Source organism: Pontibacter qinzhouensis, assembly GCF_008017455.1.
Lineage (GTDB): Bacteria > Bacteroidota > Bacteroidia > Cytophagales > Hymenobacteraceae > Pontibacter > Pontibacter qinzhouensis.
Genome location: NZ_VRTY01000036.1, coordinates 1 through 54466 on the forward strand (window position 1 = coordinate 1; position 54466 = coordinate 54466).

Consider the following 54466-nt stretch of genomic DNA (forward strand, 5'->3'; position numbering starts at 1 on the left):
CATCCAAAAGCGATAAGTTGTACTGTTCGCCAGCCTTTCGGAGACGCTTTTTTCAGGTAGTCATGCAGCAAGGCAGCACCTATGGGCACGATCACGATCTTGATGATCTCCATCATCATGTTAATGAACTTTATCTCGATCATGGTGCCGGCAAAGAGCTTTGTCATGAAAGGTGTCATAAAGGGGGCAATGAGCGTGGCGATGGCGGTAACCGTTACAGACAAGACCAGGTTGGCGCGCGCTATGTATACCATCACGTTAGAGGCTAAACCACTGGAGCAGGCCCCCAGCAGAATAATGCCCGCAGCAATCTCTGGATCAAAGTGGAATATTTTGGTTAACAGAAAACCAATTAAGGGCATGATGGTAAACTGGGACACCAACCCGATAAGCACCCCACGACCTGATGTAGCCAGACCTGAGAAATCGCGCAGGCTCATCTGGATGCCCATTCCAAACATAACCAGCTGCACCACAATCAGGATCAACCACTTATTACGCAAATCGAAATCGCCCCAGCTCAGGAAAGCGGCCGGGTAGATCATGCCAGCCACAACGGCGGTCAGAATCCAGGCGGTATACTGATATCCTTTTAAGGCAGGAATAGCCCCAATACCGATAGCGATAGCAACTGCAGCGCTCACCGCGGCTGGTTGCCAGATAGCCAAATCTCCCAGCAGCAGGCCCACCAGCAACAGAAGGAGCGAAAGCCCGGCAATGCCCAGGCAGATTTTGCGCAAAGTGATCATAGGCTGCTTCATTTATAGCACGGTGGCCAGATGTTTGATTGCCTGTGGCGGACTGGCAATAATCGGCACACGTTTCGTTTCTTCGTCCAGACCATTTACCACACGGGCCATAGATGCCTGGGCCAGTAAAATAACGTCTACCTGGCCTGACAGATCCTTTAATGCCGCCGCCACCATGGCATCGTGTTTGTCAGCATCGCCACTCATAAGCGCCTCAAAAGCACCTTCACAGAGTTTAGAGGTTAGTTCTATCTCTTTGCCTGCCGCTGCTGCCCTGCGTTTTACCAGGTCGCTGGTGGGGCCAAGGGTTGTTGGCAATGTAGCTATAACGCCAATGCGGCTTCCGGTTTGCACGGCAAGGTCTGCCATAGGCTGATCTACGCGCAATACTGGCACGCTTGTGAGTGCTGCTGCAGCTTCTACGGCAGCTCCTATCGAGGAACAAGTTACCATAATGTAGTCGGCACCGGCCGCCTCTGCAGAGCCAACATAATCTACCACTCTTCGCGATGTAGCCGCTGTTAATTCGCCTTTTGCAATTACATCTTTTATAAGGCTGTCATCCACGATGTTAAACACATTTACATCGGGCAACGATTCTTGGCAGAGTTGCTGAAATACAGGTACTAAAGTGGCTGATGTATGAATCAGGCCTAATGTTTTCTTTTTCATCTGGTTTAGGTATTTAGAATGTTAAGGGTAGATTTGCCTTGGAGCTTCACCAAAATAAAAATTCAAAATTCAAAATTAGAAATAGTGGAAAAGGTGCTGCAGTGGCCCATCTAGAAGCATTTTCCATCTGTTTAATAATTTGTGAGTTGCTGATTTGTTCTGAGAGCTTTACCTTGTGAGGCTAAGCCAAAATAATCAGGGGAGCCAACTTGTCCACCTTTAAAGTTAACTTCGAGGCCATCAATCGGTGAGCCTGGTGCAAAAGCCTTGCAGATGGGCGCACCAGGCGAGAGCGGTGCCACCATTTCTACAGATTCTATGCCCATGGCTCTGGCCGCGAAACTCGAAGTGTCGCCACCGGCTATCACCACGCGCCTTACGACTGTGTGAGCAGCCACTTCCCGGGCTATCTGTCCAAGAGCAGTGCCATACAGCTGAGCCGTCTGCGATTTGTCACCAGTTTTAGCCAGTATTTGCTTAGTTTCTTTTAGCCGAGTATCATTTCCGCCACAATTGGTGTGCACAATTACACTCCGGCCTTTGTTTATGGTAGCAATGGCCTCGGCAGCACAAGCCGCAATAACGTGGGCAGCTTCAGTTTGTCGGGCAATGGCAGCGGTGTCGAGCGCTATTTGAGTAAAGCCTCCCTCCGATACAGCCCATTCAATCTGGCCCGAGGTTACCGGAGAACAACTTCCCGATACAACCAGTAACGGCTCCGCCACCCCCAGATCGGGCCAGTACTGCGGTGCCTGCAACCGCCCCGCCTCCTGCCAGTAGTTACCCAATGCCATTTCGATGCCGGATGAACCCACCGAAAAAAGCGGTTTCTCAGGTGTGGCGAAAGCATCTATTAATTTCCCGATACCGGCCATCTGGTTTTCATAAATAGCATCAAACAAAACAACTTCGGCACCTTCGGCTAACGTATTCTCTAAGGCTTTTCTCGCTTCGGCTTCTGGCAACACCACCTGCAAAATATCCAGCAGGCCGATCTTTTTGCTTGTTTGCCGAGAGAGGTGCAGGCGCAGGTCGCTCTCATCGGCAGGTGTGGTGGGGTGTTTGCTCATGGAGGGGTGCCGGTCGAGGCGGTGAATCGTGCCCTTGCTCCCGATGCCCATGCGCGCAAATAGGTTTCCGAAAGCGCAGTACCTACCCAGTGCAGGTGCTGCTACTAAAAGTGGCACAAAGCGGGCCTGAAATATCTCGGTGGCAACCTCTATGGCTTTACCGATGCTGCCAATAGCAGGAGAAGAATCGAAGGTGGAGCAGACTTTGTAGTGCACATGGGCAGCACCTAAGGTACGCAAAGCTGCAAAGGCCGGCTTCAGTTCCTGTTCCATTTCGGCAGGCGCCATGGCACGGGTCATGCCTGCAACACCAATTGCCTGCAAACCTTCGTAGCGCGCGAGTTGTTCCGGCGTAGGCGGCTGAATGAACAGCGCCGTTTTTACGCCTGCCCTGCTCAGAAACTCCAACGCATCGGTAGAGCCGGTAAAGTCGTCGCCGTAGTAGGCCAGCAAAAGTTTAGCGGGTTTTGCCATTATTTCTTTGAGCCAAATTTTTCAACCGATTTAGAAAACTCAGGGTATTGCGCAGCCGCTTCTTCTACAGAAAGGCCATTAACTGCTGCCTCCCAAGCCTGGTTTAGTGCTACCACACCGCCTGTAGGGCCATCGGGATGCGCCATAATGCCGCCACCCGCCATGTAAAGCAGATCGGTGGTTTGGGTGCGGCGGTAAGTCTCAGGTGCCTGACCTCCCCACTGCCCCGATGACACCACTGGTAGTACGGAGTAGCCACCCAGCATCGGTTTCAGGCATGCATCAATCGACTTCACCACCGAATCGTCAGACTCCCAGAATTTGTTCTCGATGCCGTTAACATGGATCTGGTCTACGCCTGCCAGCCTCCATAGCTTCTGGTAAGCCGGGAACTCGATACCGAGCAGAGGGTGCCGGTTCAGCATGCCCCACCCGTTCCGGTGACCGTGGATGGCAAGCTGGCCCTGGTCACATATTTTTTTTGCACCGGCCAGCCCCACACTGTTCAGGCTCACCATAGCGCAGGTGCCTCCTGCTGCCACTATTTTATCATAACGCGCTAACATAGAATCGATTTCATCGCTAATATTAAAGGCATACATCACTTTTTTCCCTGTTTTATCAGCGTGGTCGTTTATGACACGCATCACGGCATCTACCCTGTTTTCGAAAGAGGAATTAGCGGAAGCAGAAAGCAACTCATCATCTTTAATAAAATCGATGCCAGCCTCTGCCAGTGTCTTAACCAAGGCTGCGGTTTGCTCGGGTGTCATGCCAATACTTGGTTTAATAATGGTGCCGATAAGCGGACGACCTTCTACACCCGTTAACTTGCGGCAGCCATCTATGCCGAACCTGGGGCCTTTGTAGTGGGCAGCAAACGAGGCAGGCACTTCCAGGTCCATCAGTTTCAGGCCCGTGAACTGGGTTATCTCATATAAATTGCCTTGTAGCGTCGAGACCATGGTTGGCAGGTTATAGCCAAAGTTCTCGATAGACCAGGAGACATTTATCATAGCCCGGTGGTATTGCCCTTTTGCAGACACGGCACCAGGTATGGCCGGTTCATTTACTGTTTCGAGCGGGGTTATGGCTTCTACGCGAGCGGCAAAGCGTTGCTTTAGTTCTTCGGTTTCTCCGGGCACAGCCACAAAAGTTCCAGAAGATTGTTCACCGGCCAGCACGGCTGCCGCTTTTTCCAGTTCATAGGGCGTTTCGATAAAATAAGTGGCTGTTATTCTTTCCATAGCGTATGCTGTTGCCCCCAGGGCAGTTCGTTTAATGAGTTTTGATTTATGGTTTTGGGTTTATGTTTATTCTGTTTAGGGTGCTTCAAGTAACTATATGTAAACCACCCTTGAACTACCGTTTGTTACATGTAAGCTTAAAAAAATAGCGTAATTATTTAAATGAATTTACCCTCCCAAAGCTTTTCTGGTTAATATGCGCCAAGGGTTGCTCCTGCTGTACATCTAAGCCAGTAAACTGCTGAACTGCCTAAACCTGCTAAATTTTATGTTTGTTCACAGGAAAACACCTTTAGTAAGCTGCAGGTTTTTGCGCAAACCCAAAATTCACATGTAAAGTAATAATTTATATTTAAAGGATCGAGCTTCTTGCTGATAAATTTGCAGATTAAAGGCAGATACAGGTGAAAAACTAAAAACCGCACGTTTATTAGATTGGTTCTAGGTACTTTCTCCATTATAAGAAAGGTGCTTTAGCCTGACCAGGCTGCTATTCTTCTATTGTGTCTTGGCACGCTAAAGGTGCAGATCGAATACCTTCTGCTCTTTGGTTTCGCTGAAGCCTCTGCTATGGTAAAATCGGTGGGTTTCTTCCCGGTTCACGTTGCACCTTACTCTTAGTTTGCTGATGCCCTGTCGGCGGCTCCAGGTGCTTACCTCCTGCAGTAGTTTTGTAGCGATGCCTTGGCCTCTGGACTCCTCCTGCACCACTAATCCGCCAACTTCGACGAAGGGAGCCGATGTAACTCTAACAGAGACAAAAGCATGAAGCCAGGCAACCACTTGCCCTGGTGTGGCCGCCACCAGCACCACATCCTGCTGGCTCTGCGATAAGTTACGCAACCTTACAGCTATGTCTGCTGCAGAAGCCTGGTAGCCTAATTCCTGCGTCAAGGCAGCGATACCAGCACTATCGTTTGCCTCTGCTATTCTGATGGTGAACATGATACTTGTTTAATTTTAAGGAATACCTGAACAAAATTGTTTACTGATGTTACGCACCTGCTGGTATGTGGCACCTTAAAGTTAGTTCTAAGTACATTTGGTAACAGCTTTATCCGGTGCCCTCAATCTATTTCGTTCTATAGGAAAAGTCTTAGCGCTCGCGGCTGGGAAAGGGGCCCTATATTAGAGGGGCCCCGTTCTTGGGCATCGCGCTGCTGCATCTTTCCTGTCCGCAAGCGGGCTGCCGCGGCACCGGAACCTGCAAAGGCGCTTAACCCAAGAACTGGGATTTGCGCTACGAGCCTCAGCTACAGCGCCAGCAAATTAATTCGTTGGCTTGGGATTATAAAATTTAAGTGAATATCCTTCGTGCGTAGCCTCGGTTATTTATACAAAGTCATTTCAAAATATTTCACACCAAGCATTGATCTCAAAACAATAACTTAAAAAAGTTTAGTGTCGTGAAACTTGTGGCTTATTACATATTACACCCGTTGCTTTTATTTTAGCAAATACTGCCTGAAGCAGGGGCAGTACCTAACTCAGAACAGGGTATAGTTCGGAAATTCTTTTATTAACCTGCTCGTAGGCAGGTACAGCTATGCCTGCTTCTGCTGCTTTATGGAGCACATAATCTATCAGAAAAGCCTTTTCGTTGCGGTTGTGCTGCTCAAAATCCAGTTGCAGCGAGGTTTTAGCATCTGCCGGAAACTTCTGGAGCAACGCCTTCGCCGTTGCTATATTTTCATCAGTTAAAGTTACGCCTTTTGTTGCAGCTAATTCCTTAACTTCCAGCATCATTTGCTCCAGTTCCTCCAGTAGCTCTTCAGCTGTAGCCAGTTCTCCAAAGTTTTTCTGATAAGCTGTGGTTAGCGCAGCAACCGGCGACAAAAACAGGAATTTCTGCCAGAGCACCTGCTGTATATGCTCGCTGAAGCTAAGGTCCACGCCAGCCGCTGTTACTGCCTGCACCAGCCAGCCAGCGGCGGCAGCATCGCCTCCGATAACAATTTTACCGGGTCCGCCTCTGTGCTCCACCACGCCAGGTGCCACCTTATTAGATACCACATATATACAGCCTTCCAGCACCTTTCCTTTCGTTGGGAGCACGTTCCGGATTATCTCCTGCGCATGCACCATGTTCTGCAGAGGCACCAACAGCGTATTTTCCCCTATACAGTCGCTGTAAGTGTGCAGCACCTCGGCCAGCGCATACGATTTAGTTGTTAAAAAGAGGGCATCTAACACTCCGATGGTGGCAGGGTCATCACTTGTCAGGTCAGGTTTTACCACCCTCTCCTGTCCTTCACTTCTGAATATAAGTCCCTTTTCCTCAATAGCTTTCAGCGTTTGTCCTTTACAAATAAACACAACTTCCAGATCCGGGTTATGGGCGTAGTAAGCAGCCAGTGGAGCCCCTACAAATCCGCCAACACCACCTATACCTGCAATTCCGATTCGAGTTTTTGCCTTTGTCATAGTTTAAATTTTTTATCAGAAAACCTCACCTCCTTTAAATAACAATTAACCTGAAGCAATTCTAAATATTAGCAAGTAAGTTTTATTTAAAACACCCTATTTCTGCATTTAAAATTCTGAATTATTCGAATGAAAACAGCCTCCGAAAGACTTTCCATTAAAAACTTGCCAAGGGTCTTCTTAAATTAATTTAGTTAGTTTAGTGCTAATACGCTATAAAGCTAGCTATCCTGCTGATGAAATGGAGAACAATTTTCCTATTCCTTAATTTTTCTAAAAGCCTGCCATTACCTTGTCACAAATATAAATTATTCAAATGAAAATGGCCTTCTAAAGCTTTTTTGCTAGTTTTTAGTCAAGGTTACGAAATCTATTTACTTCCAGAATTCAAGGTTTTGAATTAAATCTGCTGCAGCCTGGCGAGGAATAATTATTCTTATATACATAATTCTTTCACTAATAAATATACAGCTTGATTACTTTGTGCCGAATGCTTACTTTTGAACGAATGAACACTTGTTCTGTACTCATGGAGGCAGTAGCAGGTGCCTTGGGCCATAATCCATTATTTTAACGACCATACACATACAGACCACATGAAGCGGATTTTACTTCTGGTGCCCCTGCTGTTCCTGCTATTCAGCTCCTGCAGGCAAAGCGACATCAACTCTTCTAAACGAGAAACAATTACCGTGGTGATACCACAGGAAGCCCCATCGCGGGTTAGTTTCGGAGCCGAAAAATTACAAAAGGCACTGGAAACTGCCGGTTACCCGGTTAAACTGGTAACACAGGACAAGCAGCCGAAAAAGGGTCGGCAAATACGGGTTAGATATACCGCTACATTCTTGCCTACTCCCGCTGCTGATGCCCCGGGCAACACAAACGCCGCTGGCAAAGAGGGCTTTACAATTGCTACCGCCGAACAGATTACCACCATTACAGGTACCGATGCCTCTGGTGCGCTGTATGGCTGCCTGGAGCTGGCCGACCAGGTAAAGAAGCAAGGAGAGCTACCAGCCAGCCTGCAACTGACAGATCAGCCGGAGATGGTGTTGCGCGGAACGGCCATCGGTGTTCAGAAACCATATTACCTGCCGGGACGCACGGTGTACGAATACCCCTACACCGAAGAGGAATTTCCGTGGCTCTACGACAAAGAGCAATGGATTCAGTACCTCGACATGATGGTAGAGAACCGCTACAACTCTCTTTACCTCTGGAACGGCCACCCCTTCGCCTCACTTGTTAAACTGCCTGACTACCCCTATGCGCTGGAGGTGGATGAGGAAACTTTCGCCAAAAATGAAGAAATGTTCCGCTTTTTAACAGAAGAGGCAGAGAAACGCGGCATTTGGGTAATACAGATGTTCTACAACATCATCGTTTCAAAGCCTTTTGCGGAAAAACACGGGATCAAAACACAGGATCGTAACCGGCCCATTACTCCGCTTTTGTCAGACTACACCCGCAAATCTATTGCGGCTTTTGTAGAGAAGTACCCGAATGTGGGCTTGCTGATAACACTCGGAGAAGCCATGGAAGGTGTTGGCCAGGATGATGTGGACTGGTTCACAAAAACAATTATACCAGGCGTGCAGGATGGCCTGAAGGCAACCGGTCAAACCGTAGAACCTCCTATTGTACTGCGTGCCCACGACACCGATGCACCCGCCGTTATGAAAGCCGCGCTGCCGATTTACAAGAACCTCTACACCATGGCTAAGTACAACGGCGAGGCCCTCACCACCTACACCCCCCGCGGGAAATGGGCAGAACTGCACCGCAGCCTGAGCCGCATCGGTACGGTGCATGTTCAAAATGTACATATTCTGGCCAACCTGGAACCATTCCGTTACAGCTCGCCCGACTTTATTCAGAAATGTGTGATTGCCATGCACGATGTATACGAATCGAATGCTCTGCACCTTTACCCGCAGGCCTCTTACTGGGACTGGCCTTACTCCGCCGATAAAACAAGTGAGCGACTGCTGCAGGTAGAACGTGACTGGATGTGGTACGAAGCCTGGGCCCGCTATGCCTGGAAAGCCAAGAGAGATCGCAACGAAGAAATAGCCTACTGGTCTGAGCGCTTAGCACAGAAATTCGGGATGCCTGCCGATAAAGCCAAAGATGTTCTGGAAGCACACGAGGAGGTTGGTGAAATATCCCCGAAAATACTGCGCCGCGTAGGCATTACAGACGGCAACCGTCAAACCATGACGCTGGGCATGCTGATGACACAGTTCATCAACCCCTTCCGCTACAGCCTCTTCACTATGCTCTATGAGTCGGAGGCACCTGAAGGAGAAATGATTATAGAGTATGGCGAGAAAGAATGGAAAAAAGAGCCGCATGTTGGTGAAACGCCTTTACAGGTGGCAAACGAAATTGTGGAGCACGGCCGCAAAGCAGTGGCAGCCATAGACAGAGTAGCAGGTGCCGCAACTGAGAACAGTGCTGAATTCAGCCGGCTAAAAAACGACATTTACTGCTACAATGCCATGGCCAACCACTACTCCGAAAAAATTAAAGCCGCTATTGCCGTAGTGCGTTACAAATACTCCGAAGATGTGGCCGACCTGGAGAAGGCGCTGCCACACCTCCAGAAGAGCGTGGAGCATTACCGGGAACTGGTAAACCTGACCAAAGACACCTATCTGTACGCCAACAGTATGCAAACCCCTCAGCGAAAAATACCGATTCGGGCTGCTGACGGAGCGTTTAAACTATGGGAAGAAGTGCTACCAGTGTATGAGGAAGAGTTGGCAACCTTTAAGCAACGTATCGATTCGCTGAAGACGAAGAGAGTTGCCACAGCTGCTAAAATTACGCCTTACAAAAACGCGCATGTCATTCTGCAATCCAGAACCGAAGGCTCCTATACCTTGGGTAAAAGCCAGAAACTCTTTGCCGACACCACGGTTCTCATAAAAGATGTTGCGCCCGAACTTCGTGGGCTGAAAGGAATGCGTTTTGCCAAAGCCAAACAGGTAGCAGAAGGAACAACCCTCCGGTTTACGGCTTCTAGACCAGTTAAATTGCTGGTAGGGTATTTTAACAAACCGGTGGCCTACGGCAGTGAGCAAAGCCCAAACTTTGCCAGATCCCCTGAACTCGAAACAGATGCCACCGCCAACGACTACGGGCAGGGAGAAATAAAGATTTCGAATGCAGTGGTAGCCGGAGACATGCCTCCTGTAAATGTGCATTCTTACTCCTTTGGTGCAGGTAACCACACGCTTCACCTGCCAAAAGGAGCCCTCCTGCTGCTAGGCTTTATAGATGGTAACCAGGAAGTAAGGATCTACGATGCTGGTTTAGCTGGAAGTACCAAAGACATAGACTGGCTGTTTGAGTAGAACAGCAGGCAGCTCTTACAAGAACTGCTTAGAACAGTGGTAACATCATAATGCCGCATAAATAAAAAAGAGAGGCCATACAGGTCTCTCTTTTTTATTTTAAGAATGAGGTGCTATACCCTTGATGGGTTAAGCACTCAAAATGCTTACGGAGGTTATTTTCATTGGAATAATTCGATGTTACGCACTACAGGGGTAAAGGGTATGTTCCTTGTAGGGCATCTGCTGGCTTCGAAGCAAGATGCTCAACCCAAGGACTGGTAATAAGTGCTAAGTGGTAAAGCTACAGCGTCTGCAAAGTTCATATTTTCGATTGCTATGCAGAAACTGATAAAGACCAGGACCAAATTAAAAATCCGATTTCATCTAATTATGAATGACTCACATTCTGGATAATCAACATAGTGACTCAGGAAAAGTCTTGTGTCATGTTACTTAAAAAGATAAAAAGACAAGGAGATGTAACTAAATAGGCTTGCAGCTTTACTACTACCTTATCTTCTTCTGACTCTTATAAAACCTTTATCGTAAACGCGTTTGTTTGTCAGCTCATCCACTTCGTACCAGATATCTATTTCAAAAGAAGGCGTAATGTAGGTGGTGGTAAACTGCTCCTGCTCATCAATGAGTTTATAATCCGTAGTCATTTCGTAGCCATCGTCCAATGCCTTGTAATAGGCTTCGTCGTCATCATCAAATTCCTCCAGGTATTGGTTGTAAACCTGGTGGTATTGGTCAGTTACCGCCTCGTATAACCGCTGAAGCTGTGGCGGATTAAAATCCATGTAACCTTCTTCGTCTTTTCTCCAGCTGCCTTCTTGTTCCATAGTATGTAGCGTAGCAGAAACAGGTGATTCGTAGTGGTTCTGTTTCATCTTTTTGGTAGCACAATTTATATGCCTAAAGCGCCGGCGTATCGCCTAAACCTAATATTTTCTTGTTTAATGTTTTATCTATTCCTGATGCGGCAAAGTCATCGAAGGCTTTTTCTGTTATCCGGATAATGTGGTCTTTTATAAAGGCTGCTCCTTCCACAGCTCCGTCTTCAGGGTGCTTCAGGGCACACTCCCACTCCATTACAGCCCAGCCATCGAAGCCATAGGCCGTTAGTTTGCTGAAAATCGATTTAAAATCTACCTGCCCATCGCCTAAGGAGCGGAAGCGGCCGGCACGGTTTACCCACCCCTGGTAACCGCCGTACACACCCTGCTTTCCGGTAGGATTAAACTCGGCATCTTTTACATGGAACATCCGGATGCGCTCGTGGTAATGGTCGATGTAAGCCAGGTAATCGAGGCATTGCAGCACGAAATGCGATGGGTCGTAAAGCAGGCAGGCACGGGCATGGTTATTTACCTTCTCCAGGAACATCTCGTAACTGATGCCATCGTGGAGGTCTTCGCCCGGATGAATTTCATAGCAAACATCCACACCAGCTTCATCGAAAGCATTCAGGATGGGCAGCCAACGGTTGGCCAGTTCCGTAAAGCCATCTTCGACCAAACCGGCGGGGCGCTGCGGCCAGGGGTAAACCGTGTGCCACAGCAGCGCACCGCTAAAGGTTGCATGCGCCGTTAACCCTAAATTTTGAGAAGCTTTGGCGGCATACTTCAGCTGCTGCACGGCCCACTCCGTTCTGGCTTTGGGGTTGTTCCTGTAATTTTCGGGAGCGAATCCGTCGAACAGCTGATCGTAGGCCGGGTTTACGGCCACCAATTGCCCCTGCAGGTGCGTAGAAAGTTCCGTAATTTGCAGGCCCTGGCTATCTACCAGCCCTTTTATATCTTCTGCATAGCCCTTGCTCTCGGCTGCTTTTTGCAGGTCGAAGTAATGGCTGTTCCAGGTAGGGAGCTGCACCCCCTCAAAACCAATGCTTTTGGCCCAGCGGCATATCGATTCTAAGTTGTTAAAGGGTGGGGTATCGCCTAAAAACTGCGCCAGAAAAATGGCAGGTCCTTTTATTTGTTTCATAGGTGCGGTTTAAATTGTGAAATCAATCCATTTCTTATCTGATTTACCGGAGGCGATTACATGCTCTATAAAAGCCATGCCACGCACGCCTTCTTTTATGCCCGGGTAATCCTGCCACTCCGGCTCCGGTGCTTCGCCTGCAAGCGTGGCGGTAACGCAGAGGGCAAAGTTGCGGTATAGGTTAGCAAAAGCCTCCAGGTAGCCTTCGGGGTGACCGGCTGGGGTACGGGTATTGTGTTGGGCAAATGAGCTGGTGTAGCCTCCGCCGGTGCGGTAAACCTCAGTTGGTTTGTCGAGCCACTTAACCTGCAAGGTGTTGGCTATTTCCTGTTGCCACTCCAGACCGCCTTTCTCGCCGTACACCCTAATTTTCACATTGTTCTCCTCTCCTGCTGCAATTTGCGTGGCCATTAGAACTCCGCTGGCACCATTGTTAAACCTCAGAAAAGCAGCTCCGTCATCGTCGAGTTTTCTGCCTTCCACCACAATGTTAATATCGGCACAGAGTTGCGTCACCTCCAGCCCCGTTACATATTCAGCCAGGTTAAAGGCGTGCGTGCCGATGTCGCCCATGCCGCCGGCTTTACCACTTTGCTCGGGGTTTGTTCTCCATGATGCCTGCTTGTTTTCGCCGCCTTCCTCAAAGGTGCTGAGCCAGCCTTGTGGGTACTCTACATATACTTTCCTGATCTTGCCCAGCTTGCCCGAAGCCACCACTTGCCTTGCTTCTTTCACCATGGGGTAGCCTGTGTAGGTGTGGGTGAGGCAGAACAGCTTGCCCGTACGGTCTGCCACCTCCTGCAGTTCCAGCGCCTCTTCCAGCGAATACGTCATTGGTTTGTCCAAGATAACATGGAAACCGCTTTCAAGGGCGAGTTTGGCCGGCTCGAAGTGCACATGGTTCGGCGTAACGATACTGATGACCTGTACCCGCTGGTCTTCCGGAAGCTGCTTTTCTTTTTCATATAGCTCCTGGTAAGTGGCATATACCCGCTCCGGCGACAGGCCCAGCATTTCGCCGCTGGCCTTCGATTTTTCGGGGTTACTGCTGAAGGCGCCGCACACCAGTTCATAAGCATTATCGAGTTGGGCAGCTATGCGGTGAACAGCGCCAATAAAAGCACCTTGTCCGCCGCCTACCATGCCGAGTCTGAGTTTTTTATGCATCTTTTACTTTAATGAAGTTTCAGAAATCAGTTTACGAATCTTAGTTAGTAAAAAATACAGAATTATCCTTCTTAAACTATCAGAAAATTGATATTAAATTATAATGAAGTGGTGCAGAAAAGGAGCTTTAAGGTTGTGAATCAACACTTTGGCATCAACTAAAATAGAAGCAACAGACTTATACCCTTGGCGTATTTTTGGCCAAAAAGCTTTGGAAGGCCATTTTGATTAGAAACATTTAAGTTGCGCGGCAATTATATATACTTCCTCTTAATTACTGGTTCCAGAGATTGTATCGCGTTGAGAAAAACGACACACAAATCACAATAAACATTTTTTTATAATTTATATAAATGGTGACACAGATTCCGGTAAGCTATGGCGCTCTATTTAAGTATGGTGATAATTGTGGCTTCGCTAGTATCTCTTCAGGAGCCTGTGGTCGAATTCAGCAACTATGGTTACAAACTTAGTTAACATAGTAAATGCACTAGCTCCTTTTATTTTATGTGCCAGTGCCATTGCTTCAGGTGGTAGTCTTGTTTAGTAGCTGGTATAAATATTTCCTGTGCAAAAAGTGGTGAAGCTCAGTAGGTATGAAAACTTATTATTGCTGCTTAATTGTCTTCCGGAGGTAAATCCTTCTTTTCGAGGCATCAGGAGGAACTCTGTTCCGGGCAGGTTGCTGCAATGGCTTCGGAGTGCCGTACAGGGTAACTGGCAGCACTGCCGCCACTCAGCAGGAAGCTGGAGAGTTTTATTGTCAATTATCTCTTTAAGTTCTCGCGGGGAAGCCTCGGAACATAAACCTCCACTTTTTGCACAAGAGAAATTATGCTAATGAAATAGGCCTTCCAAAGAGATTTTCCTCAATTTTATCCAAGGGTTCATCCTGCAATTTTAAGCCTACACCGGCTGTACTTTCAATGCCTGCCAGAGAATCTCGACGGGGTGTTGCGCCTGCCGTTTGGTGCCGTCTTTTATCTGATGGCGGCAGCTGGTGCCGGCGGCTGCAATAAGGGTGTCATGAGCCTGGGCTTCTACTGCCGGGAAAAGTACGAGGCTTCCGATTTTCATCGAAACGTCGTAATGCTCTTTCTCATACCCGAACGAACCCGCCATACCACAGCAACCCGATGGTATCTGCTCCACCACATAGTTTAGCGGCAACGACAGTATGCTGTGTGTTGGAGCCAGCGCATTAAGGGCTTTCTGGTAGCAATGGCCATGCAACTTAATGAGCTGCGGCTTATCGGTAAACTGCTCTGCACGAATATGCCCTTGCGCTACCTCCTGCACCAGAAACTCCTCCAGCAAAAAAGTATGGTTTGCCAGATGCCGGGCCTTTTGCCGTAACTCCGGCGAAACCAGATCCAGGTACTCGTCCCGGAAAGTCAGAATGGCGGAGGGTTCGATGCCGAGTAAGGGTACCTCCGGCTGCACCACCTGGGCCAGCAGCTGCACATTTTTGTTCGCTATTTCCTTTGCCTGCTTCACCAGCCCTTTCGACAGATAGGTACGGCCGCTCTCCAGGTGCTCCGGCATATGCACTTCGTAGCCCAGCGCTGTCAGCAGTTTAATAGTTGTTTTCCCTATTTCTACATCGTTATAATTAGTAAATTCATCGCAGAACAGGTTCACCTGCCGGAGCTGTGGCTGGGCTGTTCCAGCTGCTCTTCGTTTTTTGTCCCACTTTTTTTTCCAGCTGCGTAAGGTGGTAGTACCAACATTCGGTAAAGAGCGGTCGGCAGCAAAGCCTATGACCGATTTAACCAGACTGCTGGTAACACTGTTGTTGATGACATAATTGTAGAGTTGCGGAAAAAGCGAACCTAGTTGCTGCGATTTGGTGAAGTTACCCACCATCCAGGTCCGGAAGGGAACCCCGTTGGCCTCATAGTAATGCTGCAGAAATTCGGCTTTCATTTTGGCAACGTCCACACTGCTGGGGCACTCCGATTTGCAGGCTTTGCAGCTCAGGCAAAGGTCCATCACCTCTTTTATCTCCTGGTGGTCGAAGCGGTTTTCTTTGGAGGAGTTGGTCAGGAACTGGCGCAGAATGTTGGCGCGGGCGCGGGTGGTGTCTTTTTCCTGCCGGGTAGCCATGTAGCTGGGGCACATGGTGCCACCGGTAACGTGCGTTTTGCGGCAGTCGCCGGAGCCGGAGCATTTTTCAGCCAGCCTTAAAATACCTTCCTGCTCCGAAAAATCAAACAGCGTCTCCACCGGTATCACTTGCTTGTCGGGTTCGTAACGGAGCTGCTCGTTCATGGGCGGCGTGTTCACAATTTTGTTTGCGTTAAACACACTCTTCGGATCAAATGCCAGCTTTACCTGTTTCAGGAGCGCATACACTTCTTTACCTAGAACAGTTGGTATAAACTCGCCTCGTAACCGGCCATCGCCGTGTTCGCCGCTCAGCGAGCCGTTGTATTTTTTTACCAGCAGCGCCGTGTCGTGCAGCACCAACCGGAATAGCTCTTTTCCTTCTGAGGTCTTCAGGTTAATCATCGGCTCCACGTGCAGCTCTCCGGCTCCGGCGTGGGCATAATACGAGGCTTTCAGCTTGTATTTATTCAGGATTACCTGCAGGTCCTCTATGTACGCCGGCAAGTCTTCCGGCGACACGGCACAGTCTTCTATCAGGTTCACAGGCTGCGAGTCGCCGGGCAAATTCCGGATAAGGCCCAAGCCGGCTTTGCGCACATCCCAGGCCAGTTTTGTTTGTGCTCCTCTTATGAGCGGGTAAGCGTAGCCAAGGCCAGCTTCCTTCAGATCTGTTACCAAGGCATTTGCCATGGCGGTAATAGCCTCCTGGGTATCGGCCATAAACTCGATCATGAGCAACGCGGCCGGTTCGCCTTCTATAAAAAAGCGGTTGTGCTGGTACACCGGGTGCCCTTTCGTGAAACCCATAATATAATCGTCTACGAGTTCCGACGCCATGGGCTGGTGCTTCAGCGCCACCAGGTTTACCAGCAGCGCCTCCGGCAGCGAACTGCAGTGCACGCACACCAGGCCTTCCGCTTTAGGCGGTAAAGGAATCAGGTCCAGTTTGGCTTCGGTTATAAAGGCCAGTGTACCTTCGGAGCCGGCCAGCAGGTTGCAAAGGTTCAGAGCATCGGTTCCGGCTGCCACGGCATCTGCTACCAGAATATCGAGGGCGTAACCAGTGTTGCGGCGGGTTAACGTAGCTTTTGGGTAATTCTTTTCTATTACCGCCCTGTTATGGTCATTTTTAACAATGGCGCTGATTTCGCGGTAAATGTTGCCTTCCACAGTGGTTTCTCTGCACTTAGCGGCTACCTGTTCCGCCGACAGCGGTCCGAACTCAGTTTCGGTGCCATCGCTTAACAGTACTTTTGCCGTTAGCAGGTGCTCGCGCGTATCGCCCCACACAATGGAGTGAAGACCACAGGAGTTGTTCCCGATCATCCCTCCTATCATGGCACGGTTTGCTGTAGAGGTTTCCGGGCCGAACATGAGCCCGTGAGGCCGCAGAAAAGCATTCAGGTCATCGCGAATAACGCCGGGCTGCACCCGTACCCATCGCTCCTGCACATTTACCTCCAGCACCTTGTTCAGGTACTTCGAAATGTCTACCACCACGCCATTACCTACCACCTGCCCGGCCAGCGAGGTACCTGCTGCTCTCGGAATTAACGAAAGCAGGTGTTTGTCTGCCAACAGAATCAAGGCTTTCAGGTCGGCTTCGTGCTTTGGAATGGCCACTGCTATAGGTTTTTCCTGGTAAACAGAGGCATCGGTGGCATAAATTAGCTTTTGCGATTCGTGCAGCGGAGAGTTATCATAGTAAAACTCACCAGCGAATTTTGCTGCAAATTCAGCAAAGGCAGCAGCGTGTGGGGCAGCATTCATTTTTACAAGCTATAAATTCGATTCTACAAGTAAAGTAACATCAGGGGTGCAGGCAGCGGTACCAATTTCAAAATATGGACTGTTCTACCTCCGCCATCGGCACAGTAAGTTAAAGGTATCTGCTGAACTTACAGTACTTGGAGCGTTAATTTAGAAACTGATGTTACGCATCTTCAGGTATATGGCAGCTTTAAGTTGGTTCTAATACATTTGTTAACAGCTCATCCGGTGCCCTTAGCCCTGCATGTTCCATTGTTTTGCTCCGAGCATCTGCTACTCAAACGGCAGCGGTAATTAATGAGGCAGGAAATACAAGTTTTCTTCAATATATTTAGTGCGTAACATCAGTTAGAAATTTACATTAAAAAATGTTTGTTCGTAGATTCCATTACTGAAGAGGATCTGCCGGCACTACTTACTGAGGCTATATTTTACGCACAAGCAGGGCGGCGGCATTGCCTCCGAAACCGGCTGCTGTTATCAAAATTCGCTTTATATGAGAAGGAGCTTTGCCACCGCTAAACCGAGTCGGGTACGGAAACGCAGGCACTCGCTGCTCCTGTAGCACCTGCAAGGCGTAAGCCAGGCTTAGGCAGGCAGATGCACCATAAGTATGCCCCGTGAGCCATTTGGTTGAAGTAACAGCAGGCATTGTCTCTTTTCCGAACAGACTCACCAGGGCCTGCCACTCAGCAGAATCGCCGGCTACTGTGCCGGGTGCATGCATAATCACCAGATCAACGGGTTCAGTATTTCCAGATTTCTCGATTGCCTCCTGCACTGCCTGTTTAAAATTAGCACCATCCCGGGATATTCCTGTTTTGCTAGTGATGGCTTCGAACCCAAACCCCACCGATTCGAGAACTGCGGCAGGCAGGGCAGCCTGATGTACTTGGTGGTCAGCCACTTTTTCGAGGGCAAATACGGCAGCTCCTTCGCCTAATACAAAGGTGTTTTGTTTCTCGGAATTGAGCGGGCGGCATGGGTAGTGCCCGGTAGTAGTTGAGTAAATGCCGATTGCTTTCATTTGGGCTATGGTAAACGGTGTGAGCGGTGCTTCTGCTGCTCCGGCCAGGAACCTGGTTGCCATACCCGCTTTAAGCCAGGCAAACGCATTGGCAATGGCTTGTATGCCGGTGCTGCAGGTAACGGAGTGGCTGAGTGTAGCACCCGAACTACCCAGGTCCTGCGCCACCCACGACGAAATATTGCCCAGCGTCGTAACCGGAGAAGTCTGCACTGGCACCACGCCTGTCTGCTGAAACTCCTGCACATACTTTTCGAATAAGCCGGTAGCCCCCCTTGAGGAACCAATATTAACCGCGATATCTTTTTGCTGCTCCCAACCTGCCTGCTTCACAGCTTGCCGGCTTACGTACATGGCCAGTAGCACGGTCCGGTCCAACGACTGATAAGCCTTTTTTTCATGCGCCAGACGTGCCAAAAGTTCATCAGCTGCGGGTTGCAAAGCTCCTACAGCTGTTTCGGCACCGTTAAATGCACGCACCTGAAAAGCAGGTTCGGCCTTTTGGAAAGAGTCGGCAAGTGTGGTTTGGTTATGGCCTAAAGCTGAAACAGCACCATACCCACGAATCAGGATGTGTTCTTTATAAGACAAAATATACTTGCTTTATCAGTAGAAGGGTGTTCATCTGTTACTTGTCTTCCTTCTGTTTTACGATGATATTCGGTACTACTTAACTCTTTAAAAATTATTACTGCGCCAACTGCCTTCCAAATAACAACTACACTAAAACCTCTGGTCGCCTGGAGTTACTTTTGTAGTACTCCTTAAAATCCTAAATGCAGGTGCTACTCTAAACACCAGTAACAGCGCTATAAATTATGCTAATGAAAAAGGCCTTCAGAAGGAATTTTTACCTTTTTGCTCCAAGGGTAACAACCAGTACAAATCTTTTAACCGGCCTCTCTAAGCCTTTTTTTTTGCAAAGGTAGCCTAAGGACGGGAAGCTTCCTCTATCCTGCAATAAATTTTAGCCCATGGAAAATAGGATTACAAAAAAAGCTTCTGCAGGTGCCAGTAGCCAACCTGCAGAAGCTTTTGAAAGTTAATTTTCTAACCTTGTACTTTACAAATCCTTAATTTTAATGTTAAACAGCAGGGTTCCAGATAGACTTTAAACCAACTATTTTACCTGAAGAGAGCTTATAAGCTCCTTTTGCCGCTACCAGACGCACGGTAGTAAACGGTTCGTCTGGGAAGTAAATAGCGGTCATGGTTGTTTTGCCGCCATCCGCGAACAGCTCCACCGAAGCCACATCCACTACTAAGCGCAGATTAAAAGACTTATCAGTAACTATACGCGGGCCATACTGGATTCCTCCAAATTTGTCTGAAAAGCTGTGGTCTCCGGCGTTTGTTCTGTCTATATAATACTGGTTTTGAGAGGCGTTATACCCTACCAGCACTTTCTGGTTCCGGCCGTTAGACAGCTCTATAGCGAAATCTCGTCCGGCTGCTGCAGGCTCCAGCTCCAGGCTCAGATCAAATGCAGAAAACTTGTCTGACAGCACAAGGGAGTCTGAGATGGTTTGTGCATCCAGAGTATTTGTTGCAGCAACGTAAGACTCCAGTTCTTTTACAGGTTTGGATACGACACGTAAACCTGCCGGCGTATTTTCCAGTGACAGCGTGCGGGCTATGGTCATGGCGCTTCTCCATTTTTCGGAGGGTACTACATTGGCATAATCCCAGTTGCTCATCCAGCCCATAAACAGGCGGCGGCCATCCTGCTCTGGCACATTGGCCCAGGTTACGCCCGCGTAGTTGTCGCGGCCATAGTCGAGCCAGATGCCTTCGTGTCCTTTTCCTGCCTCTGCTACAGGTTTGCTTTTCAGGGTCGTTTCAAACTGCCTGTCCATCACAAACCTGCTGCCGTCAAAATCGCCTATAAAGTATTGTGTAGCCGAGCCTCCATTTGGTCCGCCGGGGTTAATGCTCACTAGCAACACCCACTTTTCCTGGTCAGAGCCTTCAACAGGAAGCTTAAACAGATCGGGGCACTCCCATACACCGCCATGTGCACCAATGCCTTTTCCAAAGTCGCTTTCTAGTTTCCAGTCCAGTAAATTTTTAGAGGAATAGAAACTGATATGATCCGCTACGGCCAGGGTCATGATCCATTTTTTGCCTGCTTCGTACCAGGCTACTTTCGGGTCTCTGAAATCGCGTATGCCTGGGTTTTTAAGGACAGGATTTGCTTGGTGCTTTTGCCAGGAACGGCCATTGTCGAGGCTGTAGGCCAAGCCCTGCGTCTGGAAATCGGTGCGGCCTGCCCTCTCCCCTTCCATGTTGTGGTAGGTATAAATAGCTACCAGGGCAGGATTGTCTTTTGTGCCCAGGCCAGAGGTATTGTTCACATCCACTACGGCACTTCCTGAGAAAATCATGCCCAGGCTATCCGGGTAAAGCGCAATAGGCAGGTGCTCCCAATGGATCATGTCTTTGCTCACAGCATGCCCCCAATGCATAGGTGCCCAAATGGTGGTATCGGGGTTGTGCTGGTAGAACAGGTGGTACTCGCCTTTGTGGTACACCATGCCGTTCGGGTCGTTCATCCAGCCGGCAGGAGGCGTAAAATGGAATTGCGACCGATGCTGTTCGTCGAATTGCTGTTTTTGTTGCGGATTTTCGGAAGCGGCAGTTTCGGTGGTGCTAGTGCCTGAGTTACAGCTAAATGCTGTAGCAGCTACCAGTACAGCAAAGCTGTTTACTACTTGTTTTATTTTCATGGTATTATTTAATTTACGTATTAAAATTTAAGTAAAAGGACACAAGACGCAGGATTTTTTTCAGATCATGATTTTCGTTGTTTTTCTGCTAAGCCCAGACATTCACTGGTCTGGAAAACGCTGTGAGGTCAATACCTACATCTCCAAACCAACCATTAAACAATTAACAATCAACAACTAACAATCAACAAATCAAATTATTCTAATGAAAACACCCTTCCAGAGGGTTTTGGTGCTTACTGCCGACAAGGTTTACTTGATTGTACTTAGTGTTCCAAAGCCTGGTAAACCAGTACCTTGAACTTATCGTGAATTTCGGAGTGACTGATGGGCCATTGTTGCAGGAAAAGCACCGAAATGAGCTGGTTTTTTGGATCAACCCAGGAGTTGGTTCCAAAGAAACCTCCCCAGGTATAAGCCCCTTCCGGTAGGCCAAAATGATGCTGTTTCCCATGTAATGTGGTGACCATAAAGCCTAATCCGAATTTATCGCCATCCAGTGCCAGATCACCGATCTGGTTCTGGGTCATCAGTTCAACACTTTTCCCTGACAGGATGCGCTTGCCATTGTAGGTGCCGCCGTTTAATAGCATCTGCAGGAATTTGGCATAATCATGAGTGGTAGTGCTTATTCCTTCTCCGCCAGCATAGAATGTTCCGCTTGCCTTCGGAAAATCTACTGCAATAAAAGAATCGTACTTCCAGTCTATGGAAAGCTGTTGGGCGTTTTCGGTTTGAATTTCCGCCAATTGTGCCTGTTTATTAACCGGCAGGTAAAAATAGGTGTCGTCCATGCCAAGCGGCTCGAAAATGTATGCAGAAAAGTACGCATCAAGTGTTTTGCCGGAAACTGCTTCTATAATACAACCCAGTATATCGGTGCTGAACCCGTACGTAAATTTTTCTCCCGGCTGATGTGCCAGAGGCAATGTGGCCAGTTTGTTGAGTATTTTACTTTTAAAAGCTGCCCGATCTGTTACCAGTTCAGAAGGAAGCCCTGCCCTGGCATACACAGCGCTTAACTTTGAGTCTCCCGGACCGGCATATTCTATGCCTGCTGTATGCGTCAGCAGGTCGCGGATTGTAATTGGGCGCTTTGCCGGTACTGTTGTGTAAGAGCTGTCTGTTGCATTAAACTGATTTAACACAACAGCATCAGCAAATTCGGGAAGGTATTTGGAGATGGGGTCATGCAAGGAGAGCTTTCCGGCTTCGACCAATTGCATGGCAGCCACACTGGTAATGGGTTTTGTCTGCGACGCGATGCGAAAGATTGTTTTAGAGCCTGCTGCTTTAGAACCACTATGAGCCTGGTTGAAGGACTTATTATAGATAATTTTCCCGTTATGCACTATCAGACCTGTTGCCTGCTTAATCCAGCCGCTGTCGATATTTGCCTGTAGAAGCTGGTCAATATGCTGTAGCCTCTCAGCAGAAATCTTAACTGAAGCAGGTGCAGCAGTTTTTTTGACCTGTGCCAGAGCTAGCTCATAAACAAATGCTGTTATGCAAAAAACAAGTACTGCCAGGTTCAATTTTTTTCTCATGGTTTCGAGTATTTTAACTTTGTTAATTTCTTTCCTTCCAACTCCGAATCTCCTTCTGCTCTTTTGCAAATAGCCGTACTACTCCGGACCAGACAAACTTAAATCGCTGAATATACTTTGCGTTCCATTGGCAAAAATTCCCCACTGCTTGCCGGGCATTCCATAAATGCGGTTACTCAGCGCTGCTTTGCCGTCTATATACACCACACAGAGGGTACCATCCATAACAACTTTAACATCATAGACCGTATTAGCCTTAAAATCAAATGGTACCCGGGTTATTTCGCGGGGATTCCCACCTGCTATATGATAGGCTGCCACCCGTGCATGCTGTGGTTCAAATACAATTTTATAGGATTGTTCAGCAGGATTATCAGCGTTAAAAATAAAGCCAGTGGTACCTGTATTATTGTCAGTTTTTAGTTTTGCCTGAATCATTCTTGAGCCATTGATTGGTCTGAACGTAGAAAGAGCTTCTGAACCACTGCCATTAAGCTGATACGAGTTTCCATTTGCCGCTACAGCACCCGCAGTATTTTGCATCTGAAGCGCTATCTCTTTTTTAAAGATACCAGTAACAGCGTCCGGAATTTTAACACCCAACGTGCCGTCTGCCGCCTGCGTAAGTTCATGAATCACCATATTGCCGGCCCATTCTTTGTTACCATTGTCGTTTTCAGGCAACCTTCTGGCTGTCCATCCGAAAGCATATCGTTTGTTACCATCGGTGGCTGTTTTTGCGGCATAGAAAAACTCCCCGTCGAGCATATCATGAGCAGGAGTTCGCCAGGGGCCTTCCGAGGAATCGGCTATGCGGTAGTGCGTTCCCTTTATCCCCCAGTTTTCGGAGAAAAACATGTACCAGTGGTTTCCCATTTTAAATATATCGGCGCACTCCATCATCAGGTAGCTTTCCTCATCAGTGGTTGTATACAGAGGGCCCTGCACCGCCCAATCGTTTAAGGCCGGATTTTTTGAGGTGAAAAGCAACACGACTGCTTTCCGGCTCTCGGTTTGTGTGCTTTGCAGCATCCAATACTCATTTTTTTCACTATTAAAGAAAACATGCGGGTCTCTGAAATCGAAGTTATAATACCCGGGAGGGGCCGTTAAGATAAAAGAGTTATTTTTGGTCCAGGTTTTCAGGTCTTTACTGGTAGCATAGAGCACGCTCTCACGCGGGTTACTTTGCAGAAAGGAGGCATTGCCGTTGTGGCCGGTATAATACATGTAGTAGGTATCGCCTACTTTTATGGTGGAGCCGGTGCCGATGGCAAAATCAGGTTGAGAAGCCGTACCAAACGGGATCATCTCCCCACCGTAGGTAAAATCTACCAGGTTGGAACTCTCAAATTTATGGATGGCATGAAAACCCTGCCCGGCAGGTTTGTTCTGAGCATCGTGCAGAAAGAAAATGTGAAATTTGCCATTATCAAAATAAGGCATGATGTCGCCTACCCAACCTGTTGTATTGTACGGGTTGGTAGTGCCCATCCAACCAGATGGCGGTGCCGGATAAATACCTATTACTTTATCATTTGTAGAATCTGGTATAGAAGGACCATTTGTTTCCGGATTTTCTTTACTGCAACTACAGGCAATTAGCCCTAAAGAAGCAGCTACTACTGCCCAACTCTTTTTCAATTTAATCATCTTTATATCTTAGTAATATGCTGATACCATGTATCCGTAATGTTTTGTATGTTAAGTACATGTCAATAAAATATATTGGGTACACCCTTGGCAACATTCTGGCAGAAATTCTTCTGAAGGGCATTTTCATTCAAATAATTGCTTTTCAACTCGATACAACTTACTGGAATGCACTTAGTGTAACAGAAAGCAGTATGTGCCGGGTCAGGAACAAATTATTCTAATGAAAAAGGCCTTCCAGAGGTATTTTCGCCTCCTAATGGCTGTTGTTCCAAACCCGGCAATATTAGCAACTACCAATTATAATCAGAGGAAATTGCTTCTATCATGAAAGCACATGTTTTAACATTTCTAATTTGGCGAAGCTCCTTATTCACCTAAATACCGAATGGCGTTTTCTGTTAATCGCTCAATATTATGCTTATAGCCATTCGACTGGCTTGGATTTCCGCTGGCATCCGGCTCATTAAACCAATCGTAAGCTCCGAAAGCTATAATAACCGCATTACCATCGGTAGAACTGCCAGGAAACTCAGCAATTCCTACACGGCCATTCAGATGGTCATCCCAGGATTCGCTTGCCAGGTTTATTCCTCCTGTTTGTTGCCTCCAGCCGGCACCGTCGCCATAGCCTCCCCATTCATTTACGAACCACCAGGCGGTATGATTTAACCTGAATGTGCCCTTCTCCAGCAAATAGGCTTTGCCGGTTTCGAAGGTTTCTAATCCCTGGAATATCGGGTGACCTTCGTTACCCCGGAAGGATATACCCCAGGAATTATCCCTCTCAACAAAGCCGTTGGGCAGAAAGTCTCCGAAAACATTGTTTGGTCCTTTGCCCTGCGGAACGATGCCAAGTGCCTCTACATAACGTGTAGCAAAGGTTGTGAGAAATAAATTCCCGCCTGCAGCACGGTATGCCTTCAATGCGTTTACAACTCGGGCATCCAGTGCCATGGCCGGAAGATCTGCTGCAGCATCATGGTGCCACCAGATAACGGCATACTCACTCAGGCTCTTGCCGCCTGCCACATCCTGAAAAGAAACGAAAGAGACATCCGAGAATTTATTGAACAACCAATCTGCCGCCTCTTTCTCATCAGCATTACTTATGGCTGCCCTGTTGGCTGCCGTACTCAGGTAAGCAATGGTAAGGCCCGCAGCTTGTTTGCTAACCGTAACGGTATAATTTGCACTCGTGCTGCCTGCACTAACGGTAAAAACAACTGGCTCCGAAAAATCTACTGTTTCTCCAGATGCCGGATTAATAGTTACGCCTGCAGATAATTCGATCTCTGGCTGTAAGGCTGTAAGATCAGCCTCAGCAGGCAGCGCCAGCGAAATCGTTCTGTTTGCGTTATCAATGGAGCCATTTACACCATCGATCGCAAACCGCAGAATCGGCTGCAACACCTGCGCCCTTACTCTGTATTTTTTGTACAGGTTCCCGTTAATAACGGTATACTCCACTACACGTCTAAAATCAGCAGTACCAACTGCCGGTGTAATACTGGCTCCTTCAGGAAGTGTTATAGCAGGTGTTACGGCCGAAATATTGCTGCCGTAAGGAAGCGTTACCTGAACCTCGCCGGTATTCTGGTTGATTACACCCTCCACCTCATGAATTTTGAATGATTCTATGCTTACCGGCACATTCACTATAAAATCCGGATTGTCGAATGCTTCCTGGCAAGAGAACATCGCCATCAGCATGGTAAGGATAAGACCGAAGCTGATCTTCCTGGCATTCACAATAAAATTACGTTGCATAATCAAGTCTCCTTTTATATTTTTTATTTTCAATAGTATAAATGCTTCATAAATGATAGATTGTCGTGTTTTAACCAAAGTCATAAAGGATCAAAATGGTATCTGAAAGGCCTTTTTCATTAGAATAATTTGGTTCAGACTCGACAAACAATGCTGACTGTTATTTAGTACAAATGCCGTGTTTCCTAATTTTCATGCTCTTTCCAAATAGATGTTAACTCCCAAGCCTTAAACTCCACTAATCTGGCATTGCCGTTTTTGGAAAACAGTTCTATGCCTGTCTGCTGTTCTCCCGGAAAGGTCAAAGCGCTCAGTACAACTTTTCCCTGGTTTGTAAAGATTTCAACAGAAGACTGGTCTACAAGAATATGCAGCCTGAGCTGGTTGTTTTCAGGTTCAACAACAGCATGCATTTTAGTGGCAAAAGCTTTATTAAAATCAGGGTTTGAAGTAAAGTATGTACACTGGGTTCTATCCACACTCAGATTTGAGGTTGTAGGATCGTAAGAAACAATCAGCTTCCTGTTATTCCCGGCCAGCAGATTAAGTCCGAATGTTGCTGATGAACGTGTATCGAAAACAACATCTAACTCATACACATTTTTAGCAGGGCTGAATGCTGACACCTTTTCTGTTCCTGTAATTGATTTGTCTGAGAACTGGTAAACTTCTTTCCGAAGTTTCTGCAATTCAGGAACAGGTTTTTGAACAATCCGGTTACCTTCCGCAAATGACTTTATGGCAATTTCCCTTGGAACTGATTCAAATCCTTTACCCCATGTGGTAGGCACATCTCTGGCATAATCCCAGTTTCCCATCCAACCGAGCATTGTTGTGCGGGCACTTACCTGATCCACATCGCGCCATGTTCTGGCTGCATAAAAATCGGGGCCGTAATCCAGCCACAAAGCATGCTCCAGCTCCTGGTTTTGAAGAACATCTGAAAACAGGAGATGATCAACAGCTATATATCCCCAATCATCTCCGTCATCATCATCTATAATCTTAATTGTCGCCTTTTTGCCTTTCAGGTCCTGCACATCCCAACCGTTCCATTTTAAAACAGCGCTATTGTCTCCGGTAGTTGTTCTAACCACCTTGCCATCAACCAGTAAGTTGATACATGTTTTGCCCGGATGATTACCACCTGCCACTAAAAAGTTAATGGCACGCTGGGTAATTTTGAACGTTGGAGAAGTAAGTGTGCCTTTAGCCTTCGTTTTCTGTAAAGAGCTGGCATACCCTCTCCTGAGATGATGACCGACAGAATCAGGCGTTGTAGGTGCATTTCCAAACGCAGTTCCGGAGCTTTTCCATTTTCCATAGCTGGTTTCATCAAAGCCGGCAAACAAATTTCCCTTTAGCCCCTTTCCGTCTACCAGGTAGGCGGCGGTTGCTTCGTCTGCCCTGAACTCTTTTCCATCAAAATCGCCTATAAAATACTGTACTCTGTTTGGCCCGCGTCCGATCAGCATGACCCACTTTTTGTTAGTAGTATCACCATCTACCGGAAGTTCAAAAAGATCCGGGCACTCCCAGAAAGAATTCTGAGCACCCAAAGAGCCAAACTCGCTCAGGTATTTCCAGTCTTTCATATTCTTCGATTCGTAGATGTGGATTTTCTGGATGTCGGGAAGAGACACAACCATGACCCACTTTTGTTCGGGCGCGTACCAAAACACCTGCGGGTCCCTGAAAAAAAATTTACCAATGTCTAAGACAGGGTTATTCTCATAATAATAGAAGTTAATGCCATCATTACTTACAGAAAGTGCCTGCGTCTCGGGCAGTGAATCTCCTCTGAAATGTTTGGTATACACAGCGATCATGCTTTTCTCACCAAACCCGGCAGTATTTTCCTTATCTACCACCACTGACCCCGAAAAATAAGAGAATGAGCCGTCGTCACCTTTCATGGGATGTGGCAATTCTTTCCAGTGGACCAAATCTTCTGAAACGGCATGCCCCCACCAGAAAAGATGGTATTTGCCGTCTGTAAAGACCAAGCCGTCGGGGTCGCCAATCCACCCTTTTTTAGGGCTGAAATGAAACTGCGGCCTGTATTTCTCATTATACTGGGCCTGCAGGCATGACGCAGGAAGCAAAAAGGCAAAAGCAAGCCATACTAGAGGAACCGATCGTTTCATGTGCCGTTTTAAATAACGTTAAACCACAATTGTGCATGGTTATAAAAGGCGAAGCTCCGCCTTTTATAACCAAAGGATATTTTAATAATTTAGATTTTGCACGTACCGCTGCTCGCTCCAGAATATCTGGTTCTGGGGAATCGGTAAGTATTCGTGTTTACCTTTTGTAAAGTGGCCGTCGCGTAGAAACTCCCGGCGGGTTTTCTCTTTGTCCAGGTAAGCATTCATTACCTGGTCGGCTATGCCCCACCGAACAAGGTCAAAAAACCGGCTACCCTCCAGGGCCATCTCAAGTCTACGCTCAAAACGCAGGGCTTTGCGTGCATTCTCCTGCGTCCAGGCAATGTTTACCCCAGGCTCATAAGGCCTTACATCGTAATTGGCCAGGAAAGCTCCTGCTTCATTCTTCAGCCTGTTGGTACTGGCTGCTGCCCGGTTACGGATCTCATTAATCAGAGGAAGTGCCTCTTCCTGGCGACCCAACTCTATCAAGGCTTCTGCCTTAAACAGCAGCACATCGGCATAACGTAGCAGAATTCTCGGTTTTGTGTTCCCGTAGAACGGATCAACATTCACAAAGCCTTCATCATCTGGCGACACATTTTCTTTTAAGGAATTATAGTAACCATAGATCTGCGGCGTACGGCTCCAACTTTCAGTAAAGATCCGGTCTGTGTCATATTTCCAGGGGTTACCCGGGCGGGCCACGGTGTGGTCTAAGCGGGGATCCAGGGTATGCTGGGCAAAATCAACGTTCGATTCGTTAAAGGTATCAAACAGGGGCACCCCCTGCGAAGTGGTCTGGTAAGCGTTCACGAGGTTTTGGGAAGGCTTCTGAAAATCGCAGCAACCCAGGCCCTGCGGCACCGTGAGCATGTCGCCATGGTTCAGGCGTCCTCTGCCCACACCATCGTTGGTGGAGAACTGCACGGCAAAGATGGACTCTACGCCATTTTCAAAAGGGCCTGGCAGAAAATTATTGGCAAAATCGGGCTGTAAATCATAATTAGAGGCAATTACTTTGTCTGCTGCTTCAATTACCTGCTGTAAGCGCTGTGTATTAATGGTAACAACCGCGTGCTGATCATTTTGTTCGTATGCCTGGTATAACCTCGTCTTGGCCAGGTAAGCATTGGCTGCTACCTGGTTGGCACGACCTACCTGCTGCTGACTTAGCGGAAGATTGGCGGCGGCAAATTCAAAATCCTGCGCTATTTTTTCCCAGAGTTCATCGCTTGTAAACTCCACGTTCGTGACAAACTTATAATCTTCTGCCAGCACATTTTCGTCCATGTAAGGGATGCGCTTAAAAAGGATCTTCAGCACAAAATAGAAGTGGGCACGCAGGAATCTTAATTCAGCTTTTCTGGCATTGAGCTGAGGAAATTGCTCCTCTGTAAAATTATTCATGATGCGCAAACCGTCGTTGGCCCTCCTCACGCCAATATAAGTCTGAAACCAGATGCCATCCAGTTCCCACATATCTGGCCTGGTGTTGCCGAAAGTTTCTATAAAATGGAAGCCCTGTCCATCGCCCGGGTCCCGGCCTCCTTTGTAGGCATCGTCGGCACGCACGTTGCCATACGGCCACAGGCTGAATGCCCTGTTTATTTCGTCGTTGCCTAACTGTGAGTAAGCGGCGATCACAAATCCTTCGGCATCCTGGGGCGTACGAATCTGATCTTCATTTAACACACCTCTTGGATCTACATCCAACATATCGGAACAGGAGGAGCCAAACAAAAGTGCTCCAACCATAATTGCTATAATCTTTTTCATATATGCGCTGTTACAATTCCTAATTATAGTCTGATATTAACACCTGTGGTCAGTACAAGCGGGTTCGGATAGCCAAAGCCCGGGTTTTCCGGATCTATACCTGTGAATGATTTGCTTTTCAGCAGGATTCCCAGGTTGTCTCCGCCAACATATACCCGCAAGGACTGGAGGCCAACTTTACCTGTGAGCTGTGCTGGCAATGTGTAGCCCAACTGTGCGTTGCGCAGCTTCAAATAAGAACCTTTCTCGATAAAGTAAGTGGAGAAGCGCGACTCAAAGTTGTTGTCTACCAGAGAGATCATCGGGATATCAGAAGTAAGGTTAGACGGAGACCAGGCATCCAGTAAGCGTGCGCCTTTGTTCGATCCTGTTTCTGATACACTCCAGAAGTCTGTGGCATATTTAAAATTGTTTACCACATCTATTCCAGAAACTCCTTGTAAGAACAGGTTTAAGTCAAACGCTTTGTAGCGGACTGAGGTATTGAACCCGTAGGTGAAGTCCGGGTGCGGCGTACCGATCCAGGTGCGGTCAAAATCATCTACTATTCCATCACCCGTTAAATCTTTATACCTGATCCTGCCTAAGGCCTTACCTGGTTGAGTGGCATGTGCATCCACTTCTGCTTCGCTGCGGAATAGCCCGTCTGCTACATAGCCAAAAAAGGAGTTGATAGGGCGACCCAGGATATTCTGACCTCTGCCATCTCCACCGTAGGCATTTACCACTTCGGCAGGCAGGTGGGTTATTTTGTTGCGGTACATATCAAAGTTGGCATTCAGGTCAATGGATAGGTCGTTACTGATCTGCGTGCGGTGCCCTAAGGTTAGTTCAAAACCTTTGTTTTGCATGGAGGCACCATTTACCCACTGGTTACCTCCTTCCCCTAAGGTGCCGATATAAGGAGGCAATAAAAGGATATCAGAAGTTTTTCTTACATAGACTTCAGCACTACCATATAGCCTCTGATTCAGGATTTCGAAATCCAGACCTAAATTACTCATGGTGCTTGCTTCCCAGCGGAGGTTCGGGTTCGCATTCTGAATAAGTTTAAATCCTGATGGTAAAACGCCACTTTTATTACCATTTATATCATAGGAAGTTCCGGCATAATCAGTTACATACAGGTTGTAAATGGCGTTATTGTCTATCTCCTGGTTACCTGTCATGCCCCAGCCGAAGCGCAGTTTCAGATCGTTGAAAAAGGAGGTATTGTCCTTTATAAAGGCTTCTTCGCTTAATCTCCAACCGGCAGAAAAGGCAGGAAAAGTACCAAAACGGTTATTCTGGCCGAAACGGGAAGAGCCATCGTATCGGATTGTGGCAGAAAGCAGGTATTTGTCGGCGAAAGAATAATTGGCCTTTCCGAAATAAGACAACAGCATGTGTTTTGCGCCACTGCCACCGTTGTCTTTAATGCCTGTGCCTGCGTCGAGGTACATAAAAGCATCATCTTCGAGCACAAAATTCTCTCTTGAGGCCCAGAAGCTCGTTAAATTATCGCGGTAGAGTTCCGTACCGGCTACAGCGTCCAGGCGATGGTTTCCAGATACAAGGCTGTAGTTCAAGGTGTTCGTCCAGGTTGTCTTTACGCTGTGGCTCTGGTTAGACTCCAGCCTGTTTACCGGGTTGTTCAGGTATCCGGACTGGTAGGCTTTCCGATATCTTCTATGCGTGTAATTTCCATAGTCCACCCCAAAGTTTGAGCGGAAGGTCAATCCTTTATAGAGAGACACATCAGCAAAAAAGTTACCGAACACACGCATAAAATCATAGTTGTTATGCTTATTATCTTCCAGCAAACGAACAGGGTTCTGGCGGTCGTTCATACCACCAACCGGGCCGCCCCAGCCTTCACCATCCACTGTTCTAACCGGAAGAATCGGTAAAGCCTGCATTGCTTCATTCATAGGACCTGCCCCAACTTCCGCAGATTTAGTCAGGCTCAGATTTTGCCCTACTGTTACTTTGCCATTAAAGAACTTGTAATCTGAATTCAGGCGTGCAGATAAACGGTTGAACTCGGAAGTTTTGATTACGCCTTTGTTATCGAAATACCCTATTGACAGGAGATAGCTGCCATTTTCTGTACCGTTCGACAGCGAAACATCATAGTTCTGAATAACCCCGGTCCGGGATATTTCATCGAACCAATCTGTATTAGAGGATTTCATGGTTCTGTTGGCATCCAGGTACTCCGGAACCAGCACTTTGTTCAACACCGGGGTCCCAGTCTGAGGATCCACGCCCCAGTCGAACATATATTGCACGCTGTTTGCGTTAGGGTCTGTTCCATTGTTGATGTTTGACTGCCATAAGGCTTTCCCGTACCCTTCGGTATCGAGCATCCTGGTACGGGTGGTAAATGAGGATACCGAAGTATAGGCATTCGCATTTACCTGGGTTTTGCCTGTTTTCCCGCGCCTGGTTGTAATGATAATTACACCGTTGGCTGCTCTGGAACCATAGATACTGGTAGCCGAGGCATCTTTCAAAACCTGCAATGATTCTATGTCGGCAGGGTTGAGTTCATGCATTCCGGCTTTGGTAGGTACACCATCGATGATGTAGAGCGGATCGTTATTGTTAAGTGTACCTATACCGCGAATCCGGACAGTGGCAGGGGCACTTGGAGACCCATTACCTGTAATGTACATACCAGCCACTCTGCCCTGCAAGCCTTTTATGGGGTTAGCAACGGCCTGTCGGTTCATATCTTCCACATCTACTACACTCACAGCGCCGGTAAGGTCTTTTTTGCGTTCTGTCTGGTAGCCTGTCACCACAACCTCATCCAGAGTCAACCGGTTTTCTTCCAGTGTAACAGTTATAGTTGCCCGGTTACCTATCGGCACTTCTTTAGAAATGTACCCGAGGTAGGATATAACCAGCACCTCATCTGCAGCAGCCTGCAAGCTGAAATTGCCATCAATATCAGTGGCCGTTCCTCTGGAGGTGCCCTTCACCCCGATATTTACACCTGGTAAAGGATCATTTGTCTTGGAATCGACTACTTTTCCTCCAACCGTGCTCTGCTGGGCTTTGCTTACAAATGATTGTAAGCTTACAAAGCAGAGGAATAGTATTAATAGTTGTTTCTTCATGATTAAGTTATTTATGTAACCCTTTTGATTTATTGCTTCTTAGTGCTCCCATTCCTGGCCTGACGTTCATTCCAGGGCTCTTCCTCTTTTATTTTCCAAATCTGTTGCAGTTTGGTTTGGCTCAAGATGGAAAAGGTCTGCCATTTTCTCCTCCACTTCCTGTGGATCGTATGTGGGTGTGGCGCCATGTTGTGTGGCTACGAAGGCTCCCAACAGGCAGGCTCTTTCCAACGCCTTAGGTATGGGTAGCAGTCTAAGAAAGTTTGTCAGGAAGGTAGCCAGGAAAGCATCGCCGCTACCAATAGTGTCTTGTACCTCAACTATGTAACCGGGGTGTTCTGCATAGCCCTGGCCAGTTAGTACTGCGGCCCCGTTTTCGCCCCGTGTCACGATCAGTAACTGTAGCTTGAACTCCTTTTTCACAAAGCTCATCTGCTGCTGTTCATCCCCTGTTATATCATACCAACTAATGATCTCTTCCAGCTCCTGATGATTCATCTTCACGATGTCGGCCTGGTGCAGCAAGGTTTTCAATAAATCCTGGTTGTAATGCGGGGGGCGCAGGTTCACATCAAAAATTTTCAGTTTGGCCAGGGGCAGGTACCGGAGCAGAGTATCGCGGGTTACTGTGTTGCGGGCGGCCAGGCTGCCGAAAATAAAAACATCGCTCTGCCTTACTAGCTCTGCCACCTGCTCGTCGTACTGAATATAATCCCAGGCTACAGGCTCCACGATTTTGTAGGTAACCTCGTTCTTGTCTGAAATATTGGCTTTCACTACGCCGGTCAGGTGCGTTTCTCCCTGTTGTATCCGGTTAGTCGGGATCTGTTTCGACTTCAGGAACGTCAGCAGTTCTTTCCCCAGGTCGTCGTTTCCTACCCGGCTGATAATGCTGGGTGTAAAACCGTTGTAGGATAAGTGGATGGCCACATTCATGGGGGCGCCACCAGGCATCTTGCCGGTTGGGAGTATATCCCATAAAGTCTCTCCGAAACAAATTATATGCTGTGTCATGCTTTGTTAAATTTGGGTTGATTATCGCACTTTCTTTTTATTCTGAATTCCTGCCAGTTGCGGTAGCTTTTCCTCCTCCTGCGCTCCTGTTAGTATAGTTTGGATGTCTCCACCAGATCGGCCATATCTTTTTTTACTGTTTGATGCCCGATATCTTCCAGTCTTACACCTTTGGTCTCCGGCATTATCTTCCAGACAAATAATAGCTGCAGTACCATCATGATCGTGAAGATGAGGAAAGTGTTTCCGCCGCCCAGCGTTGTAGTAATGTAGGGGAAGGTAAACGCGATGACCGCTGCCATGAACCAGTGCGTAAAGCTGCCCAAGGCCTGTCCGCTGGCCCTGACGCTGTTCGGGAAAATCTCGGATATAAACACCCAGATAACTGCTCCCTGCGAGAAGGCGAAGAAGGCAATGTAGGCAAACAGGTAGATGGGCACCATAATACCGCTGAACCGCTCAGTGTAAAAAGACCACGATACCAATCCCAAAGTTACGATAAGGCCAAAAGAACCAAACAGCATCAGTGTTCTACGCCCTACACGGTCAATTAAACTCAACCCGACCAGTGTAAAAATCAAGTTCACCACCCCGATACCAGTGGTAGAAAGCAGCGAGGCATCTTTGCCCAAGCCTGTCATCTCGAAAATGCGGGGCGCATAGTAGATAATAGCGTTGATGCCCGACACCTGGTTAAAAACAGCAAACAGTACGGCTAGCATTACCGGAACGCTGTATTGTTTTGAGAAAAGATTATTGTTAGAAGGAGATGCCTGTTCGTAAGTTTTCGAGTCGATGATAGCTTTCGTCTCAGCATCAGCCGTAGCTGGGTTAATCAGCATGAGCACTCCCCGGGCTTTTTCTATAGCGCCTCGCTTCACGATCAGCCACCTTGGGCTCTCCGGTACCAGCAACATCAGGCCTATAAATATGGCTGCCGGGAAGCCTTCCACCCCTAGCATCCAGCGCCAGGCATTCGGGCCACTATCTTGTAACAGGTAATTAGATAAATAAGCGATAAGAATGCCCAGCACTACATTAAACTGGAACATGGCGACCATGCTGCCTCTCTTTTTGGCCGGGGCAACCTCGCTTATATACATAGGTGCCGCCACAGAGGAGGCCCCCACTCCTAAACCTCCGATAAACCGGAAAAACAAAAAGGAATACCAGTCTGTGGCCAGGGCCGAGCCCACAGCAGATATAAGATAGATTACGCCGATCCAGAACAGCGTGTTCTTCCGGCCAAACCTGTCGGATGGTATGCCTCCGAACAAGGCGCCCAGCACGGTGCCTATAAGCGCAATAGATACAGTAAATCCATGTTGAAATACATCTAATTGCCATACTTCCTGAATAGCCTGCTCCGCCCCGGAAATTACAGCAGTATCGAACCCAAACAGGAAACCTCCCAAGGCTACTGTTACCGACCAAAATAAAATTCTTCTCTCATTCATCGCAACGTGTTGTTTTTTTATCAAAACTAGTTGCGATCAGAAGATTCTTGTTTCAGAATTGATTCAATAAATTCAGGAAATTGATCCGGCTCATTTTACGGCCAAAAAGGTGCTTAAAACGTCTTTTTAAGGCATAATAAAGTAAATTTTTTTTTCAGATGGCTTTCGAAATCGTATCACGCTTTCAAATTTTTGACATAAAACACTTACTAACGTGTGTTATTTTACTAAATCTATTCGCTAAAGAACATTCGTATGAAATACTGCTGTTGCCTATATATTGGCGGAACGGAAAAAACCGAAGATCGCAGCACATGCCGGGATAGACTAATTAGATAATTGCTAAATGGTTTAATGGTTGATTTAGGAATGTGAAGATTTAGAAGAGGGCTATACGAAGAGCTGTTTCATGTAGAATAATCTTAAATCGTGTAAATCATGAAAATCCTTTAAATTAAGGTTCAGCCAACGATAGCCTCAGCCCTTGCGACTGATCAGGCCCCTAGACACCAATCGCTGCCGAAACCTTCCGGAAGGCCATTTTCATTAGAATAATTTGATTGCTGATTGTTGATTGTTGAATGGCTCAATGGTTGATTTGGAAATTTGAAGGTGAGTGAATGAATTATACCAGCTCTTTTGAAAGCTCTTCCTTGGCATTTGCTCATCATCTTCTCTTTTCGCTTCATGTATGGTTCTCGCCCACAAGATCTTTGCAAGATGACAGAAAAATAAATGTAGGTAGGGAAAGAGGCTTGTGCGATTAGGTGTACGACAAAGTGCACTAAATCTTATTGAATTTTGCCTCACTGGTTTGGGAGCAATTATTCTAATGAAAATGCCCTTCCGGAGGCATTTTCTGCTTCTGATGTTGTGGAAGCAGAACTTCTCTAAAACTATTTTCAGTTGAAAATTGTGCACTTTGTCGTACACCCGTGCGATTAGGTATAGGAACCCATTTAAAGCAATTATTCTAATGAAAAAGGCCTTCCGGAGGAAAATAAGGCTTTGGCAGACGAGGGTTTGGTTATTACATGGTCACATTGCTGCCCTCACGGGATGAACGGGTAGTTTTGAAATCGGAAGGGCTCATCTCGAAGTGGTTTTTGAAGGCTGTGGAGAAATAAGCTGGCGAAGAAAAGCCAACCTCATAGGCTATTTCAGAAATATTCTTATCGCTGTGCAGCAGCAGGTGCCGGGCTCTCTTCAACCGCATGTTGTTTACATAGTCATTCACAGAATAGCCTAGCAGCGCCTTCATTTTTCGGTATACCTGCACTTTAGACATGCCCAAGCTGGCAGCAATGCTGTTGGCGTTGAGGTCGGGGTTCGAAAGGTTCTTCTCCACCACGGCCATTACCTCGTTCATGAATTTCTTGTCCAGCTGTTTTGGCGGGGAGGCCACTTTGGTTTCTACCGATATCTCGCTGCTGTAATGTTCCTTCAGGAGAGCCCGGTTCTTTAGCAGGCCCTTCACTCTTTCAAACAGGTACAGGTAGCTAAAAGGCTTTGTGACGTAAAGGTCGGCCCCGGATTGGATGCCTTCTATTTTGTACTCTACTGTATCTTTGGCCGTGAGCAGAATAACAGGAATATGAGACGTTCTGAGGTCGTTTTTTAAGGCAGCTGTTATCTCCAGGCCATTCTGCTTTGGAAGCATCACATCGCAGATCACCAGATCAGGTACTTTCTCGAAAGCCTGCTGCAAACCAACTGTGCCGTTCGGAGCTTCTGCTACGTTAAAATCTTTCGCTAACCGGCTTTTCAGGAACTCCCGCAGCTCTTTGTTGTCTTCTATCAGCAGGATAGTGTGCTCTTTCAGACGGGCATCTTCTACTACCTCAGCCGATTCAGAGCTTACAACCTGCTGCTCCGCATCCATCACGCCTGGTATCAGCTCAATGGCATTTTTGCCGGCATCTGTCAGCAGTTCGTCTTCTGTTAAGTGCTCTTTACCCAGTGGCAAACTAATGATGAATTTAGTGCCTTTCCACTCTTCGCTCACCACCGAGATGTCGCCATGATGCAGTTTCACGAATTCTTCAGAAAGCGCCAGCCCTAAGCCTGTGCCCAGATTACTGGAGTCCTCTCCTGTATGAAACCTGTCGAATGCGTGTGCCGCATGTGCCGGCGACATACCTTTTCCATTGTCTTCCACAGTAATGATTACTTTTTCATACCTGTCCTCTACCTGCAAGCCAACAGCTATCGTTCCACCGTCGCTTGTAAATTTAAACGCGTTTGAAAGCAGGTTAAACAGAATCTTATCGAGCTTATCGGCATCGAAAAAAACGGGCAGTTCATGTAACTTTGTTCTGAACCTGAAGCTGATGTTGCGCTTGCGGGCCAGCCTGTCGAAGGAGTTCGTGATGTCTTTTACGAATGCAACCAGATCTGCCTCTGCAGCCTGGAGCTTCATTTTCCTGTTATCTACTTTGCTGAAATCCATCAGTTGGTTAACCAGCCGAAGCAGCCGTATGGCATTCTGCTTTACCAACTGCATATCCTTTTTCAGATCAGCGGAAACAGGGCTATGCAAGGCATCCTCCACAGGTCCTAAGATCAGGGTGAGCGGCGTGCGGAATTCATGCGAGACATTGGTGAAGAATCTCAGTTTTGCCTCTGTGGCCTTGTCTGCCTTTCTGGCCATCAGGGCGACCTCGTTCCGCTGCTGCATAACTTCGTTGTTCTTAGCAAGCAGCTCTTTGTTGGCCTCTTTTTTCGCACTTAAAGAAAGGAGCGCCACGGCACCCATAATAATGCTTACCACCAGGCTTGCCAGCAGAACATAGGAGAGCGTGCGCTGGTTATTGAATAGCTGAATCTGCTCGTACAGCTTTTGTTGCTGCCGCTCAATATTTTTTTCCTGCGCCAGAATCTTGTCCGACTGCTGTTTCATGATGTGCACATTGCGGTCATCAATAACCGTGGTATTCAGTATATTGTCTTTTTTGAAAGGTTTGTTGTGCAGGATATCGTGCGCCAGTTGTATAATTTCCTCGCCTCCGGTCGGGTACAGAAAGGTGGCATCCAGAATGCCATCCTGCACAAACTGTAATCCGCCGTTAGGACCACCCAGGCCATCGAAACCGATAAACTTCAGCTGCTGTTGTACGCTCCTGTTCTGCAGGCTTTCGTATGCACCAAGTGCCATCACATCGTTGTGGGCAAATATCAGGTCAACGTCTTTTTGCTGGTTGAACACAGCCGGGAAACGCTCTTTTGCCACTTCCTTCTCCCACTCTCCGCTGACCTCGGCTACTATTTCTATGTCTGGATAAGCTGCTATGGCATCTACAAAGCTGTTATGGCGCTCAATGGCCGGAGAAGATCCCCGAAGGCCCCAGACCTCTATAATTCTACCCTTGCCGTTGAGGAGCTTGGCTACGTATTCGCCAGCCAGCTTCCCGATCTGGTAATTATTGGCACCCACATAAGCCGTGTACATGGAAGAACTGGTTTTTCTGTCGACCACGATTACCGGAATACCTTTACTAAAGGCTTCCTCTACCACAGGTGTAATGGGCTCCGCCTCGTTCGGCGAAACAATGAGCAGGTCAACTCCCTGGTCTATAAATTCCCTGATATGCTTTATCTGCGTGACGCTGCTGTTTTTGCCATCTTTTATTTGGAGGCTCAACTCGGGGTAAAAAGAAGCCTCCCGCTCCATTTCCTCGTGCATGGCTTTACGCCAGGCATCTCCTTCGGTACATTGCGAAAACCCGATGACAAACGCCTTCTCCTCCCCGGCCGGACCACAGCCAGGCAGGGCTACCAGAAACAGCAGCAGTACGAAAGTCAGAAGTTTAAACGAATGAGCCATTTTAAGTAACCAATCAACAGGAGTTACTATCTGAAACTCGAATCTACGGTTTATCCTTCATAATTCAAAACAAGTGTTAGTTATTTTAATCGTTTAAGCAAGGTATAAGTAAAGGTTTTTTATGTTTATATAATCAAAATGCCTAATGCAGGCTATAAAAGGCAAGCATGTTATAACAGAAATTAAATCCAGTTTTCTAAATTTTTAATCCTCAAGCTTTACCATTTTAAGTACTGTTCGCTCAGTTCCTTTCTCTATCTGCAGAAAGTAAATACCTCCGGCCATGTTTTGCAGGCTTAAAGGTTGCTGAAGCGTTTGGTTGTGTTTTGTGGCACGCACTGTTCTTAGCACTCTGCCGGTATTGTCTGTTAGTTTCATTTCCACGGCACCACGGTAAGCTCCGGTTACTTCTACTAAAGCTGTATTCCTGGCCGGGTTAGGGTACACCAGCACCTGTTTGTCTGCAGCAGTAGCTTCTTCCGCGGAGAGCACCAGTTGCTGCCACGGCAGCAGGTTTGGTAGTGGTGCTGGCAATTTTACTGTTGTAAACAGGCGGAACTCCCCGGGCTGCAGGTTTAGTCGTTCGGCTGTGTTGGTAAAGAATATTTCTTCGCCCGTAAAATAATCGTACCACATACCAGCTTTCGGGAAGTTTGCGTTCGGGCTCTGCAATTTTGTATCGAAGTTGCCGAGTATGTGTACGTCCATGGTCTCATGCCTTAGGGTAATCCGCTTTACTACATTGCCAAAGTCGAGTGTAAAATCGGAGGTTTGAAAGGCTGGTTCCGTAAGTTTCAGATTAATGAGAGCGGCATACACGTTGTATAGTTTTTGCCGCTCCGGGTCTTGCTGGTACTCCCAACGGATGGGCTTTTCGCCGGTACGCCCGTTAAAATTGATGGCAACATCGTAGCCAAGCTCCCCGAATTGCCAGATAAGCTTTGGCCCCGGTACGGGCAGGAAAAAGGCAGTCGCCAGTTTAGAACGGTTCAGAGCAGTGTTGAGGTTACGGGTATTATAGCCACCCTCCGATCGGCCAGCCTGCAACACATCATACAGCAGACGCTCCTCGTCGTGGCTCTCCAGGTAGCCAACCACATGAGGTTGGTTCCAGTTGCGCTGTTTATACGAAATCCAGTTAGGATTTGCCTGAATGCCCTTGGCAAGGTTTCGGTAATCGTGGTTGTGGTTGCCCCAGAAAAGCATGCCATAATCAGCCAGTTCCTTCTCTTCCTGGTTATCGGCAAAGTGCTCCAGCATCACGTAGGCGGTAGCGTCGTAGGAGCGGATTTCGTTGTAAATCCTTTTCCAGGTGGCTACCCGGCTGGCATCGTAGGCGCTCCAGGTGCTCACATTGCCCCCGCTGTTCTTCTGCGTAAATCCTTTGGAAAGGTCGAACCGGTAACCGTCAATATTATATTCTTCTATCCAATATTGGTTTACCCGCTGCACCAGCCTTTTGGTGGCTTCGCTTTCGTGGTTAAAGTCAAAAAAAACATTAAAGGGGTGCGTGGCTTCCTGGTTAAAATAAGGGCTGTTGGCGGCTGGTCTGGAGCCATCCCAGTAAAGTTTTACATACGGAAATTCATAATCAGCCTGGTTCAGCACCATGTCCAGAATAACGGCCATGCCGTACTCGTGGCACTTGTCAATAAAGGCTTTCAGGTCGTTTTTTGTGCCGTAGGCCTTATCTGGCGCAAAATAGAAAATTGGGTTATAGCCCCAGGAGTCGTTGCCGGAGAACTCGTTTACAGGCATCAGCTCAATAGCGTTTACGCCCAGGCGCTTGAGGTAAGTAAGCGTATCTGCTAGGGTTTTGTAGTTGCGGGTGGCCACAAAATCGCGCACCAGCAGCTCATACACCACCATGTTGGTTGGGTCAGGCCGCTCAAAATTCTGGATACGCCAGTTATAAGGCACCTGGTTAGTTTGCAGCACCGACACGATGCCTGTTGCACCGGCAGGATAAGCTTTCAGGCCTGGATATGTTGCTGCCGGGATATACTGATCGTTGTTTGGGTCCAGGATTTTGTCGGCGTAAGGATCTGCCACCGCCAGAGTACCGTCTACCAGGTATTGGTAAGCAACTTCCTGCCCCGGAGGCATGTTATCCAGTTCGATCCAGTAGCGGTTGCCATCGGGAGTGCGGTGCAAAAGGTAGTCTGCTGTAGGTGTCCAGTTGTTGAACTCACCAATTACATAGACAAAGCTTTTATGAGGAGCAAAAAACGACAGGAGCACCTTCTCCGAACTCAGATAATTAATACCATCCTGATTTCCTGTCGGCAGGTCGGCTACAGCTGGCACAGGTTTAACCGTGAAGTAAAAAGTTTGTGTAGCCGTTTCTGTACCAGCTTTTGCCTCTATGTCTACACGCCTGCGCACGCCAGACTGTGTACCTGCGTTTAAGTTGTACTCCAGCACCGTTTTCTGCTGCTCTGTTTTAACTACTACATTATCTACCCGAAGCGTCATATCGGCTGGTGCAGAGGCTGTGGCCTTTATGGGAATGGTGGTGTTGGCTTCAGTAAAGAAAGAAGCTTGAGTGGGATTCTCAAACACCACTTGTAAGGCATTGGTATAAATAGGAATAATAAAGTCTTCGGTTTGGGCGCTGCCATTTCCGTTTTTCAGGAGCAGCCCCAGCTTTACAATGGGTTTATCGGCTGGCACACCAAAGTAGGTTCTGGGCACCAGCTTTATCTCCCACCGGTCGTTGCCCAGCGAAGTCATACGACCTGGTTCGAATGGCACGGTCCAGGTGGTTTGGCCAGCGGGAGTGAATTCGAAAGCCCCTCCTTCCGCAGTGGTTCCTGCTCCAGCCCATAAATATACATCAGAAGTTTTGCCAAGCAATCCGGCCGCTCGTGTGTCAGTTGCCTGTTTCAGATCCACTATAATGGTCACTTCCTGATCTGCTGTCGGGAAAGCTGGCACTGTGGTAACTGCCTGGGCCAGCAGCTGGTGATATCCTGCCAGAAGCAACAGCACCAGGCTGAACAAATGCTTGTTCTTTAAAAGCTGAATGTAGATGTTTTTCATAATGATTGAGGTTACATGTGTGGTGTTTAATCTAATTCATCCATTTTCATTGCCCGACCCGGGAGGCTTTTTAAAGACACAAAACATAGGATGCAAGACACAAGACTTTTAAATTAGTAAAGAGTTGATTTGTGTTTTCATGCTCCATCTTCAAATTTCCAAATCTTCACATCTCCAAAACAAATAATCAGCAATTATTCAAATAAAATAGGCCTTCAGAAGCATTTTAGCACAAATTGGGTCAAGGGTACCTTCTGCTACAGGTTGTCTCGTTTGCTCCAGGGGAACATCAGGCTGTAAGGGCGGTCTTCGTCGTTTACAAACATGACGGCTGTAGCCGAAAGCAGCATAAATATGCCCGCTATGACGATGGCATAAATAGCTTCTCCTCCGAACACACGCGTTACCAGCACTCCACCAAACAGCCCGTTTACAATTTGCGGAAATGTGATGAAGAAGTTGAAAATGCCCATGTACACGCCCATTTTTTTAGGAGGTAAAGAACCTGATAAAATAGCGTAAGGCATAGCCAAAATACTCCCCCAGGCAAGCCCGATCCCGATCATGGACAGCACCAGGTACAAGGGGTCTGTAATGAAAAAGATCGACAGCAGGCCTACTCCACCGCAAACCAGCGAGAAGGCATGGGTAATTTTGCGTGTGGTAGCCCTGGCAATGGCCGGCAGTAACAAGGCGTAAATAGCCGAAACCCCATTGTAGATACCAAACAGAATGCCCACCCAGTTGCCGGCATCGGCATAGAGTTCAGAAGAAGTGTCGCCGGGAGGCACCTGGTAAATATGCTGGGCAATAGCAGGAGTGGTAAACACCCACATCGAAAACAGAGCGAACCACGAAAAGAACTGCACCACCCCCAGCTGTATCATGGTAGGCGGCATGTTCCTGAAGTCTTTGAAAATACTGGACAGGCCTCTGCCTTCTTCTTCCAACACTTCGGGCGGATAAAATTTCTCGTACTCTTTGGGCGCATATTCCTTGGTAGTAAAAACCGTCCAGGCCACGGTGCCCAGCATAAAAAATGCTCCTACATAAAACGAGTAAATAACATTGGCAGGCACCTGGCCTTCGGCGGCAGTTTTGGATATTCCCAGGAATTCGGCAAAAAAGTACGGTAGCCACGAACCAATAACCGCTCCCAGCCCGATTAAAAAAGTCTGAATGGAAAAACCGAAGCTGCGTTGTTTGTCGGGCAAGGTTTCGGCTACCAGCGCTCTGAAGGGTTCCATGGCCACATTCATAGAGGCATCCATAATCATGAGCATACCTGCACCCACCAAAATCGGGGGAAGCAGGTAGGCCAGTACCTCGGCATTAGGCATAAACAGCAAAGAAAGGCCTGCCATAACAGCTCCTGCCATAATATAAGGCCTGCGCCTGCCAAGCCCGGTCCAGGTGCGATCGCTGTAGTGGCCAATAATAGGTTGCACCACCATACCCGTTATGGGAGCAGCCAACCAAAACAAAGACAGGCTCTCTACGTCTGCCCCAAAGGTCTGAAGAATGCGGGAGGCGTTGCTGTTTTGCAGCGCAAACCCGAACTGTATCCCCAGAAAACCAAAACTCATGTTCCATATCTGGAAAAACGACAGTTTTGGCTTGTGTAGTAATTTTGGCATGGTGATGATGAAAAGCTGGTGAAGAGGCACCGGCTGTGGCTGACAGGCTCTGACCTGCGCAGGCTACAGCTATACCTTACTTTTGTAAAATGATGGTACTGAAAGCAGGCAGCTGCACAGCCCCGCTACGAACGCTGGCCTCATTATAGGTAAACCTGGTGATTTTGTAATCTTTAAATACATCTGGCAAAGGCACATTAACTGCAGAGCTTCCTACATTGTGCAACACCAGCAAAGCCTCATTTTCGTGCGTTCGGGTAAAGGCTGCTACAGCGGGTTGCTGCAGTTGCAAAGGTTCAATTTTGCCAAAAGTCAGGGCACCGCTGCTGTTTCTGAGGCTGATGAGTTTTTTGTAATGGGTGAGCAACGAATTTTCGTCGGCAGCCTGTACGGCAGCCGGAGCTACGGTTTGCTCGGTCGAGTACTCAGGCATTACCCATTTGGTGCGGCATTTGTCTTTGCTGGCTACATCCCAGAGAAATGGCTCCCGGATTAGCTCGTCTGGCTTTTTGCCTTGCATGCCAATTTCCTCGCCATAGTATAAGTAAGGAGAACCTGGTAGTGTCAGCAGCAGCGCAGCCGCCATTTTAGCCTTGTCCTGGTTGCCGTCTAACTCGCTCATAATGCGGTTCTGGTCGTGGTTGCTCAGGATGGTGGCATCAATAAAATCAGGATTTACGTTGCTGTAATACTCCTGTATACGCGCATGTTTTAGGGCAAGCGAATCGGCTTTTCCTTGCTGCAGTGCTTCTACCATAGCCCAGCTCATCTCAAAATTGAACAAGGCCGGAAGCCCTTTAGTATATGGTGCCACAATTTCGGCTTCGGCCCACACCTCTCCTACCAAATACACATCAGGCTTTATCTTCTGCATCTCCTCCTTAAATTCGATCCACCAGTTGTGGTTATCTTCGGGTCGGTCGTCGGTGAAAATATGGCGTGCGGCATCGAGCCTGAAACCATCTATGCCCATGTCCTCCAGCCAATATTTCCCTATTTTAAACACCTCCTGCCGCAGCCTGGGGCTATCGAAGTTCAGGTCGGGCATGCCGCCGTAGAAGTAGCCATAGTAAAGCGAATCGCTGCCCTCAACGGCATGCCACCGGTTCACGTTGTCGGAGTCACCGGCTATAATCTTGCCTTCGCCTTTGGTTTGCGGATCGTCTTTGTGGGCCCAGACATAATAGTTCCGGTAAGGGCTTTTCGGATCGTTTTTAGAACTCTGGAACCAGGGGTGGTCAACGCCGGAGTGGTTCAGCACCATGTCAATTACAACGCGAATGTTCCGCTTGTGCGCCTCCCGCACAAACTCCCGGAAGTCGTCTTTGGTGCCGTAATCGGGGTGAATGCCGTAGTAGTCGGTTACATCGTATTTGTGATAGCTCGGTGAGGGGCTCATGGGCATCAGCCAAACTCCCTCTACCCCCAGGTCCTGCAGGTAGTCGAGTTTAGAGGTCATGCCCTTAATATCGCCAATGCTGTCGCCATCGGAGTCGCAGAACGACTGTACAAATATCTCGTAGGTAACGCCTCTGGGCCAGTCGCTGACCTTGGCTTGCGGTGAGCCCAGTTTCTCGGAGCTGCTACAGGCGGCGGCAAAGCAAAGAGAGCCGGCAAAAAGAAAGTTGCGTAAAGTGTTTTTTTTCATGATTCTAGTTTCGTTCAGTAGCTATTTCTGTGGGTTGCTTGCGCAGCAGTAAGCAAATTATTCTAATGAAAAGTGCCTTCAGAACAAAAAACTCCTGTTTTCCTTCAAGGGTATCTCTTCCAGCTTTTAATAGATTGATTTTTCAAATTCAATGCTTAACCAGATCAGGCTACAGCACCTGTTTATTTCGGAAATACCAGCAGCAGCACTTTTAAATAAGGCTGCCGCTGATTTTCCAGGTTGAGTAAAAAGATAGAAGATTGTTTATTTTTCGAGGAAAAGGTACTCGCCAGTCAGGTCGTTGAACAGGATGAGATAGGTGCCTGCCGGTATTTGCAGGTTTGGTCTATCCTGTCCGCCAGTGCCGTACAGCGAAGTTGGCTCTCCATTGGCTCCCCAGTTCACCGTCCATCCCGACTGAATTCTGAATTTTAGCTCCGTGTCTGCCTCAAAGGTGTGCTCTTTGCTCCAGAAGTGTGGGTTGTAAGCCGATTTTGCAAGGAGCGGCAGATTATCGCTCCAGCCGTTGAACTCACCAATGATGCCAATAGCAGGGTAAGTAGGAGAACCGGCAGCGCTATATGGCTCTATCGTCAGGCTGTTTTCGCGCAGGCTCAGGGTAACTGTGTAGTAGCCTTCAGCTGGAATAGTAAAGGCCCCTGGATCAGGGTCAGCATCTGTTTCGCGGAACTGCAGGCCATCGCTGCCATCGTTGCCGTACTGAGGTGCCCATTTGCCCGGTTCGCCTAAAAACTTAAGATCGCCAGCCTTAAACCTGCCGGTAAAAGTGTAGATGAACATATCTTCTTCGGAGCGGAACATAGGAGTTGGCTTGCTGTTATCCCACTCGAACTCTGTCGCGGAACCTACCATATATAACGTAGCGAAGGGCGGCTCAGAGAGGTATGAGGTAACGTTCAGGGTAATCGGATCAGAATAAACGGCTTCGAACCTATCTGAAATATCGGCTTTGATACGCACCAGCATGGCAGCAGGCTCAAAGGTAGGCAAGCCAATTTCATTTGCAATTACATTCAATTCGCCCACCGACACCGTTCTAACGGTCTGGTTGTTGAGCACAATGGTTCTGGCACTGGCAAAGGTGGCATCGTCGGGGTGCGCGAACTGGAGCGTGTAACGCACCGCGGCAGCGTAGCCGAAGTTGGAGGTTGTCCAGGTAAAAGTTACGGCATCGCGTGAGCTTTGCGCCTCCTCCAGCACCAGGTTCGACTGGGTGGCAGTAAGTGCAGGTATGGTACCTGTTCTGGCCATGGTCATGTCTTCGTCTTTGTCGCAAGCCCAAAGCGTAAGAGAGCAAACCAGGAGATATAGTATGTGATGTAGCTGCTTTTTCATATAAAATGATTTTTCTTTTCTTGATTGGCTGGCGCGGCACCTGCACCTGGCAGTTGCCGCGCTGCCTTAATTATCTTCTGTAGCCAGGGTTTTGCACCAGGTTCGGGTTAGCTGTTAAGTCGGTAGAAGGAATTGAATAGAGATTTCGATAGCTCTCTACGCCTCTACCCTCTTTTACACCACCTTTCCAGGCCCAGACATAAGTATCGGGTGTGAACCTGTTAAAGCGGATCAGGTCGGTACGTCGGTGGGCCTCCCACTTCAGCTCGCGGGCCCTTTCATCCAGTATGAAATTAAGTGTCATCTGGTTGGCGTTTATGTTACCGGATGCATTACCGTAAGCTCTGGTGCGCAGCTGGTTGATGTACTGCAGAGCTTCTGTGGCACTACCACCAGTACCGCCACGAAGCACAGCCTCTGCATACATCAGGTACACATCTGCCAGCCTGAACATCGGGAAATCGGTATCCGGGTGGTCACCAACTCTGTCAGAACCAGCCTGACCGGTGGAGGTTACGTTTCTGAATTTGATGATCGGGTAACCTTCTGTAAAGGAGAAAACATCCTCGATGTCGAGGTTCTGGCCATCGGTGTAGAAATTGGCCCTGGAGTCGGTGTTGCCGGTAATATCAGAAAACAGCTCTACAATAGAGCGTGTGGTACGTAAGCCGCCCCAGCCGCCATTTATGCCAAAATCTGCTGGCACCATACTACCACCCACCGGCGCGTGCACCAGGTAAGTCATGCCGCCGTAGGTAATGGTGCGGGTTCCGTCAAAAGTAATCGGGAAAATAATTTCTGGAGAGGTGTGGTTATCTGCCAGGAACAGGTGCTCGTATACCGGATCTAAAGTGAAGCCTGCCTCTATAACACGTTTGGCATAAGTTACGGCATCGGTATAGCGGGCCTGGCCTGTGTAAACTTCAGCATTCAGGTAAAGCTTGGTGAGCAGGGTCCAGGCGGCAGCTTTGTCAGCTCGGCCATACTCGTTTTGCCTTGCCTCTGCCAGCTCCGGCTCTATGGCCAGCAACTCCGACTCCACATAGGCAAACAAGGCCGCCCGGTTTGTCTGCTCCGGAAAGAAATTGCCAACTGCGTCTTCTTCTGTCACAAACGGCACATTTCCGAAAAGGTCTATGGCGTGCCAGTAGCTAAGCGCTCTCAGGAAACGGGCTTCGGCTCTGAAGCGCTTTGCCTCTTCGAGGTTAGTTCCGGTAATGCCACGGCTGCTGAGTAAATCGTCTGTCGTCTCGCGGATGAACTCGTTGGTGAGCGCTACCTGGTAGTAAATACGGTTATAAATTACCCGGATAAATTCGTTTGCCGGAGTCCAGTCCATTTCGTGCAGGTCGCGCAGGTTTCCGTCGTTCCAGGCTATAACGGCCTCATCGGTGGGCAGTTCCTGGGCCTGCCAGTACTGGCGCAGGTAATTCGAGAAATTCTCATCTATTCCCAGAATATCGGGGCGTCCGGTCGGGCCCTGCTGGCCGTTGGTGGCGTAGCCGGCGTAAAGTTTGGCCAGAATAGGCTTATAGTTGCTAAAATCGGTGTATACAACAGAAGACACAACTCCTACCTTCGGCTCAATATCGAGGTTATGGTCGCAGGCAGCTGTAAAGGTTAAAAAGCCGGCCAGTGCGAGGTTTCTTATCAATTTAATATTCATGGTTGTTCAGGTTAAAAAGATTAGAGTTCGAAGTTCAGGCCAAGTGCAAACACCCGCGGTCTGGGGTAAAAATTGTTGTCGATGCCACTCGGAATCTCCGGATCAAGTCCTCTGTACTTCGTTATAACAAAGGCATTCTGGATGTTGGCCGATAAGCGCAACCCGGCTTTGTCGTTTAAGATGCGGCCAAAGTTGTAGCCAAAGCTGATGTTCTCCATGCGCAGGAAAGAGGCATTCTCCATGTAATAATCGGAGAACAGCTGGAAATCCTGAAATTGGGTTTCCTCTACGTTTCTGGATACGTTGGTGAGGTAGTTAGAGAAAGAGAAGGCTCTGTAAGCTGCGTTGTTGGAGAACACGTTGTTGTACATGTAGTTGCCCACGTTGCCGCGCATTACAAAACTAAAATTGAAGTTCCCGTAGGTTAGCTGTGAATTGAAACCGAAGAAAGCGGTAGGGTTCGGAGCTTTGTAACGGTACCTGTCACTTTCGGTAATAACACCGTCTCCGTTCAGGTCTGCGTAAACTCCTTCCAGAGGTCTTCCTGCCGCATCATATACCTGCTTATAAACGTAATAGCTGAATGGCGCATAACCCACTGAATGAATCTGGATGTTGTTGCCTACTCCACCTGCTATGCCACCTACAAAGTAGCCTTCAAAGTTAGGGTCTTCTACCCGGCTCAGGTTCGTAATCTCGATTTTGTTGAAGGTTCCGTTTATGCCAATATCCCAGGTCAGTTTTTCGGTGCTGATGGCGGTGAAGTTAATAGCTGCCTCCAGACCTTTGGTTTCGATATTCCCTACGTTCGTGATCAGCTCGTTTGTGAGGTTGGTACCGGCCGGTACTGCTACCTGCGCCAGCAGGTCTTTCGTCTTTTTATGGAAATAATCAATAGTACCTGTAATGCGGTTGTTCATGAATCCGTAATCCAGACCGGCATTGTAGGTTACAGTCTCTTCCCATTTAATGCCGGTGTCGTATCCTTCAGGGCGTAGGGTGTTGTACCAGGTGTTGCCGAACTGGTAGGCTGCTCTGCTGTCGCCGGGAGTGTAGTTGGGCAGGTATGGGAACACATTGCGCTCACCTATGTCCTGCTGACCTGTTACACCATAGCCTGCCCGCAGTTTCAGGTCCGAAACAGCTTTCGATTCTCTTAAAAAGGCTTCTTCGCTGATTCTCCAGGCAAAGGCCAGCGACGGGAAAGTACCCCACCTGTTCTCCGGGCTGAACCTGGAGGAACCATCGCGACGAATAGTGGCTGTAAAAATGTAGCGGTCCAGGAGGGCGTAGTTTACCCTGCCAAAGAAAGACTTCAGGCGGAAGTAAGGCAATGCCGGATTGCCTGCCTCAGCGAGTACATCATCTGCCAGGTTAACGACATCATAAGACGGCTCGTTAATGGAAAACTCCTGGAAAGAATAACCGGCTGTTACATCTACCCGGCTGCTGATAGCGGAGATATCTTTTACGTAGTTCAGGTAAAAGTCAACCAGTTCATTTCTTTTCTCCTGTGAGTATCTTGATAAACGGCCACCCTCAAAGGCATTTGGCGCAAAATCGGCCGCAAAGCGAGTAAAGCCCTCTGCGTTGGTGCGGTCGAAACCCAGGTTCAGGTTCGCTTTCAGGTCAGGAAGGAAATGGAAGCGGTAGTCGAGCTGCAGGTTACCAATCGCTCTTTTCACCTCGCCTTCGTCGTCGCGCTGGTTCAGCATGCTGAGCGGGTTTCGGGTAGCTAAGGTGTTAAAATTGCCGCTGGGCTCTGTCCATTGGTAATAGCCGCCAAAGTTGTTGTCGGCATAGACTGGTTTGGTAGGGTCAAAAGCAACGGCGGCACCAATGGCACCATGGTCGGCAAAACGGCTCTTAGTCTGGGCACCTTTCAGGTTCAGGTTTACGCGCAGGTGGTCGTCGAAGAACGAAGGGTTCAGGTTTATGGTAGCAGAACCACGCTGAAAGTTATCGCGCAATAGCACACCCTGCTGGTTCAGATAGCCCAACGACACGCGATACGGCAGGTCAATTTCTTTTATAGAGCCGCTAAACCCGATGTTGTTGTCGGTGGTATAGGCTTTGCGGTAAATCAGGTCCTGCCAATCGGTACTGGCCGTTCCAAGCAGCGCTTTCTGGGCTTCGGTACCACGTTCGTTAACTACCGCCCTAAATTCGTCGGCTGACAATACATCCACTTTATCTCCTACAACAGAGAGCGTATGCATGGTACTGAAGTTGAGCTTCATTTTCTGCCCCGACTGTCCTTTTTTGGTTGTGATGATAATAACCCCGTTAGATGCCCTGGAACCATAAATAGCTGTGGCAGAAGCATCTTTCAGGATATTGAAGGTTTCGATATCGTTCGGGTTCAGGAAACTCAGCGGGTTTGCTGTACCTGACACAGTGGAGTTGTCGAGTGGCACGCCATCTATCACAATCAGGGGTTCGTTGTTGGCGTTAAGCGAAGCACCTCCTCTTATCCGGATGCGGCTACCTGCTCCTGGGGCACCACCGTTAGAGGTAATCTGCACACCGGCCACTTTACCGCTTATCAGTTGCTCAGGGGTGGTGATCTGGCCCTGCACAAAATCCTCTTCCGAAATGGCAGTTACAGCTCCTGTTATATCGCTCTTGCGTTGCGTACCATAACCCACTACCACTACCTCTCCGAGCGCTTTAGAGTCGGTGGCGAGCACTACTGGTATGGAGGTGCGGTTATTTATCTGAACCTCCTGGGTTTGAAATCCGATATAAGAGAAAACTAAGGTACCATTCCCATCAGGTACCTGCAGCGCAAAATTCCCTTCCATATCAGTAGGCGAGGCAGTAGTAGTGCCTTTTAATAGCACAGTTACACCTGGCAACCCAAATCCGTTCTCGTCCTGAACCTTACCTGTTACTGTCAGGCTGCCCTGGGCCATGGCCGAAACCGAGAAGAGCAGGAACGCCAAAAGCAAAGGGAGCAGCGCAAGCTTTTCCTTCTGAACAAGCCTGGCGCAGAAGGAGACTTGTATGCTTGGCAGGGCCTGCTGCAGCCGATTCGTTATACGTTTATTCATTTTGAAATCTTTTTAGAGTGAATTTACTTTTGCTGTACTAGTTTAAATAATATGAAGACCTATCGAGGGTGGCACTGATGTGGCAAAAACGGCCATACCAGAACAAGGATTGGATTAGCTTTCGGCAAAAGCTGTTTGCTGTTCTGCCTATTCAGGAAAGGTGCTTACGGTAGAAGATGTAGGTGTAGCTGTAACGTGTGTTGTGTAGAATACCTCATAGTATGGTTTTTAGGTTTTGTTGATAATACTTTTCAGGTTTATGTAATTCTGCTTTGTAAATGGCCTCTCTCTATACAGGGCTGCAAATATTTGCTTCTGTTTAATATTAGATTGTTGTAAAGACACTGCCACAGCAGAACTAACAATCGTATGTTTACACAAATTTGTAGCTCCTACGAGGCAACTTCAACAATTGTATATAAAGTGTAGAAAATATTTACCTTTCAAGCATAGTAACATGCTGTTTTTCAATTTGTTACAAATACATCAGCACCTTAAAAAAGTAGGTTCAAAGTAAGGTGTTTTCAGGCACATTTAGTAACAAACATTCGTGCATATCAGCGGCTGGAGGTTAATGCCAGAACTACGTAGTAAAGAAGGTAATGCTCTACCCTCTCTGGCAGCACCTTGGCAGTAAGTTATGGCAGGTGAAGTTTGTATTTGCAGAGGCATAGTTCTATTCTTCAAATTGGAGGAACACTATTTAAATATGCTAACTCCCTGGCCAACCCTTGACTCTTTTTGTCAGAAAAGTCTTTGGAAGGCTGTTTTCATTCAGATAATTTAAATCGGTATGAAACCTCTTTGATTTGTAGTTCAGCTCGTACCACTCTGCCAATGTAAAAGATTAATGTAAGCTAGAACCATCAGTAATGGCTAATGACTTTACAGTTTAAGGTAGCATTGTTACTGCTACAGCTATAATAGCGGCAGTTACTTCTTGTATAGCTTGCTTTATTATTCTGCTTTACTTACTACCATAGTAAAACCTTTAAGCTGTGCTATGGCAGTAAGTAAAGAATAGCTACTCCGTCCGCGCCTATTGGTGAAAACACACAGCAGGGGCGTATGGGCCAGTCTGGTGCGGGTATTAAAACGCTTTTATTTCCATTATCCGTTTTTCGAACTCTTCGTTTGGCAGAATGGAGCGGTTGCGGACCTTGGTTTTGTAGTTGTAGATGGTGCTAACTGAGTACTCTAATATGCGGGCAATCTGCTCGTGGTCGTGAATGCCGATCCGGAGCAGGGCAAAAATCCGGAGTTCTATGTTTAGCGATTCGTTGTCTTTGATGGTGATTCTGTCTTCTTCGTTGAAATACGAATTGAACACCGGGACAAAATTTGGGAAAAGCTTAATAAAAATCTTGTCGAAGCTCAGGTACAGGGCCTCCCGTTCCTTTTTAAGGTTTATCGACTTCATCACATGGTTTATCTCATCGAATTTGCGGGCCATGAGCTTCTTGTCGATCGATTTCTTGAACTTCTCTATTTTATCGAGGTAATCGGAGTAAACGTTAAAGGAGTGGCCAATGTATTCTTCTTTTATTTTGTTGGCCTCCATTAGGCGCTCATTCATTTCCTGCAGGTTGTTGTTTGCCTCTGTAACTGTTCGTTTTGCCTCGCGCAATTGGCTCAGCTGCCTGAAAATAATGATGGTAAACAAAATAACCAGCACCGACAGCAGCGTTACCGCAATGGCATACACAAAAAGTGTACGCCGTTGCCCCTCTACGGTTGCCAGCCTCTCTCCTTCTATAATCGGTAAAATGGCCGCCACCTGAATTTTGCGCTGGCGGGCACCATAGAACGTGGCATCGTGCAGGGCTTGCTTTATGTAATCATAGGCCAGTGTTTCTTCTCCGTTATTATAAAGGTACTCGGCCAGTGTCATAAGCGCCATTGCTTCTGTTGTAGATGATTTTATATCGGCTATGGCAGCCCGGGTCATAAACTCAATGGCTTTATCGGTTTTGCCAGTTTCCTTATAGGCAACAGCCAGCGACGCGGCCGCAATGGCGAAATCGTGCTCCGAGAGCTCAAACTTGTCTAAAATAAGATGAAAGATGCGTTTTGCTTTTTCGAAGTTTTGCTCCTTCAGCAGCTTTAGACCCACCAGGGAGTAGTATTCCAGGCTATTTTTTTCGCTGAGCACCAGGGCCGAGTCCATGAGCATATTGCCTTGGCTAATGTAGCGCTCGGCAAAATAATTGTCCATGTTATAAGAAGCCAGGTCGTAGTAGGCTCTGGCTTTGAGGCCGTAGTAATCGATTTTCATGCTATCGGGTGCACCAGCCAGATTAATAGCGTTAAGCGAATCGAGCGTTTCTTTAAACATGCCTGATGAGAGCATGGTGAAGCTGAGTTTCAGGTTGGCATAGGTGGTGTGGGTGGGGTCGGGTAATTTGTGGGCTATTTCCTGCAGTTTCAGGGCGTAGGTAAAAGCCGAATCGAACTTAAAAGAACGATACTCAAAGTAAAGCTTGTTGTAGAGGTTAAACTTCTCCTCCTGAGTCAGGTTGTCGTCGGCCAGCTCGTTTTTCAGGTTTTCGATCCGCTTATCGGTTTTGTTTATGTACGTTTCCCGGTTTGCGATTACATGGCTCAGTTCTGCAAGCAAACTATCGGGCGCTGACATTGAAAAGACTGAAGGAGAACACAAAAGCAATAGAAACACTAGCAACAAGCTCCAGCTTTTCATAGCACGATCTGGTTATTGAATATTATAAAACTCCCGAAGATATATTTACTTGCCCTTATCTCAAAGCAAACCGGCCCTGTATCTGAAGAAAGAGCCACTTCTGGTGTAAATCCTTCATAATTTTCTTTTCCGCCAGAAGTGCAGGGACTGTAAAAACAGCGAGACCAGAACAAATGTTTGGAAGTAGAAATAATGGAGTTTAAAGATTTTCAACCCTTGATGTTAAAAGCTTAGTAACGCGAGTTTTGGGTTTAATTAATTGTAAATCAGTAGTTAAGACACAAAAAACAAGACAGCGCCAAAA

General features: G+C 47.7%; 29 protein-coding genes. 1 reads left to right on the plus strand and 28 read right to left on the minus strand.

The window, feature by feature from the left end:
- The 6 genes from FVR03_RS10990 to FVR03_RS11015 all read right to left on the minus strand — a co-directional run.
- A partial coding sequence (locus FVR03_RS10990) for a bile acid:sodium symporter family protein (RefSeq protein WP_147921801.1) occupies positions 1 to 749 on the minus strand: 749 nt, incomplete at its 3' end.
- 12 nt (positions 750 to 761) lie between these two features.
- On the minus strand, positions 762 to 1421 hold the full coding sequence (locus FVR03_RS10995) for an aspartate/glutamate racemase family protein (RefSeq protein WP_147921802.1): 660 nt from the start codon (positions 1419 to 1421) through the stop codon (positions 762 to 764).
- Positions 1422 to 1552: 131 nt separating this feature from the next.
- On the minus strand, positions 1553 to 2965 hold the full coding sequence (locus FVR03_RS11000) for a four-carbon acid sugar kinase family protein (RefSeq protein ID WP_147921803.1): 1413 nt from the start codon (positions 2963 to 2965) through the stop codon (positions 1553 to 1555).
- Positions 2965 to 4212 (minus strand): ribulose-bisphosphate carboxylase large subunit family protein, encoded by a 1248-nt coding sequence (locus tag FVR03_RS11005; protein WP_147921804.1) that lies wholly within the window; start codon positions 4210 to 4212, stop codon positions 2965 to 2967. The genes FVR03_RS11000 and FVR03_RS11005 overlap by 1 nt, the downstream gene beginning before the upstream one ends.
- 516 nt (positions 4213 to 4728) lie before the next feature.
- Positions 4729 to 5157, minus strand: a complete 429-nt coding sequence (locus FVR03_RS11010) for a GNAT family N-acetyltransferase (protein WP_147921805.1) — start codon at positions 5155 to 5157, stop codon at positions 4729 to 4731.
- Positions 5158 to 5694: 537 nt separating this feature from the next.
- Positions 5695 to 6636 (minus strand): ketopantoate reductase family protein, encoded by a 942-nt coding sequence (locus FVR03_RS11015; RefSeq protein ID WP_147921806.1) that lies wholly within the window; start codon positions 6634 to 6636, stop codon positions 5695 to 5697.
- 596 nt (positions 6637 to 7232) lie between these two features.
- Here FVR03_RS11015 and FVR03_RS11020 point away from each other — a divergent pair.
- Positions 7233 to 9998 carry an alpha-d-galacturonidase gene (locus FVR03_RS11020; RefSeq protein ID WP_147921807.1) on the plus strand — a complete coding sequence of 922 codons (2766 nt, stop codon included), beginning with the start codon at positions 7233 to 7235 and terminating at the stop codon, positions 9996 to 9998.
- A gap of 494 nt (positions 9999 to 10492) precedes the next feature.
- Here FVR03_RS11020 and FVR03_RS11025 read toward each other — a convergent pair whose 3' ends face one another.
- The 22 genes from FVR03_RS11025 to susR form a co-directional block, all read right to left on the minus strand.
- The gene (locus FVR03_RS11025) at positions 10493 to 10873 is read right to left on the minus strand and encodes a hypothetical protein (protein WP_147921808.1); all 381 of its coding nucleotides are present in this window, start codon (positions 10871 to 10873) and stop codon (positions 10493 to 10495) included.
- Between the two features lie 25 nt (positions 10874 to 10898).
- Positions 10899 to 11969 (minus strand): sugar phosphate isomerase/epimerase family protein, encoded by a 1071-nt coding sequence (locus FVR03_RS11030; protein ID WP_147921809.1) that lies wholly within the window; start codon positions 11967 to 11969, stop codon positions 10899 to 10901.
- 9 nt (positions 11970 to 11978) lie between these two features.
- Complete coding sequence (locus FVR03_RS11035; protein ID WP_187270128.1) at positions 11979 to 13136, minus strand: Gfo/Idh/MocA family protein; 1158 nt, start codon at positions 13134 to 13136, stop codon at positions 11979 to 11981.
- Between the two features lie 906 nt (positions 13137 to 14042).
- Positions 14043 to 17015, minus strand: a complete 2973-nt coding sequence (locus FVR03_RS11040) for an FAD-binding and (Fe-S)-binding domain-containing protein (RefSeq protein WP_147921810.1) — start codon at positions 17013 to 17015, stop codon at positions 14043 to 14045.
- 424 nt (positions 17016 to 17439) lie between these two features.
- Entirely contained in the window at positions 17440 to 18633 is a 1194-nt protein-coding gene (locus tag FVR03_RS11045; RefSeq protein ID WP_255474174.1) for a beta-ketoacyl synthase N-terminal-like domain-containing protein, read from the minus strand.
- A gap of 494 nt (positions 18634 to 19127) precedes the next feature.
- Positions 19128 to 20768: a glycoside hydrolase family 32 protein gene (locus tag FVR03_RS11050; protein WP_147921812.1), complete on the minus strand. Its 1641-nt coding sequence runs from the start codon at positions 20766 to 20768 to the stop codon at positions 19128 to 19130.
- Positions 20769 to 21034: 266 nt separating this feature from the next.
- Positions 21035 to 22315 (minus strand): serine hydrolase domain-containing protein, encoded by a 1281-nt coding sequence (locus FVR03_RS11055; protein ID WP_147921813.1) that lies wholly within the window; start codon positions 22313 to 22315, stop codon positions 21035 to 21037.
- 78 nt (positions 22316 to 22393) lie between these two features.
- Positions 22394 to 23968, minus strand: a complete 1575-nt coding sequence (locus tag FVR03_RS11060) for a glycoside hydrolase family 32 protein (protein ID WP_147921814.1) — start codon at positions 23966 to 23968, stop codon at positions 22394 to 22396.
- Between the two features lie 369 nt (positions 23969 to 24337).
- The gene (locus tag FVR03_RS11065) at positions 24338 to 25738 is read right to left on the minus strand and encodes a DUF4960 domain-containing protein (RefSeq protein WP_187270129.1); all 1401 of its coding nucleotides are present in this window, start codon (positions 25736 to 25738) and stop codon (positions 24338 to 24340) included.
- Between the two features lie 185 nt (positions 25739 to 25923).
- Positions 25924 to 27885 (minus strand): glycoside hydrolase family 32 protein, encoded by a 1962-nt coding sequence (locus tag FVR03_RS11070; RefSeq protein WP_147921816.1) that lies wholly within the window; start codon positions 27883 to 27885, stop codon positions 25924 to 25926.
- 81 nt (positions 27886 to 27966) lie between these two features.
- Positions 27967 to 29664: a RagB/SusD family nutrient uptake outer membrane protein gene (locus FVR03_RS11075; RefSeq protein WP_147921817.1), complete on the minus strand. Its 1698-nt coding sequence runs from the start codon at positions 29662 to 29664 to the stop codon at positions 27967 to 27969.
- Between the two features lie 23 nt (positions 29665 to 29687).
- Positions 29688 to 32768: a SusC/RagA family TonB-linked outer membrane protein gene (locus FVR03_RS11080; protein WP_187270130.1), complete on the minus strand. Its 3081-nt coding sequence runs from the start codon at positions 32766 to 32768 to the stop codon at positions 29688 to 29690.
- Between the two features lie 66 nt (positions 32769 to 32834).
- Positions 32835 to 33782, minus strand: a complete 948-nt coding sequence (locus FVR03_RS11085) for a carbohydrate kinase family protein (protein ID WP_147921819.1) — start codon at positions 33780 to 33782, stop codon at positions 32835 to 32837.
- Between the two features lie 89 nt (positions 33783 to 33871).
- Positions 33872 to 35239, minus strand: a complete 1368-nt coding sequence (locus FVR03_RS11090) for a sugar porter family MFS transporter (RefSeq protein WP_147921820.1) — start codon at positions 35237 to 35239, stop codon at positions 33872 to 33874.
- A 1030-nt stretch (positions 35240 to 36269) separates the two neighbouring features.
- Complete coding sequence (locus FVR03_RS11095; RefSeq protein WP_147921821.1) at positions 36270 to 39062, minus strand: hybrid sensor histidine kinase/response regulator transcription factor; 2793 nt, start codon at positions 39060 to 39062, stop codon at positions 36270 to 36272.
- 204 nt (positions 39063 to 39266) lie between these two features.
- Positions 39267 to 42104: an alpha-amylase family glycosyl hydrolase gene (locus FVR03_RS11100; protein ID WP_147921822.1), complete on the minus strand. Its 2838-nt coding sequence runs from the start codon at positions 42102 to 42104 to the stop codon at positions 39267 to 39269.
- Between the two features lie 257 nt (positions 42105 to 42361).
- Entirely contained in the window at positions 42362 to 43741 is a 1380-nt protein-coding gene (locus FVR03_RS11105; RefSeq protein ID WP_147921823.1) for an MFS transporter, read from the minus strand.
- Positions 43742 to 43817: 76 nt separating this feature from the next.
- Entirely contained in the window at positions 43818 to 45389 is a 1572-nt protein-coding gene (locus tag FVR03_RS11110; RefSeq protein ID WP_147921824.1) for an alpha-amylase family glycosyl hydrolase, read from the minus strand.
- 264 nt (positions 45390 to 45653) lie between these two features.
- Complete coding sequence (locus FVR03_RS11115; RefSeq protein WP_147921825.1) at positions 45654 to 46745, minus strand: SusE domain-containing protein; 1092 nt, start codon at positions 46743 to 46745, stop codon at positions 45654 to 45656.
- 70 nt (positions 46746 to 46815) lie between these two features.
- Positions 46816 to 48411 carry a RagB/SusD family nutrient uptake outer membrane protein gene (locus tag FVR03_RS11120; protein ID WP_147921826.1) on the minus strand — a complete coding sequence of 532 codons (1596 nt, stop codon included), beginning with the start codon at positions 48409 to 48411 and terminating at the stop codon, positions 46816 to 46818.
- A gap of 20 nt (positions 48412 to 48431) precedes the next feature.
- Positions 48432 to 51464 carry a SusC/RagA family TonB-linked outer membrane protein gene (locus tag FVR03_RS11125; RefSeq protein ID WP_147921827.1) on the minus strand — a complete coding sequence of 1011 codons (3033 nt, stop codon included), beginning with the start codon at positions 51462 to 51464 and terminating at the stop codon, positions 48432 to 48434.
- A gap of 1090 nt (positions 51465 to 52554) precedes the next feature.
- Positions 52555 to 54099 (minus strand): SusR family glycan utilization regulator, encoded by a 1545-nt coding sequence (gene susR / locus FVR03_RS11130; protein WP_147921828.1) that lies wholly within the window; start codon positions 54097 to 54099, stop codon positions 52555 to 52557.
- Positions 54100 to 54466 lie beyond the last annotated feature (367 nt).

What these genes read in the sequence shown, in the direction of transcription:
- FVR03_RS11105 (WP_147921823.1), bottom strand. Translation starts at nt 43,741, where the DNA reads ATGCCAAAATTACTACACAAGCCAAAACTGTCGTTTTTCCAGATATGG.
- FVR03_RS11000 (WP_147921803.1), bottom strand. Translation starts at nt 2,965, where the DNA reads ATGGCAAAACCCGCTAAACTTTTGCTGGCCTACTACGGCGACGACTTT.
- FVR03_RS11110 (WP_147921824.1), bottom strand. Translation starts at nt 45,389, where the DNA reads ATGAAAAAAAACACTTTACGCAACTTTCTTTTTGCCGGCTCTCTTTGC.
- FVR03_RS11030 (WP_147921809.1), bottom strand. Translation starts at nt 11,969, where the DNA reads ATGAAACAAATAAAAGGACCTGCCATTTTTCTGGCGCAGTTTTTAGGC.
- FVR03_RS11050 (WP_147921812.1), bottom strand. Translation starts at nt 20,768, where the DNA reads ATGAAAATAAAACAAGTAGTAAACAGCTTTGCTGTACTGGTAGCTGCT.
- FVR03_RS11095 (WP_147921821.1), bottom strand. Translation starts at nt 39,062, where the DNA reads ATGGCTCATTCGTTTAAACTTCTGACTTTCGTACTGCTGCTGTTTCTG.
- FVR03_RS11070 (WP_147921816.1), bottom strand. Translation starts at nt 27,885, where the DNA reads ATGAAACGATCGGTTCCTCTAGTATGGCTTGCTTTTGCCTTTTTGCTT.
- FVR03_RS11080 (WP_187270130.1), bottom strand. Translation starts at nt 32,768, where the DNA reads ATGAAGAAACAACTATTAATACTATTCCTCTGCTTTGTAAGCTTACAA.
- FVR03_RS11115 (WP_147921825.1), bottom strand. Translation starts at nt 46,745, where the DNA reads ATGAAAAAGCAGCTACATCACATACTATATCTCCTGGTTTGCTCTCTT.
- FVR03_RS11040 (WP_147921810.1), bottom strand. Translation starts at nt 17,015, where the DNA reads ATGAATGCTGCCCCACACGCTGCTGCCTTTGCTGAATTTGCAGCAAAA.
- FVR03_RS11015 (WP_147921806.1), bottom strand. Translation starts at nt 6,636, where the DNA reads ATGACAAAGGCAAAAACTCGAATCGGAATTGCAGGTATAGGTGGTGTT.
- FVR03_RS11090 (WP_147921820.1), bottom strand. Translation starts at nt 35,239, where the DNA reads ATGAATGAGAGAAGAATTTTATTTTGGTCGGTAACAGTAGCCTTGGGA.
- FVR03_RS11010 (WP_147921805.1), bottom strand. Translation starts at nt 5,157, where the DNA reads ATGTTCACCATCAGAATAGCAGAGGCAAACGATAGTGCTGGTATCGCT.
- FVR03_RS10995 (WP_147921802.1), bottom strand. Translation starts at nt 1,421, where the DNA reads ATGAAAAAGAAAACATTAGGCCTGATTCATACATCAGCCACTTTAGTA.
- susR (WP_147921828.1), bottom strand. Translation starts at nt 54,099, where the DNA reads ATGTCAGCGCCCGATAGTTTGCTTGCAGAACTGAGCCATGTAATCGCA.
- FVR03_RS11060 (WP_147921814.1), bottom strand. Translation starts at nt 23,968, where the DNA reads ATGATTAAATTGAAAAAGAGTTGGGCAGTAGTAGCTGCTTCTTTAGGG.
- FVR03_RS11120 (WP_147921826.1), bottom strand. Translation starts at nt 48,411, where the DNA reads ATGAATATTAAATTGATAAGAAACCTCGCACTGGCCGGCTTTTTAACC.
- FVR03_RS11035 (WP_187270128.1), bottom strand. Translation starts at nt 13,136, where the DNA reads ATGCATAAAAAACTCAGACTCGGCATGGTAGGCGGCGGACAAGGTGCT.
- FVR03_RS11085 (WP_147921819.1), bottom strand. Translation starts at nt 33,782, where the DNA reads ATGACACAGCATATAATTTGTTTCGGAGAGACTTTATGGGATATACTC.
- FVR03_RS11125 (WP_147921827.1), bottom strand. Translation starts at nt 51,464, where the DNA reads ATGAATAAACGTATAACGAATCGGCTGCAGCAGGCCCTGCCAAGCATA.
- FVR03_RS11020 (WP_147921807.1), top strand. Translation starts at nt 7,233, where the DNA reads ATGAAGCGGATTTTACTTCTGGTGCCCCTGCTGTTCCTGCTATTCAGC.
- FVR03_RS11025 (WP_147921808.1), bottom strand. Translation starts at nt 10,873, where the DNA reads ATGAAACAGAACCACTACGAATCACCTGTTTCTGCTACGCTACATACT.
- FVR03_RS11075 (WP_147921817.1), bottom strand. Translation starts at nt 29,664, where the DNA reads ATGAAAAAGATTATAGCAATTATGGTTGGAGCACTTTTGTTTGGCTCC.
- FVR03_RS11100 (WP_147921822.1), bottom strand. Translation starts at nt 42,104, where the DNA reads ATGAAAAACATCTACATTCAGCTTTTAAAGAACAAGCATTTGTTCAGC.
- FVR03_RS11055 (WP_147921813.1), bottom strand. Translation starts at nt 22,315, where the DNA reads ATGAGAAAAAAATTGAACCTGGCAGTACTTGTTTTTTGCATAACAGCA.
- FVR03_RS11065 (WP_187270129.1), bottom strand. Translation starts at nt 25,738, where the DNA reads ATGCAACGTAATTTTATTGTGAATGCCAGGAAGATCAGCTTCGGTCTT.
- FVR03_RS11005 (WP_147921804.1), bottom strand. Translation starts at nt 4,212, where the DNA reads ATGGAAAGAATAACAGCCACTTATTTTATCGAAACGCCCTATGAACTG.